Annotated in this window: 49 protein-coding genes (2 of these 49 only partly in view); 22 read left to right on the forward strand and 27 right to left on the reverse strand. The window is 68.2% G+C overall.

Translation table 11 applies throughout. From position 1 onward, the window contains the following. Together ACTWQD_RS12630 and ACTWQD_RS12635 are read left to right on the forward strand one after the other, a co-directional pair. On the forward strand, positions 1-454 hold the 3' portion of the coding sequence (locus ACTWQD_RS12630; RefSeq protein WP_443196476.1) for a LysM peptidoglycan-binding domain-containing protein. It extends 236 nt beyond the left edge of the window; only the last 454 of its 690 coding nucleotides appear in the window; the start codon falls outside the window, past its left edge; it ends in the stop codon at positions 452-454. Between the two features lie 411 nt (positions 455-865). After that, positions 866-1,756: a metallophosphoesterase gene (locus tag ACTWQD_RS12635; protein ID WP_443196606.1), complete on the forward strand. Its 891-nt coding sequence runs from the start codon at positions 866-868 to the stop codon at positions 1,754-1,756. A 35-nt stretch (positions 1,757-1,791) separates the two neighbouring features. On the opposite strand, the gene ACTWQD_RS12640 is transcribed toward ACTWQD_RS12635, so the two are convergent. After that, positions 1,792-2,319 (reverse strand): hypothetical protein, encoded by a 528-nt coding sequence (locus ACTWQD_RS12640; protein WP_443196477.1) that lies wholly within the window; start codon positions 2,317-2,319, stop codon positions 1,792-1,794. A 213-nt stretch (positions 2,320-2,532) separates the two neighbouring features. Here ACTWQD_RS12640 and ACTWQD_RS12645 point away from each other — a divergent pair, with 213 nt between their 5' ends. The 7 genes from ACTWQD_RS12645 to ACTWQD_RS12675 all read left to right on the forward strand — a co-directional run bounded on the left by ACTWQD_RS12645 (position 2,533) and on the right by ACTWQD_RS12675 (position 9,746). Then, positions 2,533-3,435 carry an MSMEG_6728 family protein gene (locus ACTWQD_RS12645; protein WP_443196478.1) on the forward strand — a complete coding sequence of 301 codons (903 nt, stop codon included), beginning with the start codon at positions 2,533-2,535 and terminating at the stop codon, positions 3,433-3,435. A gap of 177 nt (positions 3,436-3,612) precedes the next feature. Continuing rightward, positions 3,613-4,494, forward strand: coding sequence for a nuclease-related domain-containing protein (locus ACTWQD_RS12650; protein WP_443196479.1), 882 nt, complete (start codon positions 3,613-3,615; stop codon positions 4,492-4,494). A gap of 52 nt (positions 4,495-4,546) precedes the next feature. Next, positions 4,547-5,473 carry an SDR family oxidoreductase gene (locus ACTWQD_RS12655; RefSeq protein ID WP_443196480.1) on the forward strand — a complete coding sequence of 309 codons (927 nt, stop codon included), beginning with the start codon at positions 4,547-4,549 and terminating at the stop codon, positions 5,471-5,473. 44 nt (positions 5,474-5,517) lie between these two features. Then, entirely contained in the window at positions 5,518-5,931 is a 414-nt protein-coding gene (locus ACTWQD_RS12660; protein ID WP_443196481.1) for a DUF1622 domain-containing protein, read from the forward strand. Between the two features lie 14 nt (positions 5,932-5,945). Then, positions 5,946-6,707, forward strand: coding sequence for a YqjF family protein (locus ACTWQD_RS12665; RefSeq protein WP_443196482.1), 762 nt, complete (start codon positions 5,946-5,948; stop codon positions 6,705-6,707). Between the two features lie 111 nt (positions 6,708-6,818). Beyond that, positions 6,819-8,627, forward strand: a complete 1,809-nt coding sequence (locus ACTWQD_RS12670; protein WP_443196483.1) for a DUF222 domain-containing protein — start codon at positions 6,819-6,821, stop codon at positions 8,625-8,627. A 432-nt stretch (positions 8,628-9,059) separates the two neighbouring features. Next, positions 9,060-9,746, forward strand: a complete 687-nt coding sequence (locus ACTWQD_RS12675) for an alpha/beta hydrolase (RefSeq protein ID WP_443196484.1) — start codon at positions 9,060-9,062, stop codon at positions 9,744-9,746. 24 nt (positions 9,747-9,770) lie between these two features. On the opposite strand, the gene ACTWQD_RS12680 is transcribed toward ACTWQD_RS12675, so the two are convergent. The 5 genes from ACTWQD_RS12680 to ACTWQD_RS12700 all read right to left on the reverse strand — a co-directional run bounded on the left by ACTWQD_RS12680 (position 9,771) and on the right by ACTWQD_RS12700 (position 16,569). Continuing rightward, entirely contained in the window at positions 9,771-11,525 is a 1,755-nt protein-coding gene (locus tag ACTWQD_RS12680; protein ID WP_443196607.1) for a gamma-glutamyltransferase family protein, read from the reverse strand. Positions 11,526-11,715: 190 nt separating this feature from the next. Next, on the reverse strand, positions 11,716-11,859 hold the full coding sequence (locus ACTWQD_RS12685) for an MFS transporter small subunit (RefSeq protein WP_443196485.1): 144 nt from the start codon (positions 11,857-11,859) through the stop codon (positions 11,716-11,718). Between the two features lies 1 nt (position 11,860). Further along, positions 11,861-13,270 (reverse strand): OFA family MFS transporter, encoded by a 1,410-nt coding sequence (locus tag ACTWQD_RS12690; protein WP_443196486.1) that lies wholly within the window; start codon positions 13,268-13,270, stop codon positions 11,861-11,863. 165 nt (positions 13,271-13,435) lie between these two features. Next, on the reverse strand, positions 13,436-15,940 hold the full coding sequence (locus ACTWQD_RS12695; protein WP_443196487.1) for a Tex family protein: 2,505 nt from the start codon (positions 15,938-15,940) through the stop codon (positions 13,436-13,438). A 23-nt stretch (positions 15,941-15,963) separates the two neighbouring features. Continuing rightward, positions 15,964-16,569 (reverse strand): SOUL family heme-binding protein, encoded by a 606-nt coding sequence (locus ACTWQD_RS12700; protein WP_443196488.1) that lies wholly within the window; start codon positions 16,567-16,569, stop codon positions 15,964-15,966. A 266-nt stretch (positions 16,570-16,835) separates the two neighbouring features. Here ACTWQD_RS12700 and ACTWQD_RS12705 point away from each other — a divergent pair, with 266 nt between their 5' ends. Beyond that, positions 16,836-20,531, forward strand: a complete 3,696-nt coding sequence (locus ACTWQD_RS12705; protein WP_443196489.1) for a TM0106 family RecB-like putative nuclease — start codon at positions 16,836-16,838, stop codon at positions 20,529-20,531. A gap of 301 nt (positions 20,532-20,832) precedes the next feature. Here the strand turns inward: ACTWQD_RS12705 and ACTWQD_RS12710 are convergent, their stop codons facing one another. From ACTWQD_RS12710 to ACTWQD_RS12720, 3 genes are all read right to left on the reverse strand, one after another. After that, complete coding sequence (locus tag ACTWQD_RS12710; RefSeq protein ID WP_443196490.1) at positions 20,833-21,903, reverse strand: alkene reductase; 1,071 nt, start codon at positions 21,901-21,903, stop codon at positions 20,833-20,835. A gap of 82 nt (positions 21,904-21,985) precedes the next feature. Beyond that, complete coding sequence (locus ACTWQD_RS12715) at positions 21,986-23,041, reverse strand: 2,3-butanediol dehydrogenase (protein WP_443196491.1); 1,056 nt, start codon at positions 23,039-23,041, stop codon at positions 21,986-21,988. 131 nt (positions 23,042-23,172) lie between these two features. After that, positions 23,173-24,963, reverse strand: a complete 1,791-nt coding sequence (locus tag ACTWQD_RS12720; RefSeq protein ID WP_443196492.1) for a flavin-containing monooxygenase — start codon at positions 24,961-24,963, stop codon at positions 23,173-23,175. Positions 24,964-25,167: 204 nt separating this feature from the next. On the opposite strand from ACTWQD_RS12720, the gene ACTWQD_RS12725 reads away from it, so the two are divergent. After that, positions 25,168-26,490 carry a GAF domain-containing protein gene (locus ACTWQD_RS12725; RefSeq protein WP_443196608.1) on the forward strand — a complete coding sequence of 441 codons (1,323 nt, stop codon included), beginning with the start codon at positions 25,168-25,170 and terminating at the stop codon, positions 26,488-26,490. Positions 26,491-26,504: 14 nt separating this feature from the next. Here ACTWQD_RS12725 and ACTWQD_RS12730 read toward each other — a convergent pair whose 3' ends face one another. After that, positions 26,505-27,269, reverse strand: a complete 765-nt coding sequence (locus tag ACTWQD_RS12730) for a hypothetical protein (protein ID WP_443196493.1) — start codon at positions 27,267-27,269, stop codon at positions 26,505-26,507. Positions 27,270-27,449: 180 nt separating this feature from the next. Beyond that, a complete protein-coding gene (locus tag ACTWQD_RS12735; RefSeq protein WP_443196494.1) occupies positions 27,450-28,106 on the reverse strand; it encodes a DUF6318 family protein in 657 nt (218 codons plus the stop codon). Between the two features lie 180 nt (positions 28,107-28,286). Between ACTWQD_RS12735 and ACTWQD_RS12740 the strand changes: the two genes are divergently transcribed. The 3 genes from ACTWQD_RS12740 (at position 28,287) to ACTWQD_RS12750 (ending at position 29,768) form a co-directional block, all read left to right on the forward strand. Beyond that, positions 28,287-28,721 carry a pyridoxamine 5'-phosphate oxidase family protein gene (locus tag ACTWQD_RS12740; RefSeq protein WP_443196609.1) on the forward strand — a complete coding sequence of 145 codons (435 nt, stop codon included), beginning with the start codon at positions 28,287-28,289 and terminating at the stop codon, positions 28,719-28,721. Positions 28,722-28,826: 105 nt separating this feature from the next. Beyond that, positions 28,827-29,327 (forward strand): very short patch repair endonuclease, encoded by a 501-nt coding sequence (locus ACTWQD_RS12745; protein ID WP_443196495.1) that lies wholly within the window; start codon positions 28,827-28,829, stop codon positions 29,325-29,327. A 147-nt stretch (positions 29,328-29,474) separates the two neighbouring features. After that, on the forward strand, positions 29,475-29,768 hold the full coding sequence (locus ACTWQD_RS12750; RefSeq protein ID WP_443196496.1) for a hypothetical protein: 294 nt from the start codon (positions 29,475-29,477) through the stop codon (positions 29,766-29,768). A gap of 23 nt (positions 29,769-29,791) precedes the next feature. Here ACTWQD_RS12750 and ACTWQD_RS12755 read toward each other — a convergent pair whose 3' ends face one another. The 10 genes from ACTWQD_RS12755 to speB all read right to left on the reverse strand — a co-directional run bounded on the left by ACTWQD_RS12755 (position 29,792) and on the right by speB (position 43,475). Then, positions 29,792-30,967, reverse strand: a complete 1,176-nt coding sequence (locus ACTWQD_RS12755; RefSeq protein WP_443196497.1) for a 5-methylcytosine restriction system specificity protein McrC — start codon at positions 30,965-30,967, stop codon at positions 29,792-29,794. Positions 30,968-31,088: 121 nt separating this feature from the next. After that, on the reverse strand, positions 31,089-33,320 hold the full coding sequence (locus ACTWQD_RS12760) for an McrB family protein (protein ID WP_443196498.1): 2,232 nt from the start codon (positions 33,318-33,320) through the stop codon (positions 31,089-31,091). A 104-nt stretch (positions 33,321-33,424) separates the two neighbouring features. Beyond that, complete coding sequence (locus tag ACTWQD_RS12765; RefSeq protein ID WP_443196499.1) at positions 33,425-33,703, reverse strand: hypothetical protein; 279 nt, start codon at positions 33,701-33,703, stop codon at positions 33,425-33,427. A 97-nt stretch (positions 33,704-33,800) separates the two neighbouring features. Beyond that, the gene (locus ACTWQD_RS12770) at positions 33,801-34,229 is read right to left on the reverse strand and encodes an acyl-CoA thioesterase (protein ID WP_443196610.1); all 429 of its coding nucleotides are present in this window, start codon (positions 34,227-34,229) and stop codon (positions 33,801-33,803) included. A 98-nt stretch (positions 34,230-34,327) separates the two neighbouring features. Beyond that, a complete protein-coding gene (locus tag ACTWQD_RS12775; RefSeq protein ID WP_443196500.1) occupies positions 34,328-36,421 on the reverse strand; it encodes an ABC transporter ATP-binding protein in 2,094 nt (697 codons plus the stop codon). Beyond that, positions 36,418-38,151, reverse strand: coding sequence for an ABC transporter ATP-binding protein (locus ACTWQD_RS12780; RefSeq protein ID WP_443196501.1), 1,734 nt, complete (start codon positions 38,149-38,151; stop codon positions 36,418-36,420). Before ACTWQD_RS12780 ends, ACTWQD_RS12775 begins: the two co-directional genes overlap by 4 nt. Positions 38,152-38,357: 206 nt before the next feature. After that, a complete protein-coding gene (locus ACTWQD_RS12785) occupies positions 38,358-40,031 on the reverse strand; it encodes an MDR family MFS transporter (protein WP_443196502.1) in 1,674 nt (557 codons plus the stop codon). Between the two features lie 10 nt (positions 40,032-40,041). Further along, on the reverse strand, positions 40,042-40,518 hold the full coding sequence (locus ACTWQD_RS12790; protein WP_443196503.1) for a MarR family winged helix-turn-helix transcriptional regulator: 477 nt from the start codon (positions 40,516-40,518) through the stop codon (positions 40,042-40,044). Positions 40,519-40,692: 174 nt separating this feature from the next. Then, on the reverse strand, positions 40,693-42,372 hold the full coding sequence (locus ACTWQD_RS12795) for a thiamine pyrophosphate-binding protein (protein ID WP_443196504.1): 1,680 nt from the start codon (positions 42,370-42,372) through the stop codon (positions 40,693-40,695). Further along, positions 42,369-43,475 (reverse strand): agmatinase, encoded by a 1,107-nt coding sequence (gene speB, locus ACTWQD_RS12800; RefSeq protein WP_443196505.1) that lies wholly within the window; start codon positions 43,473-43,475, stop codon positions 42,369-42,371. Before speB ends, ACTWQD_RS12795 begins: the two co-directional genes overlap by 4 nt. 351 nt (positions 43,476-43,826) lie before the next feature. On the opposite strand from speB, the gene ACTWQD_RS12805 reads away from it, so the two are divergent. After that, positions 43,827-44,459: a type IV toxin-antitoxin system AbiEi family antitoxin domain-containing protein gene (locus ACTWQD_RS12805; RefSeq protein WP_443196506.1), complete on the forward strand. Its 633-nt coding sequence runs from the start codon at positions 43,827-43,829 to the stop codon at positions 44,457-44,459. 2 nt (positions 44,460-44,461) lie between these two features. Continuing rightward, on the forward strand, positions 44,462-44,665 hold the full coding sequence (locus ACTWQD_RS12810) for a hypothetical protein (RefSeq protein ID WP_443196507.1): 204 nt from the start codon (positions 44,462-44,464) through the stop codon (positions 44,663-44,665). Positions 44,666-44,797: 132 nt separating this feature from the next. Here ACTWQD_RS12810 and ACTWQD_RS12815 read toward each other — a convergent pair whose 3' ends face one another. Further along, complete coding sequence (locus tag ACTWQD_RS12815; RefSeq protein WP_443196508.1) at positions 44,798-45,373, reverse strand: helix-turn-helix domain-containing protein; 576 nt, start codon at positions 45,371-45,373, stop codon at positions 44,798-44,800. A gap of 307 nt (positions 45,374-45,680) precedes the next feature. Here ACTWQD_RS12815 and ACTWQD_RS12820 point away from each other — a divergent pair, with 307 nt between their 5' ends. Then, positions 45,681-47,207: a sodium:solute symporter gene (locus tag ACTWQD_RS12820; RefSeq protein WP_443196509.1), complete on the forward strand. Its 1,527-nt coding sequence runs from the start codon at positions 45,681-45,683 to the stop codon at positions 47,205-47,207. A 127-nt stretch (positions 47,208-47,334) separates the two neighbouring features. On the opposite strand, the gene ACTWQD_RS12825 is transcribed toward ACTWQD_RS12820, so the two are convergent. After that, positions 47,335-47,571: a hypothetical protein gene (locus tag ACTWQD_RS12825; RefSeq protein WP_443196510.1), complete on the reverse strand. Its 237-nt coding sequence runs from the start codon at positions 47,569-47,571 to the stop codon at positions 47,335-47,337. Positions 47,572-47,834: 263 nt separating this feature from the next. Here ACTWQD_RS12825 and ACTWQD_RS12830 point away from each other — a divergent pair, with 263 nt between their 5' ends. After that, positions 47,835-49,034 carry a VIT1/CCC1 transporter family protein gene (locus tag ACTWQD_RS12830; RefSeq protein WP_443196511.1) on the forward strand — a complete coding sequence of 400 codons (1,200 nt, stop codon included), beginning with the start codon at positions 47,835-47,837 and terminating at the stop codon, positions 49,032-49,034. Beyond that, positions 49,034-49,942 carry a matrixin family metalloprotease gene (locus ACTWQD_RS12835; RefSeq protein WP_443196512.1) on the forward strand — a complete coding sequence of 303 codons (909 nt, stop codon included), beginning with the start codon at positions 49,034-49,036 and terminating at the stop codon, positions 49,940-49,942. The genes ACTWQD_RS12830 and ACTWQD_RS12835 overlap by 1 nt, the downstream gene beginning before the upstream one ends. Positions 49,943-49,946: 4 nt before the next feature. Here the strand turns inward: ACTWQD_RS12835 and ACTWQD_RS12840 are convergent, their stop codons facing one another. Together ACTWQD_RS12840 and ACTWQD_RS12845 are read right to left on the reverse strand one after the other, a co-directional pair. Continuing rightward, the gene (locus ACTWQD_RS12840) at positions 49,947-51,080 is read right to left on the reverse strand and encodes an LOG family protein (RefSeq protein WP_443196513.1); all 1,134 of its coding nucleotides are present in this window, start codon (positions 51,078-51,080) and stop codon (positions 49,947-49,949) included. A gap of 9 nt (positions 51,081-51,089) precedes the next feature. Continuing rightward, a complete protein-coding gene (locus ACTWQD_RS12845; protein ID WP_443196514.1) occupies positions 51,090-51,584 on the reverse strand; it encodes an SRPBCC family protein in 495 nt (164 codons plus the stop codon). A 40-nt stretch (positions 51,585-51,624) separates the two neighbouring features. Between ACTWQD_RS12845 and ACTWQD_RS12850 the strand changes: the two genes are divergently transcribed. Continuing rightward, positions 51,625-52,446 carry a gamma-glutamyl-gamma-aminobutyrate hydrolase family protein gene (locus ACTWQD_RS12850; RefSeq protein ID WP_443196515.1) on the forward strand — a complete coding sequence of 274 codons (822 nt, stop codon included), beginning with the start codon at positions 51,625-51,627 and terminating at the stop codon, positions 52,444-52,446. 15 nt (positions 52,447-52,461) lie between these two features. On the opposite strand, the gene ACTWQD_RS12855 is transcribed toward ACTWQD_RS12850, so the two are convergent. Next, positions 52,462-54,411 carry a glycerophosphodiester phosphodiesterase family protein gene (locus ACTWQD_RS12855; protein ID WP_443196516.1) on the reverse strand — a complete coding sequence of 650 codons (1,950 nt, stop codon included), beginning with the start codon at positions 54,409-54,411 and terminating at the stop codon, positions 52,462-52,464. Positions 54,412-54,666: 255 nt separating this feature from the next. Between ACTWQD_RS12855 and ACTWQD_RS12860 the strand changes: the two genes are divergently transcribed. Continuing rightward, on the forward strand, positions 54,667-55,419 hold the full coding sequence (locus ACTWQD_RS12860) for a GntR family transcriptional regulator (protein ID WP_443196517.1): 753 nt from the start codon (positions 54,667-54,669) through the stop codon (positions 55,417-55,419). 109 nt (positions 55,420-55,528) lie between these two features. Next, on the forward strand, positions 55,529-56,425 hold the full coding sequence (gene iolB, locus ACTWQD_RS12865; protein WP_443196518.1) for a 5-deoxy-glucuronate isomerase: 897 nt from the start codon (positions 55,529-55,531) through the stop codon (positions 56,423-56,425). Between the two features lie 130 nt (positions 56,426-56,555). Here iolB and ACTWQD_RS12870 read toward each other — a convergent pair whose 3' ends face one another. Beyond that, positions 56,556-57,433, reverse strand: partial view of a Gfo/Idh/MocA family oxidoreductase gene (locus ACTWQD_RS12870; RefSeq protein WP_443196519.1) — the 3' portion only. It continues 157 nt past the right edge of the window; only the last 878 of its 1,035 coding nucleotides appear in the window; its start codon lies off the right edge, out of view; its stop codon occupies positions 56,556-56,558.

The following is a 57,433-nucleotide window of genomic DNA, read 5'->3' on the forward strand; positions in this document are numbered from 1 at the left end:
CGGAACGGGTTCAGCCGCGAACGCCAGCCGTGAGCAGCAAATCGCTGTTGCAGAGAGGGTGCAGGCAGGCCAGGGCTGGGGAGCGTGGCCCGCCTGCGCTGCGAAGCTGGGCCTGAGCGGCGGCGCGGTTGCTCCGCAGAGCGCGCCGCAAGCGCAGGCTCCCGCACCGGCCAAGGCGACCGCCAAGGCTCCGGTGCGCAGCGTCGCCCCCAAGGCTGCCGCCCCGGCGCCCGCCGCCAAGGCCGTTGCCCCCGCGAAGGCGGCGCCGCGCCACGCCGCGCCCGTTGCCCTGAGCGGCGAGAGCTACACCGTCCAGAGCGGCGACACGCTCAGCAAGGTCGCGGAGAAGCTCAACATCGCGGGCGGCTGGCAGCTGCTGGCCGATGCCAACGCCTCGACCGTCAGCGACCCTGACCTGGTGTTCCCGGGGCAGGTATTGCAGCTGCCTGCCTGAGCTGGCCGTAACTAGCCGTTAAACCACGACGCCGGAGCGTCCTCCTTTGCGGGGAGCTCCGGCGTCGTGCTGCTTTGAGTGGTGGCTCGTGGTCGCATATCGGGCCGGTGCGGCCTGGCTCCGGCGGGCCAGGGCCGGCCGTTCAGTGGCCACCGCACGGTGGTTGGCGGCATCATTACCCGTACGGGACGAATCTTTCCCGCGCCACTCTGCTGCCGAGGGATGATCATGGCCGCGAAACCAGATAAACCGGGAAGACGAAGAACGGCCGCAGCCCTTTATGCATGCCTGTGCCTGCTGATGGCCGGCTGCCAGCCGGGCTCCCCTGACCCCGCCCCGCCAACTGCGCCAGTTCCTGGTCCAGCTCCGGAGATTTCCGGGGATTCCCTGCATTTCACCGCGCAGGGTGACATCGGGGTCAAGAAAACCTCCAAACAGGTGCTGGACACGATCGCCGGCCTCAATCCGCAGTTAAACCTTGCCCTCGGCGACTTCAGCTACAAGGACGGTATCGAGCAACAGTTCTGCGACATGGTCAAGGGCAAGCTGGGCCCGGATTTCCCTTACCAAGTCATCGCGGGCAACCATGACAGCGACGGCACGGACGGCGACATCGCCAAGATCGCCAAGTGCCTGCCCAACAGGCTTCCGGGCCTGCAAGGGGACTACGGGACGCAGTGGTACGTCGATGTCCCAGAAAAGAACCCCCTGGTACGGCTCATCATGGTCTCCCCCGGCATCCCCTTCGAGGACGGGCAGCAGCTGGACTATTCCAGTGGCAGCGACCGCCTGGGCTGGACCACCAAGGCCATCGACGGGGCCGCGCAGGCCAACATCCCCTGGACCATCCTCGGGATGCACGCCGCGTGCCTAAGCGTGGGCCGATACGACGGCTGCTCGGTCGGCCGCGAATTCGCCAACATGCTGCTGGCCAAGAAAGTCGACCTGGTCCTCACCGGCCATGACCACATTTACCAGCGCACCCACCAGCTGGCGCTGGGCCCCGACTGCCCAGCATTGGTGCCCGATACGTTTTCCCCGGGCTGCATCACCGATTCTGACGACACCCTGGCCAAAAGCACCGGGACCGTGTTCACCACCATCGGGGTGGGCGGTGAAAGCATCTACGATGTGCACAAAGACGACTCCGAGGCCGGCTATTTCGCCGCCTTCTCCGGCAAAAACCGCGCCCCCGCCTTCGGCACCCTTGACGTCATCCTGACCGCAGACAAGCTCTCCGCCAGGTTTGTCCCGGCTGACGGCTACACCTTCACCGACGCGTTCAGCATCAGCCGGCAGTAAGGCCCACACCCGGGACGGATGGGAACCTCTCCGGGCTAGGCAGCGACCGGAAGTTCGCGGATGATGCGCACTTTCCAGGCCGTGTCGTCGCTGGTGTCGAGCAGGGCCACGGTGCCCATGGCGAGGTGCAGGGCCACCCGCTTGGCGGCGAGGAGCTCGAGGTACAGGCTCTCGTTCATGCGGGCCGGTGCGTCAATGACGTACTTCACGGCATCGCGGACCTTGCGGTAGTTGTCGCTCTTTTCGCGCTTGAGGTGCAGTTCCAGCATTCGCCGCTGCTTGATCTTCGGCTCGTGCCGGTTCAGCCAGGAGACCGCGGCGTGGACCGCCACCACCACGCTGAGCGAAATGACATAGATTTCCCAGCCGCTGGAGAGCAGGAACAGGGGAAGGTTGGCGATGGCCACCGCCGCAATGAACAGCCTGAGCGCCACCAGACGGCGCATGGTCAGCGCCACGGAGGCCATGGCCGCGCGGAAACCGTTCTGCTCCGTGCGGGCGGCCGCGGGATCGATGGTGAACTCTTCCAGGACCACGATGCCCTTGGCTTCAGGACTCAGCATTTGTCCGTATTTGGGCCGGAAGACAGGCGCTGCGGGCGCCTCAGATGCAGCTGACGTATTGATCGACATAGGAGAGTCCTCATGCGCGCAGGGGGTCTTTGTGATAGCTTACGCGCGATCCGCGGGCGCGTCTTGCCCCTTCCGAAATGTGAACACCCTCACCCGCGGCCGTCCGCAATTGGCGCATCGGCTCCGTGGCCTCAAACTGGACTGATGCAGACTTTTCTCCCCTTCCCCGATTTCCAGCAGAGCGCCGCGGTTTTGGACCGCGCCCGGCTCGGCAAGCAGCGCGTCGAGGCGCTGCAGACCCTGCGTGCGCTGGTGATCCCGGAGTACGGCTGGCAGTCGCACCCGGCCATCCGGATGTGGATGGGGTATGTTCCCGCGCTGACCATGTACGGCCTGGCGATGGTGGACGAGTGGACCGCCCGCGGCGGCGCGGACACCACTCGCGAGAAGATCATGGAATTCGCGCCGCAGGCCGCCCACCCCGGCTATGCGGACAAGATCCCGATGCCGCCGTGGCTCGGCAACCCCGAAGTGCACCTCAGCCACCGGTCCCGGCTGATCGCCAAGGACCCGCGGTTCTACACCGAGCTGTTCCCGGACACGGAACCCGATCTGGAGTACGTCTGGCCCGAGCCCAAGCACGAGCTGCTGCCGGAGGATCCCACCGGCGACCGCATGTGGGTCCTCCGCCTGCCACTCGGCGACACCGCCCCGGACAAGCTGGACACGGTGAGCCTGCCGCTCGTGGGCCGGGCGAAGGCTGTTGCCGACGCCGCCGACGATGACTACCAGTTCGTGTACGCGGACTCCGGCTCCCGCCGGCCCAAGGTGCGCAAGCTTCCGCCGAAGCAGCTCGTCAAGAAGCCCACCCGCAAACGCCAGCAGCAGGAAGAAGCGTTCAACACGCTTCCCGGCAAGTCGACCATCGCGATCCCGTTCGACGGCGGCGCGTCCTTCGCCGTCGGCAAGGTTCTGGGCCGTCCGATCACCGTGAACGGCCGCTTCGCGCGCCACTTCGAGGTTGACGAGATCCTGAAGCGCTCGGACTTCGATTACCCGGCGCTTCTGCAGGATCCGCGGGTGTTCTTCCCCATCCCGGCGCGGTAACCGGACGACGGCGGGCCGGGTCCGGCGGCGGCAGGCCGCGGGCCGCGCGGAAGGCGGGTGCCCGACGGCGGCAAACCGCGCCGCGCGGGTGATCCGCCGTCGGCTGGCTTATGCTGACTCCCGCACGTCTGCACCAATCGCTGCAGCACGGCAGACCATCGCTAGTTGGGGGACAACATGGCTGCAGGAGACAGGGCTGCCGAACAATCGCGGCTGGCCGCGGAACGCGTTCAGCGTTTGCGACGGGAGCTTGAACAGGCGGAGCGAAATGCACACGCATGGTCTGCGGGCGCTGCCGGCGAAGCCGCCGTCGCCGACCGAATGACCCGGCTGGAGGCCCTTGGCTGGCTCGCGCTTCATGACGTTCACTGGCCGGGAAGACCGAAAGCCAACCTCGACCACATCCTGGTGGGTCCCGGCGGCATCTTGATCGTTGATGCCAAGAACTGGAGCGGCGACGTCCAGTTGAGTCACGGAGTCCTCCGCCAAAACGGGTATAACAAGGAATCAACGGTCTCGGGGATTCTCCAGCAATGCTCAGCCTTGGCAGCGCTCCTGGAGCCGGAACACCGGCGCCTGGTCCAAGGGTGGATCTGCTTGGTAGGACAGCCGCACCTTCAAGGCACAACGTCCAACGGAATACGCATCGAAGGCCTGGACACTCTCCGCGGGGCGGTGGCGGACCTGCCGGCCGTACTCGATCCGGTCCTTGTGCCCACCATCCACGCGCATTTGCAGGGGCTGCTGGGCGGCGCAACCAGTCCCCGGCTGATGACGACGGCCCAATTTAAACCTCACAACGTCAACCACCACGACGGCGCAGCCGCCTCACTGGGGCGTGTACGGGCCCGGACGCAGGTGGCAGCGCGGCAGCCCGGCCCCCGGGGGCAGAACAGGCGTCAATCAAAGAGCCCCAGCTGCGCTGTGTTCCTGTTCCAGGTGATGTTGCTGTTCGTCGGCGTCATGCTGCTGATGAACTTCGCCGCCAATTACCGCCCGGCTGCGCCCCCGGCCCCGTATCCCGCCCCCGGCGTCAGCCAGACGGTCCCCGCACGCTAGGGACGGAACCTGGAGGGCGGAGCAGCTCCTCGATCACTGGCAGACTGGTCCTATGACTGTACTTATGGCCGGTTGCGGCGATCTGGGCACCGAGGCCGGGCTGCGGTTTGCCGCGGCCGGACATCGCGTGGTGGGCTGGCGGCGTTCGCCGGAGAAACTTCCGGCCGCCATCGAAGGTGCCGCGGCTGACCTGACCGCCGGCGAACTGCCGCCCCTCCCGGCGGACACCACCGCCGTCGTCGTCGCGGTCGCAGCGGACTCCCCCACGGAAGCCGCCTACCGCGCCGCATACGTGGACGGACTGTCGAACGTGCTGGACGCCGTCCTCGCCTCGGGGGCCCCGGTGCGGCGGGTACTCTTTGTCTCCTCCACAGCTGTCTACGGCGACGCCGGCGGGGGCTGGATTGACGAAAGCACGACGCCGGAACCCGGCGGGTTCTCCGGCCGCATCATCTGCGAGGCGGAGGAGCTCCTCTTCAGCCGGCTGGACGGAACCGGGATCACGCCGGTGGTGCTGCGGCTGGGCGGCATCTACGGCCCGGGCCGGACCCGGCTGATCGACCAGGTGCGCGGGGGGACCGCGGTGATTCCGGCGGAGCCGCGCTTCACCAACCGCATCCACCGGGACGACGCCGCCGCCGCGATCGTCCACCTGTGCACCATGGAATCCGTACCCGCGCCCCTGTATCTGGGCGTCGACAACGAACCTGCCGAAATGGGCGATGTCCTGCGCTTCCTGGCCGCCGAGCTGGGACTCCCCCAGCCGCCGTCGGCCGCTGTTGAGCAGGCCCCCGACGGCGGCTCAGGGAGCGGCGGCTCGCGGAAGGGCGGCTCACGGCAGGGCGGCGAACCGTCCCGGGGCGGCAACAAACGGTGCAGCAACGCACTGTTGCGGAGCACCGGGTTGGAGTTCGTGTACCCCAGCTTCCGCGAAGGCTACCGGGACATCCTGGCCGGCGTAGGCGTACGGTACCCCTAGGGCTTACCGGTTCAAGCCGCCAGCACGCCTTCAGGACGGGGACTATGGAACTTCAGGAGATCATCGAAGCCGCCGGCCGCTACATGGACGTGGCCGGTGTGGCCGTCATGGTGATCGGCGCGGTCGTGTCCATCCCGCTGGCACTGCGCGGATTCCAGCCGCGGAAGCTGCCGGATGGGGCCGAACCGTTGTCCGTGTACCGGTCGTACCGGCAACTCCTGGGCCGGTCCATCCTGCTGGGGCTGGAGCTGCTCGTGGCGGCCGACATCATCCGCACCGTCGCCGTCGCACCCACCTATGAGAGTGTGGGGGTGCTGGCCATCATTGTGCTGATCCGGACGTTCCTGAGCTTCTCCCTCGAGCTGGAAATCACCGGCCGCTGGCCCTGGCAGAAAGAGCCCGAACCATCCCCCGCCGCGTCGGCGGCGGGCAGAAGCCCTTCCGGACATACGGGCTGACGGACCCTGTATTCATGGATCACGATCCCTGGCCCAGCGCCCCCGAACTTCCCTCCCCGGTCATCATGGACCAGCGGTGGACGGATGCCGTCTTCCTGCACTGGCGCATCCCCGACGCCGTCGCTGCCGCGTTTATGCCGCCCGGGGTGGCGCCGGACAACTTTGACGGGTCGGCCTGGGTGGGGCTGATCGGCTTCCGGATGGAGGGCGCCGGACTGGGCCGCGGTCCCGCGATTCCGTATTTCGGAAATTTCACTGAAATCAACGTCCGCCTCTACTCCCGGGAGCCGGACGGCACCCGCGGTGTGGTCTTCCTCAGCCTCGACGCGACGCGGCTGGCTGTAGTGCTGGCGGCGCGGGCGGCCGGGATTCCGTACGTTTGGTCCCGATCGGGTTTTCGTGGTGCGCGGGCTGGCTCTGGGGCGGTCGGCCCGGGTCCGGCGGGCCGGGCGGGCCGGTCTGCCGGGTATTGGGTGCAGCGGTTCCGGAGCGGGCCGCGGACCGACTTCGCCGTCGCCCCGGAGCCCGACGTCGAGGCCTCAGATCCGTTGTCGCTCCACCTCACTGCCCGGTTTGGTCTGCACACCCGCTTCCAGGGCCGGACCCTATACGTTCCTAACACCCATCAGCCGTGGCCGTTGTACCGGGCGCAGCTGACTCACTGTGAGGATCAGCTGGTCGCTGCGGCCGGCATCCACGTTGAGGGTCCGCCGGAATCAGTGATCTTCTCCCCCGGCGTCCGGACCCAGTTCGGCCGGCCGCGGTTCCTGGAATAGCGGGCCCGGCTGGGCGGCGCGCCTGAGCGCTGCCGGCAAAGTCGTGGCCAAAATACGGGCCGGAGGCCGGCTGGAGCTATTTTGTCGTAGGTCGTTACTAGTGTGGGTTTTATGGAAGCCGTCAGGGATTTCATCGCCGTTGAGGATCCGGACCGGGATACGGCCCCGGCCGGTAGTTCCGGCGCGGACGGCTTGACCGTCGCGGAGGCTGTGGATGCAGCCCTGGCGCTCCTGCGGGATGCGGGGTCGCGGGCGGCCGGGGACTCGGCAGCATGGGACTTTCAGGAGGCGTCGGATGTCGCCGGCCGGGTGGAGGAGGCGTCGCGGCACATCGAGCACCTACAGATCGCCGCGGCCGGTGCCGTGGACCGGACCAGGAAGCAGGCCGCGGCCGCCGCTGCGAAAGCCAATACATCGTGGACCACCGGCTGGCGGGATGATGCAGTGACCCAGACAGCGGTAGAGGATTCCGGTGTCGTGGCCGCGCAGGCCGGCTCTGATGCGGGGACCGTTGCCGGGGCTGCCATGTCAGCGAATGCTGCGGGTGTGGCAGTGGTGGTGGATGACGGGTACCGGAACACAACGGAGTTCTTGCGGGACCGGTTGCGGATCAACAGAGCGGAGGCCCACCGCCGGCTGACGCTGGCCGGGGAGCTGCTGCCACGGCAAGGCTTCGCCGGCGAACCGCTGGCTCCCTTGCGAGCGGAACTCGGTGCCGCTGTCGCGTCCGGGGAGGTCGGGTCCCGGTCCGCGACCATCATCACTTTGGCGCTGGACCGGGTCCGGCACGTCTGCGCTCCGGAGGCCGTGGACGGGATGGAGTACGCCCTGACCCGTGTCGCGGCGGAGAACGATCCGGACTTCTTGGCCCGGGTGGCCCGGAAGTGGGTTGACGCGCTCGATCAGGACGGGGCCGAGCCCTCCGAGGAACTCCTGCGCCAGCGCCAGGGCGCCTTTATCCGCAAGCCCCGCCACGGCCTGCACCATCTGGAGATCTTCGCGACCGCCGAACAGGCCGAACAGCTCCTCACCGTCATGAACACCGGCACCAACCCCCGCATCAGCACCAGCACCAGCACCAGCACCCCAGCAACCTCGGCTAACCCTGCGGCGGGAACCGCGGCAACGGGCACCATCGGGGCTGCTGCAGGCGAGACCGCTGCCGCGGACACCACCGCAGGGGATGGCAGTAGCGCAGATGGCGGTGCCGGGCCGGGCGTTCCGCTGGATCTCCGCACCCGTCCGCAACGACTACTCGATGGCCTCGTCGGCGCCTGCAAGATCGCGCTGGCCTCCGATGCTCTGCCCGCCACCGGAGGGCTCCGCCCCCAGGTCATGGTCACCATCGACTACCAAGACCTCCTCGCCCGCCTCAACCACGCCACAGACCCAGAGACCTCCAATCGCCGACGCAGTGCCGACGCTCCGGGCCCGCGCAGCGGCCCGTTCGCCCCAGGCCACGCCGCCTGGAACACGGGGAACACGGGGACCATGCTGTTCACCGGGCCCGTGACCGCTTCCACTGCCCGGAAAATTGCCTGCGACGCGGACATCATCCCGGTCCTGCTCGGCGGAAACGGCCGGATCCTCGACATCGGCCGCACCTCACGGATCTTCCCGCCCCACATCCGCAAAGCCCTCACCGCCCGCGACCAAGGCTGCGCCTTTCCCGCCTGCACCATCCCCGCCACCTGGTGCGAGGCCCACCACATCACCTACTGGTCCCGCGGCGGCACCACCGGCACCGACAACGGCGTCATGCTCTGCTCACACCACCACCACCTGATCCACAAAGAGCAATGGACCATCCAACTCCACACCGGCATCCCCTGGTTCATCCCGCCACCCCACATCGACCCCCACCAACAACCCCGCCGCAACCACTACTTCCACCCGGAAGACCTCCCCACCGCAGCCTGATTTCGAATGTCAGGTGAGATGAACCGATTATCTCGATGATGGAGATACCATCGGATGGTGAAGGATGCGATGCAGCCGGGCCAACCAAAAACCCAGTCCACACATCCAGACCAACCGAGAACCCAGTCCACGGGCCCGGGCTGGGTCTGGACCTTCCTCAACTGGACCGGCGCAGTCGCTGCGGGCGCGCTGATAGTGGTTCCGCTCTGGATGCTGCTCAGCAACAGCGCCATCCTCGGCGGCCACCCCGCGTTGCCTGTCCTACTGATGGCTACTGCTGCAGCGGGCCTCCTCTGGGCGTTCTTCCTCCTCCGACGCGCGGCCGGAATCGGAGTCCGGACTGGAAACCAACGGACGGACCCGGCACACCACGAGCCACGCCAGCGCACCGTTTCACCGTGGCAGCTAGTCCGCGGACTCGCAGGCCGTCTCATGGCCCTGGGTCTGGTTGCCGCTCTGTTGTGGCTCAACCCGTTCCCCCACCAGCCCAGCGGAGCTGACGGCCAAACGTCAGGAACCAGCACCGAGGACGCCATTTCCATCACCCTTGCCCCGGAAGGGAAGGCCAGCGCGGGCATCGTCTTCTACCCGGGGGCACGCGTCGCCTCGCAGGCCTATCAGGACATCCTCGGCCCGCTGGTCAACGCCGGCAATCTGGTGGTCATCCTGAAAGCACCCCTGGGCATCCCCCTGCTGGACACCAATCAGGCCCGCGCTGCCATGGATCGGCATCCGGAGATCACTTCCTGGGCCGCCGGCGGCCATTCACTCGGCGGAGTGAGCGCGTCCACCTTCGCGAAGTCGAACCAGGACGTGGACGGGCTCCTCCTGTTCGCATCATTCCCCGCCGACAGCATGGCGGGTTCCAGCCATCTCAAGGTGCTGTCCATCTCTGGGTCAAACGACGGGCTCACCACCCCGGACAAGGTCGCGGCGTCAAAGCCGTTGCTCCCGCCGTCGGCCGAGTTCGCCACCGTGGTTGGCGGAGTGCACGCATTTTTCGGGGACTACGGCGTCCAGCCCGGGGACGGCGAGCCTGGCATCTCCCGGGAACAGGCCCAGCAGCAGATCGCCGCCGAATCCGTCCGCTTTATGGACCGTCTCCAGTCACCCGGGTGACAGCCGCGCCGGAGCCCACCGGCGCTACCGCCCGGCCGCGTAACCCTGCGCGCCGCGGGGATTCGCCGCAGCCTGCAGCACCCCCGTGGACGGATCACGGACGACGGCGGACAGCCGCCCCAGCGTCCAGCCAGCCACGCTTGTGACCACATGGCCCCGGCGCTCGAGCCCCGCGATGACCTCGTCACCGAGCCGGTCCTCGACGACGGCGCCGCCGGGCTCCCAGGTGCGCGGCCAGAACGAACCAGGCATCGACGTCGTGTGGAAGGTAGGCGCGTCGATGGCCTGTTGCGGCGAATAGCCGCCGACGATCGTGCGCAGCAGGTACGGCAGCTGCCACTGGTCCTGCTGGTCACCGCCCGGGGACCCCAGCGCGGTGACTGCCTCGCCGTCGCGCAGCACCAGTGTGGGCGTCAGAGTGGTCCGCGGGCGCTTGCCCGGCGTCAACGTGGAAGGTGTGCCCGGCTCCAGCCAGGTCATCTGCAGCCTGGTGCCGAGGCAGAAACCCAGCTCCGGGATGGCGGGTGACGACTGCAACCAGCCGCCCGACGGCGTGGCCGAAACCATGTTGCCCCAGCGGTCCACGACGTCGATATGGCACGTGTCGCCGCGGGTCTCCCCGCTCGGCGCCACGGTCGGCTCCCCGACACCGAGCGCGGCGGAGCCCTCCCCGGCGAGCGCCGGCGGCGTGTACTCCGTCCGCAACGGCGGCAGATACGGCTCGCGGCCTGGCACGCGTCCGGGCCGGAAGTCGTGCGAGGCCCGCTCACCGATCAGCGCCCGGCGCTCGGCGCAGTACTCGGGAGACAGCAGATAGTCCAGCGGGACGTCGGTATCGCCGTAGTACGCTTCCCGGTCCGCGAGCGCCAGCTTCTGGGCTTCCAGAATGGTGTGCGCCCCGAGTTCGGTGGACGGGTCCAGGTACGCGTCATCGAACCCGTCAAGGATGGCAAGCGTCTGCAGCAGCGCCGGCCCCTGCCCCCAGGGCCCGGTCTTCGCGATGGTGTGCCCGCGGAACTCGACGGTGGCGGCGGCCTCGTAGCCTGCCTCGAACCCGGACAGGTCCTCCAGCGCGAGGACGCCGCGATGGTCCGTACCGGAGGAGTGCCGGTGCGGCGTCTGCACGGATGCCACCAGGGCCTCGGCCACGAACCCCTCGCGCCATTCGCGGCGGGCCGCGTCGATCCTGGCGGCGCGCGAGTCACCCGCGGCTGCCCCGGCGTCCGCCAGCCGCTGCAGAGTCCGGGCATAGGCCGGGTTCCGGACCAGCTCCCCCTCGGCCGGGATCCGGCCGCCGGGCATCCACAGCTCTGCCGACGTCGGCCAGTGGGCCTGGAACAGCTCAGCCACGGCCGCGATGGTGGTCCCCACCCTGCCCAGCAACGGGTGCCCCTCGCGTGCGTACCCGATGGCGAAGTCCAGCACGTCGCCCAGCTCCCAGGTCCCGTGGTCGCGCAACAGCAGGAGCCAGGCGTCGACGGCGGCAGGAACCGCCGCGGCCAGCGCGCCGGAGCCGGGCACCAGCTCCAGGCCCTCGGCGAGATAATGCTCCACCGTGGCGCCGGCGGGCGCCGGGCCCTGGCCCATTAGGACCACGGGGGTGCCGGGCTCCGCCGCGGTGACGAAGACGCCCGTCATGTCCCCGCCGGGCCCGTTCAGGTGCGGCTCGACCACATGCAGCACGAAGGCTCCCGCAGTTGCGGCGTCGAACGCGTTGCCGCCGCGCTCCAACACGGCCTGCGCGGCCGCCGTCGCCAGCCAGTGGGTGGAAGCGCTCATCCCAAAGGTGCCCTGGAGCGTAGGGCGCGTGGTGAACGCCTCCGGGCGGGTGAACCCGGCCCGGGACTCCGGCGGAAAGCCCGGCGCGGACTCCGCTGGTGCGGCCGTGCGGCCGCGGTCCGTGCCGCCGGCGGCGGTACGGCCGGGGTCCGTGCGGTCGTGCGAGGGGGCCAGGGAACCTGCAGCGATGTCAGCCAAAGAGGGCCGCCACACGGGTCAGGGTCTCGTAGACGCCGTAGCCCAGCGGCACGCCGACCAGTGCCCAGGCAACCACCAGTTTTCCGGTGGCCGGGTTTACCGGTGTCTGGTTCGCAGATGTCTGCGCAGTGCTCATCTCAGGCCTCCATGGCGGGTTCTTCGGAACGGGCAGGTTCGGTACGGGCAGGCTCGGGGCGCGGTTCGTGGAACCGGCTATCCACGGGCTTGACCAGCAGGTTGGCCACGAAACCGATCACCAGCAGCCCCACCATGGTCAGCAGTGCGGGCTGGTAGGACGCGGCGGTGAGCTGGCCGGGTTTGCCTTGGGCGTCCAAGAACGCGTTGACGATCAGCGGCCCGGCGATGCCGGCCGCGGACCAAGCCGTCAGGAGCCGGCCGTGGATCGCCCCGACCTGGAACGTGCCGAACAGGTCGCGCAGGTAGGCCGGCACGGTGGCGAAGCCGCCGCCGTAGAAGGAGATGATGACAAACGCGAGCGCCACGTAGAGGAACGTGGTGGCGGAGCCGGCCAGCGCCAGCACCGTGTAGAGCACGGCGCCGACCCCCAGGTACATCATGTAGATGCGCTTGCGGCCGGTGATGTCCGACGTCGCGGACCAGGCGAACCGGCCGGACATGTTGCCGATCGAGAGGAGTCCCACGAAGCCGGAGGCGACGGCGGCGCTCACCAAGGAAACGCCGTCGGACTGGCGGAAGAAGTCCTGGATCATCGGGGCGGCCTGCTCCAGGATGCCGATGCCGGCGGTGACGTTGCAGAAGAGCGCGATCCAGACCAGCCAGAACTGCCGGGTCTTGACGGCGTTCTTTGCGGAGACGTTATCCGTGGTGACCAGTGTGGCGGCCTTGACCTTGGACGGGTCGAAGCCTGCGGGCTTCCACCCGTCGGCCGGGACTTTGATGGTGAAGGCGCCGAACAGCATGTACGCGAGGTACACGGCGCCGAGCGTCAGGAAGAGCTTGCCGACGGCGTCGCCGCTGGCCACCCAGCCCTGGGCGCCCGAGTTGGGGTCGTACATTTTCAGCAGGGCGGTCGAGACGGGGCTGGCGATCAGGGCGCCGCCGCCGAAGCCCATGATGGCCATGCCGGTGGCGAGTCCCGGGCGGTCGGGGAACCACTTGATGAGGGTGGAGACCGGCGAGATGTAGCCGATGCCCAGGCCGATGCCGCCGATGAACCCGTACCCGAGGTACACCAGCCAGAGCTGGCCGCTGAAGATGCCCAGCGAACCGATCAGGAAGCCGCTGGCCCAGAACACGGCCGAGGTGAACATGGCCTTGCGCGGGCCGTTCTTGTCCACCCAGGTGCCCATGACGGCGGCGGAGAGGCCCAGCATCACAATCGCGATCGAGAAGATCACGCCGATTTCAGTCAGGCTGGCGCCGAAGTGCTTGACCAGCGCCGTCTTGTAGACGCTGGTGGCGTACGCCTGGCCGATGCACAAGTGCACGGCGAGCGCCGCGGGCGGCACCAGCCACCGGTTGAATCCCGGTGGGGCGATGGTTCGTTCACGGTCCAGCCAGCCCATAAGTGCTCCCTTTGCTTCAGACGTCGGTGTCCCTGCGGCATAGAGGCGAAAGCCCCGATCAGGGCCGTTGCCTTCGGCAATCATGGTGCAGATCGTCAGCAAACGTACTATTTGTGCGCCAAGCGGTAGGAATCCAGCGATGAGCGGCAGGCGGCCGCGGCGGACCTACTTCCCCAGACCGGCCCTCCGCAGCGCCTCCGCCATCGCCGTGTTGGCCGGGGCGGATGGCGGCCCCTGCCGCTTCGGCTGGCCCGGCACCTGCCGCTGCGGCTGGCCCTGGCCTTGCGGTTTAGGCCGCCCCTGGCCCTGCGGCTGGCTCTGGCCCTGCGGCTGGCTTTCTCCCTGCTGCCCAGGCCCGCCCTGCCGGCCCCGCGGCGACGGTGCGCGGCCCGCGGAGGCCGCCGGTTCGTCGTCGAGCCTTAGCGTCAGGGAAATGCGCTTCCGTTCCGGGTCTGCCTCCAGCACCTTCACCCGGACCACTTGGCCGGACTTGACCACCTCGCGGGGATCGGACACGAAGCGGTTGGCCAGCGCGGAGACGTGCACCAGCCCGTCCTGGTGCACCCCGACGTCGACGAACGCTCCGAACGCCGCCACGTTGGTGACGGTGCCCTCCAGCACCATCCCGGGCCTGAGGTCGGAGATCTTCTCGATACCCTCCGAGAACGCCGCCGCTGCGAACGCCGGGCGCGGGTCCCGGCCGGGCTTCTCCAGCTCGGCGATAATGTCCTGCACCGTGGGCAGGCCGAACGTGCCGTCCACGAAGTCCTGCGGGTCCAGGGCGGCGTAGCTGCCCGCGGCCGGCGCCGTCCCGGCGGCCGCCCTGATCTTCCGCGCCACCGGGTAGGCCTCGGGGTGCACGCTGGAGGCGTCCAGCGGCTCGGCTCCCCCGGTGATCCGCAGGAAGCCGGCGCACTGCTCAAACGCCTTCGCGCCCAGCCGCGGCACCTTCTTCAGCTCGGCGCGCTTCGTGAACGGGCCGTGCTCATTCCGGTACGCCACGATGTTCTCGCTCAGCAGCGGCCCGACGCCGGCCACGCGGCTGAGCAGCGCCGGGGAGGCCGTGTTCACGTCCACGCCCACCGCATTCACACAGTCCTCCACCACGGCATCGAGGCTGCGGTCCAGCTTCGCGGCGGTGACGTCGTGCTGGTACTGCCCGACGCCGATCGACTTCGGCTCGATCTTCACCAGCTCCGCGAGGGGGTCCTGCAGGCGCCGGGCAATGGACACGGCGCCGCGCAGGGAGACGTCCATTCCGGGCAGCTCCGCCGCGGCCAGCGCCGACGCGGAGTAAACGGATGCGCCGGCCTCGGACACTACGATCTTCTGCGGCTTGGCGCCGGGGGTCGCCGACTCCGTGCCGGCGGCGAGCTGCTTGAGCAGTTCCGCCGCAAGCTTGTCCGTCTCCCGCGACGCGGTGCCGTTGCCGATCGCCACAAGTTCGACGCCGTGCTTCCGGGCCAGGCCCACCAGCGTCCGCAGCGCCTCGTCCCACTTGCGGGCCGGGGCGTGCGGGTAGATGGTGTCCGTCGCCACCACTTTGCCGGTGCCGTCCACCACCGCGACTTTGACACCGGTGCGCAGTCCCGGGTCCAGGCCCAGGGTGGCGCGGTTTCCGGCCGGCGCGGCGAGCAGCACGTCACGGAGGTTGGCGGCGAAGACCCGGACGGCCTCGTCCTCGGCGGCGGCGAACATCTGGCTCCGCAGGTCGGCCGTCAGCCGGGCCAGCACCCGCGAGCGCCACGCGGTCTGGGCGGTCTGCAGCAGCCAGGCGTCGGCGGGCCGGCCGCGGTCGGCAACACCGAGGAACCGGGCCACCGCGGCTTCGTAGCGCCCGCGTGCGGCGGTGAGGGCGGCGTCGTCGTCCGGTTCCGCCTCGGCGAGGTCCAGCTCCAGCACGCCATCCTTCTCGCCGCGCAGCAGCGCCAGCACGCGGTGCGAGGGCATGCCGGCCGGCTGCTGGGAGAAGTCGAAGTAGTCCTTGAACTTCTGTCCTTCGGCGTCTTTGCCTTTTTTGACGCGGGACACCATCCGCCCCTGGGTCCACAGCCGCTCCCTGAGTGTGGCGGCCAGGTCGGCGTCCTGCGCCACGCGTTCCACCAGGATGGCGCGGGCTCCGGCGAGCGCGGCTGCGGCGTCCCCGACGGAGTGCTCGGCGTTGAGGTATTTGGCCGCTTCTCGTTCCGGATCCAGCTCCGGCCGCTTCAGGAGGGCGTCGGCCAGCGGCTCCAGCCCGGCTTCGCGGGCGATCTGCGCTTTAGTGCGGCGCTTGGACTTGAACGGCAGGTAGATGTCCTCCAGCCGCGACTTCGTATCGGCGCCGACGACGGCGGCCTGCAGTTCCGGTGTCAGCGCCCCCTGGGCGGCAATCGCCTCCAGCACGGTCCGACGGCGGTCCTCGAGCTCGCGGAGGTACCGCAGGCGTTCCTCCAGGTCGCGGAGCTGGGTGTCATCGAGCGTCCCAGTGGCTTCCTTGCGATACCGGGCGATGAAGGGCACGGTGGAGCCGCCGTCGAGCAGGTCCACGGCCGCCTTGACCTGCCAGGCCTGCACACCGAGTTCGGCGGCGATCTGGGCGGCGATGCCCGACTCCTGGGTCTGGGGAGCCTGGGTTTTGGGCGCCGGTGTGGAAGCTGACGGGGAAGGGCGGTGCGGGAGTTGAGTCACCCTGCCATTTTGCCTTACCGCCGTCAGGGGCCGTGCTGGTCCGCAGGCGGCGCCGGCTCCTGCACGTCCTGGACTACCTCGTTCCGCCGCAGGAACCACGGCTTGAACGGAGGATCGAACTGGGCAAACCGCGGCGGCCCCACGGCGGTCAAGCCGACCAGTACCAGGGCTGCCTGGAGGCCCTCGTTGCGCCGTTCAAAGGCAGCTGCCGAGCCGCTGCCCGAGAACCGAAGGGCAGCCGCCAGGGACGCAGGGACGGCCCGAATCCTGACCCGGGGGTCCGCGGGGACCGGCGCCGTCTCCGCCGTCGTGCCTGCGGGGAGGACAAAGGCGACGACAAAATCAGCAGGTCCACCGCGTCCCGGCAGCGGACCGCTCTGGAGCACCGGGGCGGTCATCGCCAGCTTCTGCGAAGGACCGGGCTCCTGGACCACCGGGGCCGTCATGGCCAGCTTCTGCCGGGCATTGTTGTTGCCGCTGATGTAGTTGAACAGGTGCCGGAAGGCAGCATTGCCGGCCCGGTCGAACGTTGCGTTGACCTCTATTTCGGCCACAACGTGCGCGGGATAGCGGCGCAGCTCGAAGTGTGCGTAGCGCTGGACCAGCTCGAAGGGTTGCTGTTCGGTCATGTCACCAGACCCTACGCCGGGCCTGCGACAGGAACCAGCCCCTCCCGTCCGGGGTCCGCGCCGGATTGTCGGAGGGCTTTGATAGCTTGAAGAACAGATGGGCGGGCAGCACCGGCTGGACGTCCGGGCCGCAGGGCCATCTGTAGTGACTTATCTGAATTCGGATCCGAACTCGCAGCTGTATTTTGCATCAGTATTTTGCATCTGTATTTTGCATCTGCGATGCGGGGCCAGCGGCACCGCATCACATCAACATCGGGGGCACAGTGTTTTTCCTTGAACCGGAAGTGCCGGGTTCCGCACGGGACCTGATTTTCTCCGCGAGCGATCTGGTGATCGCCGCCAGCTGTGAGTACCAGCTGCTCCGGAAGCTCGACGAGAAGCTGGGCCGCTCCCCCAAGGCCGACTTCGCGGACGATGAGATGCTCAAACACGCCGCCGTCCTGGGCGACCTGCACGAGCGGAAGGTGCTCGAGACGTTCGTGGCGGACTTTGGCCACTGGGATCCGGCCGCGGCGCGCGGCGTGTACGACGTGGTCCCGGCGGACACCATGGACCGCGCCACACTGGAGGCCAAGCACGCCGAGTCCATCGAGGCGCTCCGCGCGGGGGCCGACGTCGTCTTCCAGGCCGCGTTCTTTGACGGCCAGTTCCACGGCCGCTCGGACTTCCTGGTCCGGCAGGCCGGCGGCAGTTACGCCGTCTTCGACACCAAGCTGGCCCGCCACGCGAAGGTGTCCGCCCTGCTCCAGCTGGCTGCCTACGGAGACCAGCTCCTGAAAGCCGGGATCACGCCGGACCCGGCCGTGACGCTGGTCCTCGGTGCCACGGTGCAGCTCCCGGATGGCGGCTTCGACTACGTCCGCAGCCACCACAAGCTCGCCGAGGTGCTGCCGGTTTTCCGGGAGCGGCGGGACAGGTTCGTGGCGCTGACCTCGGCTCACCGGGCGCAACCCGGCACCGTGGCATGGGACGCCCCCGGTATCACCGCGTGCGGCCGCTGCGATTACTGCCAGGAACAGGTCAAGGCCACCGACGACCTGCTGCTCGTGGCCCGGATGAATTCCGCCCAGCGCAAGAAGTTCCGTGCCGAGGGGATCCGCACCGTCCGCCAGCTCGCCGAAGCGGCCCTGGCCAACACCAGCGCGGCACAGCTGCGGCTGCGGGAGCAGGCCCGGATGCAGAGCGGCATCGGCCCCGCGGACGGTGAGGTGGGGTTCGTCAAGGACGGCGAAGTGCACAGCATCCGCTTTGGGGTGATCCCGGAGAACTCGCTCGCCGAACTGCCCACCCCTAGTGAGGGGGACATCTTTTTCGACTTCGAGGGCGATCCCCTGTGGCAGGAAAGCGCCACGGGCGTCTGGGGGCTGGAGTACCTGTTCGGCGTCATGGAGGCACCGGCGGCGCGCGGCGTGGCCGGGGTGTTCCGGCCGTTCTGGGCGCACACCCGGGAGGCGGAGAAGCAGGCGTTCCTCGACTTCCTCGACTACGTGGAGAAGCGCCGGCGGGACTACCCCGACATGCACGTCTACCACTACGCCCCGTACGAGAAGACTGCGCTGCGGAAGCTCTCCGTGATGCACGTTGCCGGCGAGGACACCGTGGATGGTTGGCTCCGCGAGGGGTTGCTGGTGGACCTGTACCAGACGGTCCGCAACAGCATCCGGATTTCCGAGAATTCCTACAGCATCAAGAAACTTGAGCCGCTGTACATGGGGACCAACCTGCGCACCGGGGAGGTGAAGGACGCCGGCGCCTCGGTGGTGGCGTACGCCCGCTACTGCGATGCGCGCGACGACGGCCGGGCCGAGGAAGCCGCCAGCATCCTTGCCGGGATCGCCGACTACAACGAATACGACTGCCTCTCCACCCTGGAGCTCCGGAACTGGCTCCTGGGACTGGCCCGGGAGCGCGGGATCCAGCCCGGCAGCGGGCCGGGTAGCGCCGGCGGTGGGGGGCCTAGCGGCGGGAGCGGGCGGGGCGGCATCGAGCCTGGCGCGGAGGCGGACCAAGCCTCGTCCGACGGGGCAGGCCACGGCGAGGCGACGACCGCCGTCGGAGAAGACGGACCACCCGGGGCCGATGCCGCCCTTGGCCCTGTCGAGCGGGCGCTGCTGCAAGCCGCTTCGTCGGACAGCCGTTTGTCCGCCGACGACCGCAAGGCCGTCGCCATGCTGGCCGCGGCTGTCAGCTACCACCGCCGTGAGCGCAAAGCGTTCTGGTGGGCACACTTCGACCGGTGCGAGAACGGCCCGGACACACACGAGCGGGACCGGAATGTTTTCCTGGTTGAATCCGCGGAGATCCTCGACGACTGGCAGCAGTCGGGCAAAAAGCTGCCGGAGCGGCGGGTCAAACTGACCGGAACGGTGAGCCCCGGCTCAGATCTGCGTGAGGGCAGCAAGTGGTTCCGGATGTACGCGCGGCCTCTTCCGGCCGGTTTGGAGGGGACGGGCAAGGATGGATTCGGCCGGAACGGATGGTTCGGCACGGAAGTACTGGGACTTGGACATGATGACGGCAAGGACACCGTCATCATTCGGGACCGGCTGCACCGGAAGATCCCGCCCCACAACCAACTCCCGATTGCGCTGACGGAGGACCAACCCCTCGCCACCAAGAGCCTTGAGCAGGCGCTGGAATCACTGGCCGGGTCGGCGGTGACCGGCCTGGCGGCGGGCTCACTCCCCCGCCACCCGGCTCTGGACCTGATGCGGCGCCTACCGCCGAGGCTGGCTTCCGGCGCCGCCCTCCCGCAGCCCGGGGAGGGTCCGGACCGGTTTGTCGATGCCATAACGGACGCTGTCCTGGCCCTCGACCACTCCTACCTGGCGGTGCAGGGCCCTCCGGGAACAGGCAAGACGCACGTGGGATCGCACGTCATTGCCCGGCTGGTGGCCCGCGGGTGGAAGGTCGGCGTCGTCGGGCAGTCCCACGCGGTGGTGGAGAACCTGCTGAAGACGGCGGTGGCCAAGGCCGGCGTCAGCCCGGCGCTGGTGGCCAAGGATGTGAAGCACAATGAAGCTTTGCCCTGGGAGCAGCGCTCCCCGAACGAAGTGGCGGCGCTGCTGGGCCGGCCCGGCGGCGCGTTGATCGGCGGCACGGCGTGGACCATGACGGGTGCCACTGTCCCGGCCGGTGCGCTGGATCTTCTGGTGATCGATGAGGCCGGGCAGTTTTCCCTGGCTAACACCCTGGCCGTGGCGCAGGCCAGCAGCCGGCTGCTGCTGCTCGGCGATCCGCAGCAACTCCCGCAGGTGAGCCAAGGCGCCCACCCCGAACCGGTGGACGAGTCGGCGCTGGGCTGGGTCTCCGCCGGGCATGCCACACTCCCGCCGGAACTGGGCTATTTCCTGGCCGACTCGTGGCGGATGAACTCGGAGTTGTGCCGGGCGGTCTCGGAACTCTCGTACGAGGGCAGGCTGCACTCAGCCCCGGCGGCTGACCTCCGGCGGCTGGAGGGGGTCCCCGCCGGGATCGAAACCGTCATGGTGGAGCACAGCGGCAACATCACGTCGTCCGTCGAGGAAGCTGCCGAGGTGGTCCGCCAGGTGGACCGGCATCTGGGCCTGACCTGGCATGCGGAAGAGGGCGCGCGGCCGCTGGGCGAGACGGACATCCTGGTGGTGGCCGCCTACAACGCCCAGGTCAACGTGATCCGCGAGGTCCTCGATGCAGCGGGGCTGGCCGGTGTCAGGGTGGGCACGGTGGACAAGTTCCAGGGCCAGGAGGCCGCCGTCGTGATTGTGTCCATGGCCTGCTCGGCGGTGGCCGAGGCGCCGCGGGGCATGGAATTCCTGCTCTCGCGCAACCGCATCAATGTGGCGGTTTCCCGCGGCCAGTGGCGCGCCGTCGTGATCCGGGCGCCCGAGCTTACCAACTACCTGCCCGTCCACCCCGAGGGCCTGGAGCAGCTGGGCGGGTTCATCGGCCTGTGCCAGCGCTCGGTCGCCGCCAACTGAAAGGGGACATGCCCATTCTTAACGCCGAAGAGTGGGCAGAATGGGGTTCTGCCCACTGCCTGAGGCTTCCGAGGGACATGTCCAGTGGTGAACGTGGGTGGCGGCGGGACATGCCCATTCTTCGCGGCGGGGCCCAACGGACATGCTCATTCTTCGTGGCCAAGCCCGACGGACATGCCCGTTCTTAAATCCGAAGAGTGGGCAGAATGGCATTCTGCCCACTCTTCGTGGATAGCGAGGGACATGTCCGGTGGTGAACGGGGCCACCAGTGGACATGTCCCGTGGGACTAGCTGCTGGGACTAGTTCTGGTACGCCGGGTAGTCCGTGTAGCCCTCGGCGCCGTCGGAGTAGAACGTGGTCGGATCCGGTTCGTTGGTCGGAAGCCCGTCACGCCAGCGGCGGACCAGATCCGGGTTGGCGATCGCGGGCCGGCCCACCACTACCGCGTCGGCGTGGCCGTCCGCAACAATGGACATGGCTTCCTCGCGTGTGGTGATGACACCAAACCCGCTGTTCAGCAGGAAGGTTCCGCCGAACCGGGTGCGCAGGTCGCGCACCAGCTCGCTGGCGGGGTCCCTGTGCAGCACACTCAGGTAGGCGAGCTTCAGCGGCGCCAGGGCGTCCACCAGATGGGCGTAGGTTTCCTGCACGTCGGCCGCGTCGGACTCGAGCGCCCCCTGGACGTTGTGCTCGGGCGAGATCCGGATGCCCACGCGGTCCGCACCGATGGCATCAGCCACGGCCTGGGCGACCTCAATGACGAAGCGCGCCCGGTTTGCGGGCGAGCCGCCGTAGACATCGTCGCGCTGGTTGGCGGCGGGGGTCAGGAACTCGTGCAGCAGGTAGCCGTTGGCGGAATGCAGCTCCACGCCGTCGAACCCGGCGTTGATCGCCTTGCGGGACGCCGTGACGAACTCCTCGATGATGCCCGGCAGTTCCGAGGTGTCCAAAGCCCGCGGAACGGGGAACGGCTTCTTCCCTTCGTAGGTGCGGGTCTCGCCGTCGATCGCGATGGCGCTGGGGGCGACCACTTCGTAGCCGCCGGTGGTGTCCTCATGGGTGACCCGGCCGGCGTGCATCACCTGGGCGAAGATCCGCCCGCCCTCGGCGTGCACCGCCGCCGTCACCTCGGACCAGCCCTGGAGCTGCTGGTCCGTGACGAGCCCGGGCTGGCCCGGGAAACCCTGGCCAGCGTGGCTCGGGTAAGTCCCCTCGCTAACAATGAGGCCAAGCGACGCCCGCTGGCGGTAGTGCTCCACCACCAGCGGCCCGGGAACGCCTTCCCGGCCGGAGCGGACGCGGGTGAGCGGCGCCATCACCAGTCGGTTGGGCAGTTCCAGCTCGCCGAGAGTCATCGGGGAAAACAGCATGCGCGGTTCCTTTCACCAGGGATTGGGTTCCCTGATGCCAACTGCCCGGCGTCTGCAAGTATTCCGGATGCGACCCGGATCACTACGGGTGGACGATGATTTTGACCGCTGTGTCGTTGTGGTTGATGAGTGTGTCGAAGCCCTTGTCCACCAGATCTTCCAGGGCGATCCTGCCGGTGATGAAGGGTTTCAGGTCGACTTTGCCCTCCTGGACGAGCTTGATGGCGGCCGCGTGATCACCGCAATAGGCGATGGTGCCGCGCAGGTCGATCTCCTTCAGGACCACCTTCTGCATGTCGACGGTGGCTGGATGCCCCCAGATCGACACGTTGACCACGACGCCGGCCGGTTTGACGACGTCGAGCATGGTGTCCAGCACCGCGTTCACGCCGGCGCATTCGAAGGCCGCATCGGACCCCGCATCATCGGTCAGTTCCAGCACCCGGGCCTTGACGTCGTCGGAGCTGGGGTCCAGGACGTGGTCCGCGACGCCCGAGGACACGGCCTTCTCCTTCCGCGCGGCCGACAGTTCGGTGACGATCGTAGTGACGCCGAGTCCCTTGAGGACCGCTGCGGTCAGCAGCCCGATGGGGCCGGCCCCGCCGACGACGGCGACGTCCCCGGCTTTGACGTCGCTGCGGCCGACGGCGTGATAGGCCACCGCGAGCGGCTCGATGAGCGCGGCTTCGTCCAGCGGGATGTCGCCGACCGGGTGAACCCACCGGGTGTCAATGACGATTGATTCGCTCAGGCCGCCGCCGCCGCCGGCCAGGCCGATGAAGCCGAGCTTGGTGCACAGGTTGTAGTGGCCGCTGCGGCACGGTCCGCATTCGTTGCAGACGATGTACGGCTCCACGACCACGCTGTCCCCGACGGCGAGCCCGGTGACGCCCTCGCCCAGCTCCTCGATGGTGCCGGAAAATTCGTGCCCCAGGGTGACCGGCGCTTCTTCGTGGGAGATCGGGTGGGGGCTCCCCGGCGGCGGCGTAAAGATGGGCCCTTCCAGGAATTCGTGGAGGTCGGTTCCGCAGATCCCGCACCAGGCGACGGCGATCTTCACCGCTCCCGGACGCAGCTCCGGCACCGGCACATCGTCGATCCGGAGGTCTTCACGGGCGTGGAATCGTGCTGCTTTCATAGTGTTTCCTTTGCTTGAGGGCCGTGGACGCGCCGGGTCCGGCGCGTCCACGGCATGTCGCTGGATAATCACAACGGGTGCCGCCCTCCCCAGTGTGGTTCCCGGGGCGGGGATTGTCACTGCCTTGCCGGTCAGCGCGTGTGGTGGGTGGGCTGAAGCTCGAACACCGGTGTGGGCAGTCCCTCCATCCGCGCCTTGAGCTGCAGCGCAAGGTAGTTGGAATAGTGCCGGCTCTGGTGCAGGTTCCCGCCGTGGATCCAGAGGTTTTCCACGTTGGTGGGTTTCCACATGTTCCGCAGCTCACCTTCCCAGGGGCCGGGGTCCTTGGGAGTATCGGAGCCAAAGCCCCAGCACTTCCCGACGGCGTCGGCCACCTCGGGCGAGACCAGATCGGCCAGCCAGCCGTTCATGGATCCGTAACCCGTGGCGTAGATGATGGCGTCCGCTTCCAGTTCCGTGCCGTCGGCCATGACGACGGCGTTCCCGGTGATCTTGCCGACCTCACCGCTGGCGAGCTTGACCCGGCCGTCGATGATCAGCTGCGAGGCGCCGACGTCGATGTAGTAGCCGGAGCCGCGGCGCAGGTACTTGAGAAACAGGCCGGAACCGTCCACGCCGAAGTCCAGGTCGAAGCCGGCGGCTTCCAGCTGGGAGTAGAACTCGGCGTCGCGTTGTGCCATCTCGGTATAGATGGGGATCTGGGCTTCGGGCAGGATCCGGTAGGGCAGGGAGGCAAAAAGCAGGTCGGCTTTTTCGGTGGTGACGCCATTGGCCAGGGCCTCCTCCGAGTACAGCCCGCCCAGGGCGAGGTCCATGAGGGATTCGCTGCGGGCAATGTGCGTGGAGGAGCGCTGCACCATGGTGACGTCGGCGCCGTGCTCCCACAGGTCGGCGCAGATGTCGTGCGCCGAGTTGTTGGAGCCGATCACCACGGCCTTCTTCCCGGTCCAGTCCCCGCCGCCCGGGTGCTTGGACGAGTGGTACTGCTCCCCCATAAAGGAATCAGCGCCGTCGAACACGGGAACGCTGGGGTAGCCCGAGACGCCCAGTGCGAAGACCAGCTGCTTGGGGCGCAAGGTGACCGGTGCGCCGTCGCGCACCACCTCCACCACCCACTCCCCGGCGGCGTCGTCGAAACGGGCGCCGGTGCACTCGGTCTTGGACCAGTAGTTCAGTTCCATGATCCGGGTGTAGTGCTCCAGCCAGTCGCCGATCTTGTCCTTGGCGGCGAACACCGGCCAGTCGTCGGGGAACTTCATGTACGGCAGGTGGTCGTACCAGACCGGGTCGTGGAGGTGGAGCGACTTGTAGCGGTTCCGCCAGGAGTCGCCGGGGCGGTCGTTTTTCTCGATGACGATGGTGGGCACGCCGAGCCGGCGCAGCCGTGCCGCCAGGCCGATGCCACCCTGGCCGCCGCCGATGATGACCGTGTAGGGCTGCTCCTCGTAGCCGAGCCGGGCTTCCTGTTCCTCTTTCAGCTCCAGCCAGGATTTACGGCCCCGGGTGATCTCGTGGGCGACGCCTTTCTCGCGGCGGGGTCCCTTCTTTTCCTCGAAGCCCTTGAGCTCCTGCATGGTGGTGAGGAGGGTCCAACATTTGCCGTTGCGAAGGCGCAGATGGGCGTGGCCGCGGGCCTGGGCAGTCTCGAAATTGATCCAGGCCTCGGTGTTGGCGGCGTCGCCGGTGGCGTCTTCGGCCAGTGTCCAGTTGTGCGGCTGGACGTCGTCCAGGGTCGCGTTGAGCATACGGCCAATGTCTTCCTTGCCTTCCAGGGTCTTGAGGTTCCAGGTGAACGAGACGAAATCGCGCCAGTACGAATCGTCGTCGAAGAGATCAAGCACGTCGTCGATGGTGCGGCTGCGCAGCGCTTCCTCGAACTGCGCCAGCCACGCCTCGACCACGCCGTTTGGTGTCCCGGGCATGTTTCCTCTTTCCATTGCTGACTGTGGGTCGCTCCGATGCGCGGCGTCCAGACCGCGGCGTGACCCGCATCACAAGTAAAAGTCGCAGGGGGTTACAATCGGGTTACACAGAGCTCCCAGGCCCCCGGCCGGCGCAGAAGCCGGCCGGGGTTTGCCGGAGCTCAGCCACGTGCGACGATTCGACGGCGAGTTGGGAGAATGAGCATGCGCCAGGGCGGCCACTCCATCACGCAGCTCGCCGACCTGCGGTTTTCCGCGCCGGCCGAGTATGCACGGGCCCTCCGGACGGCTCATGAGGCGTCCGTGGCCGGCACCTCGAATCCGCACTTGTCGCCATCCCTCGCCAAATCCTGGCAGCGGTCCCTAGCGCTGGGCATCAACCCGGACCAGCACCGCCCGGTGCACCGGCACGACGTGTCTGAGGCCCGCTCGCTGAGTGCCGGCCACCGCCTGGCCGCCGTGATGCCCGCGCTGTCACAACTTCTGGCGGACGAGACCGCCACCGGGCGCCACCTGCTGATCGTGACCGACCACGAGGGTGAGGTGCTGTGGCGCGTCGGCAGCAAACAGGCGTTGAAGCTGGCGGACTCCCTGGAGTTCGTGGAAGGCGCCGATTGGTCCGAGTCCGGCGTCGGAACCAACGCCATCAGCGAGGCTCTGGTGACCGGCGCCCCTGCACAGCTCTTCTCGGCCGAACACCTCGTCCGGACCCACCACGACTGGGCCTGCACCGCGTCGCCGATCCGCGACCCCTTGACGGGCGACGTGGTCGGCGTTCTGGATGTGTCCGGACCGTTCGAGTCCGTCACGCCGGACAGCCTGCGGCTAGTGCGGTGCGGCGTGCGGCTGGCCGAGGAGCTCCTGAAGTCCACTGCTACCGCTGGCGCCGATGGTTGGCCGGGCAGCACTCCTGCGGGCCGCCCCGGAAGCGGAATCCAGTCCCTGCTGACGCTGCGGCTGCTGGGGGACGCGCCGTCGGCAGCGCTCGACGGCGGTCAGGGCCGGCCGCTGACGCTGCGCCGGGCCGAGATCCTGGCCCTGCTGGCGTCGAGGACCCAGGGTTGGAGCGCCGACGAACTGGCCTACGAGATCCACGGCGACGCGGGCACTCCCGCGGCGATCCGGACCGAGATGCACCGAATCCGCAGCGCGCTGGGCAATGTGGTCGACGCGAACCCGTACCGATTTGCGCCGACGGTCAAGGTGGTGACGGACGCCGCCACCGTGGCCAGGCATTTGCGCGAAGGCCGGGTGGCGGAGGCCCTTGCCGCCTACCGGGCCAGGCTGCTGAACCGTTCGAGCAACCTCGCCGTCGGGTTCATGCGCGACGAACTCAATGACGCCGTCGGGGCCTCCGTACGGTCCAGCGGCGATGCCCGGCTGATGCTGCAGTGGTGCACCAGTGACATGGGTTCCGCCGACACCGCGGCCGCGGCATCCCTGGCTGCGCTGCTGGGGCCGAAGGATCCACGCGGGCAGCTGGTCAGCGCCCGAATGGAGCGGCTTGACCGGGAGCTGCGGGCTTAGACCCTGAACTGCCGTCAAGGCGCGGGCGGCACGACGCCGGGGCAACCCTGTCCCTGCGGGTTGCGGAGGCAATCGTCGGCATAATTCCGGGTGATGGAGCGCCAGACGCTGACGGTCTGGGGCGGGGAACTGAATTGCCCTTGGCCCGGGATGGGCAACGGCGGGCCGCCGTTGACCGAGTACGTGCCCTGAAAATGAGTGGTCAGGACCACCGGGAAATCGCCGGTCTGGGTGTAGACGTGGCTGGTGGCGGTCTTTTCGCCCCAGCGGTCCTGGGGCAGGGGTCCCCCGGCCGCAGTCTGCGGCCCCAGCGACGTTCCGTCGCCGTAGCTCCAGGTGTACTGGACGGGCTTGGCGACGACGTGGACTTTCTGGGCCAGGATGGTGATGTCGAATTGCTGCTCGGTTGCTTCTGCGAAGAAGTTGGTCTCGGCGCCCCGCAGGGTATGCGGACTCGGCTGCGCGGTGACAGATCCTGCGGCGACCGGCAAACGCTGGAACTCCGTCTGGATCATGGCGGCAATCCGGGGCAGCAGGTCCTCCGGCCTCGGATCGAAGAGGCACGTGGGGCCGGAGTGGTACGTCCACGTCGGGTTTGGCACACCAGCCGGGGCCTTCAACCAGACGACCGGGATACCGTCATTTCCGTCGGGGCCGTTCTTGCAGTCGACAACAACAGCGAGGCAGTCCGTGTCGAAGTCGCCGCCGCCCAGGTGGCACTGCAATTCGTACTTGTACTGGTTGGGGTCGGCGCTAGGAGCCCCCGGTTGAAGCGCCACAAATTTCCCCGTCGCAGGGTCGAGCCTGTAGCCGCCGACGCTGACACTGTCGGGAGTCCAATCACTGAATATATCGGGCGGCTCAGCGTGAGCTGATGCAGGAGCCAAGGACACGACAATCGCCGCTGCGATAATCCGGGCGGTCATGTAGCGCCGGACGCTCTCAGTTGGTCGCACGACCTAACCGACGATTCTGCCGACATCGGCGACAGCCCACGCTCCGTCGCTATAAGTGACAAACAGCAGATTGCCCGTGTCGTCAGGCTGAGGGTCGCTACGGGCTACGCTGGCGTCCTGCCTCATATAGGTAAGCGGCGTTTGCTGTGCCTGCACGGCTACCTGGTACGTGGAGTCCTCGTCACGAATGAACTCACTGCTCACAGACGGAGTCGTGATCTTTCCACCAATGAGCCAGCGACCCTCCGCATGCCATGCCCGGATGACGCTTTTCGCCTTCTCACACGGCCCACAGGCAGGCGACGTAACTGCTTCCAGCGGGGCCAAATCACCTGTTTCGTATCCATAACTCAGCAGGCTGAACCAATAGGCGGCGAAGGCGATCGCACCTTCCTTCGTCTCCGCCTTCGCAGCCTCCGGGAGCACCGGAACGGGGACATTCTCTGCCCTGCCGGAGGCGTCCGCCGGCTTGTAACTGGCCGTTGGCGTGGGGGTGGCGGATGGGGTGGGCGACGCCGTCGGGCCTGGGGATTCTGGCGCGGCTGTCGCTCCGGGCGTTGTACCTCCGCCGGTGCAGGCGGCGACCGGCAGAATGAGTAGCGCTGCCAGCACCGCGCAAATGCGCCTGTGACGGCCGAAATGTGCGGTGCGAGATGTCATGGTCAGCTACTCCCCCGATAGAAAATCAAGACGCCTGAAGCCAAACAATGCCTTAAGGGTAACCGACGTTACATTTTGGGGTTGGAAGTTATCCACAGGGTCCCGACCGGGCACCGTTTCACCGATTTTCCCTGCTCAAGCCTCTGGCGCTTTTCTACACTGCCCAGAACAATGAACCCCATGATGTTCGAACATGCAGATGAGAACCCCGTCCTCGTACTCGATGACGATCAGTGCTGGAAATTGATCGAGGGCACTAAGCACGGCCGGCTGGTGGTCACGGTCAGCGGCGAACCCGACATTTTCCCGGTGAATTACGCCGTGAGCGGGCGGAAGCTCTACCTCCGCACGGCGCCGGGGAACAAGCTCGCGGAGCTGACCATCAACGCCAAAGTGCTGTTCGAAACGGACGGCATCCTGGCCGACGAGGCGTGGTCGGTTGTCCTGCGCGGCACGGCCCGCGTGCTGGACAACTCCGCGGATATCGCAGCCGCAGAAGCCCTAGGTCTCAAGCCGTGGGTGCCCACACTCAAGGACTTCTACGTCGAGATTGCACCGACCAGCGTCACCGGCCGGCACTTCCAGTTCGGCGAGCATCCGGAACGGGAAATCTAGAAACCGTACGACGACGGCGGCGACCTTCCGCCGTCGTCGGCAACGCCGCCTGCCCTGCCCGAGCCCGCCCGATCCCGGCAGGACACCGCCGCCTAGACTTGACGTATGGCGGACAAGCTGACACCTGAGCGGCGCAGCTGGAACATGTCCCGCATCCGCGGGAAGAACACCAAGCCGGAACTGCTGGTCCGCCGGCTGCTCCACGCCAAGGGTTACCGCTACAGGCTGCACGGCACTACCCGCGGGGGCCGGCTCCCCGGCAACCCGGACCTGGTGTTCGCAGGCCGCCACAAAGTCATCTTCGTCAACGGCTGTTTCTGGCACTTCCACGACTGCCGGGTGGGGCAGCACGCTCCCAAAGCCAACGCCGAGTTTTGGGAAACCAAGCGCACCCGCACCCGCACCCGCGATGCCCTGCAGCGCCAGCAACTGGAGAGCCTGGGCTGGGACGTCCTCACCGTCTGGGAGTGCGGCCTTGCGGACCTTACGGCGCTGGAGGCCCAGCTGGACCAGTTCCTCGCCGACCCAATCCCGCCAGGCAGCGCGCGCTCCGACTCCGCAGGAGATTCATCGGCAGAACCGCGCGTCGAGCCGCGGGAATCCTAGCCGGATTTGGTTGAAGACGACACCTAAAAAATAGGCCAGCGGCCATGCGCGACAGATTGTGTTGCCTCAGGTAATATCCGAATCTGGGGACAAGGACTCTACTGATTCCGCACTTACTCATCTTTTAACTCCACGGGAGAGCGCCAGATGCCGCACTTGCTGAGGTCCACCACGTCGCCGAGGATCCACAGCGGTCCGTCGAGAACGTCCCCCGGCTACCGGCCGCAGGGATACGGGCAGTCCACCGAGGTGGACCACGACCTCGAGCCCCTCCGCCGGCAGGTATCCGCGATCATTGATGCGATCCTTTCCGACAGCAAGCCTGAAGAGGCGCACGTTCGCGAGAAGCTCCGCCAGCACATCAATAACAACCCGGGCCAGCCGGAAAAGGCTCTCCTGTGCCACCTCCTGGCTGTTTCCCTGGAGCAGGAAGCCAGCTAGCGGCGCCTGCCAGAAGAAATGCGTCAGCGGCTGATGGTCGCCTGGCGCACCAGTTCGCCCCATGACTGCTGCGCGAGGTCCGCCACGGAGGCCAGAATTTCCGAGGGCGGCTTCGACAGGTCCAGCGGGAACTCCACCACGTCAATGTCCGTGTTCAGGATCCGGCGCAGCTTGATCTCGCCGGCGCCCGGATACACCAGCCACGCGGTCGGCACCCGCAGTGACGTGCAGTACGCCAGCATCCGGTAATGGTCCCCCGACAGTGAGGCACCGGCGTCGGCCGCGGCCTGGTACTTGGCGTCGTAAACCATCACCGGCCGCCCGCCCAGCAAATGGACTGCACCGGGCCGCACCACGATCCGGTCCGAGTCGCGGACCGCCTCGTTGAGCAGGGCGTTGTAGCGCAGCCGCATCTCCCCCGGGTACACCGCCATGGCCTCACGCAGCGCCGTGCCGACGAAGTCCTCGAACACAACGGACATGTCCACCACAAACGACGCCGACTGCTGGGCGCCGTCGCCGGCCTCGGCCGAGGCATGGCGCAGGACCACTTCGGCGAGCCGCAGGGCAGCCTGGTAGCGCGTGTTCATCCGGCTGGCCCGCCACACCGGCAACGGCGCGCCGGACTGCAGGCGGGTCACGGCGGCGAGCTTGCCCTTGAGCTGGCGCAGCCGGCTCAGCACCTCCGGCCGCACCCCCGGGACTTGGGACATCCGTTCGAGCGCCGCCCGCAGGATACGGTTCTCCGCGATGTCCTCAGTGAACTCGTCATAGGAGACCTCCAGCGGCACCAGCATGCCGGGGCGCCGGGAGATCTGGTCCGAAATGCGGATCCGGCCCTTAACCGTGCGCAGGGAGTCGTCCACATTCAGGTAGCCCTGCAGCACGCCGCGGCTGAGCGCCCGTTCGGCGAGCTGCGCCAGCGATTCGGCCAGCGCGCTCCACAGGTCCGCTTCCTCGACCGCGGCCACGGGCTCCTCCCGGAAGCCCTGGTCCCCCGCGTAGCCGAGCAGAAAAAGGAGCCGGTCCAGGCCCAGCCGGTCCTTGGGCCGCACCTCCAGCTGCACCGCCGGCGTCCGCACGGAACCGACTTTCCCCACCGGCTCGATCCGGTACAGCCCCAGGCCCATCGGCGATGCCTTGGCCAGGCCGCTGCCGTTGATGTACGCCGCACTGTCCGGGGTCAGCCGCTCGACCACGCCGCCGGAGAGTTCATCGAGGACAATCCGGCGGACCTGCCCGGAACCCGGCCCAACCGAACCCGACGCACCCGAACCCGGCCCGCCGGGGCCGGCGGTACGGCTGGCCGGCCCTGGCTGGCTAGACGCGCGCAAGGCGGTCAAGCAGCTGGTCCAGCCCAAAGCGCTCATCCAGCTGGGCCCGGTTCAGCTGGCCGTGGTAGTGCTCCTCCAGCAGCGGCATCAGCTCGTACTTCCAGATCCGACGCAGGCCCTTGGGTGTCTGCGCGGAGGATTTCATGAAGTAGGACGGGCCGATCATCAGGTCCCGGTCCCACTCGTCGATGGCGTCGTTGAGCGCGTCCATCAGCAGGGCCGGCGTCGTATCCAGGCCGCGGGCCTCGAGGAACCGCAGCAGCGAGCCCTTCACCGGTTCCGTTTTGGGGTGCAGTTCGATGAAGGAGAAGCGGCGGCGGATCGCGGCGTCCATCATGGCGATGGACCGGTCCGCGGTGTTCATGGTGCCGATGATGTAGAGGTTGTCCGGCAGCGTGAACGGCTCGTTGGGGCTGTACTGCAGGTAGATCCGGTCGTCGCGGTATTCGAGCAGGAAGTACAGCTCGCCGAACACCTTCGCGAGGTTCGCCCGGTTCATCTCGTCGATAATCAGGAAGTACGGCTTGCTCTCGTTGCCCGGTTTGGCAGCCTCCTCGGCGATCCGGCGCAGTGGCCCTGCGACGAGCTTAAAGGACACCTGGCCTTCCTCATTTTTGTCCGGCCGGAAGCCCTCGAAGAAATCCTCGTAGGCGTACGACGGGTGGAACTGCACCAGCTTGACGCGTTCGTCGGTGGTGTCGCCGGCGAGCTGGGCGGCCAGATGCTTGGCGAGGTACGTCTTGCCGGTGCCGGGCGGGCCGTAGAGCACCAGCTGGCGGTTCTCCTCCAGCAGCTCGGCGATTTCCTGCAGCGGTTCCAGGTCCATGTGCAGGGACGCGGCGAACTCCGGCGTCAGCGGGCGGAACCCTTCGCAAGCGGGTTCGACGACGGCGGACGGCTCGGTGCCGTCGCCGGGCTGGGCTTCCGCTTCGGCGGGCAGCAGGGCTTCGAGGGCCTGGATCACGCGGGTGATGTCCGCGACGATCCCGGAGGTGGCCAGCTGCCGCTGCACGTGGCGGGGCAGCTCGGTCATGTTGTGCGTTTCGTCGAACCAGCGGACCTTGCGGCGCAGCCGGCGGTTGTCCTCACGGTGCTCGGGCTCGCCCAGGACCACGCCCACCCGGACCGTACCGGAGCTCTGGTACAGGGCCAGATCGCCGGGCTTCATCACGGTCAGGAACGCGAAGACCGCGGTCTTGGTGTCCTCGCGTTCGACGTAGCCCAGGTGCTTGTAGTCCTCGTCCACGGCGTGTTGGACCACCCCGGCGGTGACGCCGGGGTCCAGCAGCCGGAGGTGCTCGACGTCGAGCGTCACCGATTCCTCGGACTGCCAGGTGCTGAGCAGTTCGGCGTTGTCGTGGTGGGTGCGCAGCAGCCAGGCGCGCCGGCCGGGATCGCCCACCTTCCGCCACTGGCTCACCAGCTGCCGGGCGTACCAGTCGATCCGCTGGCCGGCCTGCTCGTCAAGGTGCAGGCGGATGCGGTGGATGTCCGCCGAGATTTCCTCGTCGCTGTCGCCCTTCGCCCCGCCCACCAGGGAGGCAAACGCGTCGCGGATTTCCTGGCGTTCGACGTCGGCCACCACGGGTTCGAAATAACTGGGCCACACCAGGAATTCGATGCTGCGGCGGATGGCCGGCTGGTCGTCCGGCGTGCCGGCCACCAGCCGGTGGAACGACAGCGGATCCTTGACGGCGGCCGCGACGGCGCCCGCCGGGCGCTGGGCCACGTGCTGGACGAAGCGGCAGAGCCATTTCAGGTGGTCCCAGATGGTCCAGTTGAACTCCGCGGTGCGGTCGCGGATGACCCCGTGGTCGGTCATGCCGGCGTAAAGTTCGTCCGGCAGTTCCAGCGGCGGCTCCAGCCAGCTGGCGGCCTCCGCCACCCGCGCCCGCTTGACCTTGAGGGATTTCACCTCGTGAGCCAGCGGCAGGGACTGGAGGAACAACAGCTCAACGGCCAGCTGCTTCGCTCCCCGGGAGGCTCCCTGCAGGTTCTCCCGCAGGTTGGTCATCATGGGGGCCTTGGGGTCCGGGACCCCGCGCTCCAGACGGTCGAGGAGCTCCGCGGCGGCCTGGACGGACCAGGTCTTGGTGCGCCCGTCCAGGGCCGACGGTTTGCCGTGCAGCCCCGGCCCCAACACGAACCACGCTGCGTCTTCGATCTCCTTGGAGATGCCGAGGGCACGGTGCATGGCAGGCTTTTTGGCTGGGGTCATGCTTTCAATTTACAGGCTTAAGCTGAACGCCCGCATTACGGGACACCCGGATGTTACTTCGGAGTAGGTTCCGAAGATCGGCCGGATTCGCTGGCCAGCCGTCCCTATTTTGCGGCGGAGTGCCGCTTGACGCCGAAGGTGAAGTAGCTGCCCGGGCCCACGAAGTTGATCAGCGTGGCGACCCGCCACATCGCCTTGCTGCCGCGGATCTGATTCGCCGGGCGGCGGGTGATGTCCGTCTGGGCCGCGACCAGCAGCGAGAGTTGGACGGCGGCGGCGGTGATGGTGCCGAACTTGGCCATCGGCGAGAGCTCTTTCCACGCCTTCTTCCGCGCGTACTTCTTGCGCTTGTTCGCCACCATCTGTGCTCGTTTGTTCACCATGGTCTGCGCTCCTTCGCTACCGGGCTGACATGCCCGCGGGTTGTTCATTCTAGGGACGATCGATAGGGCGAGATAGAGGCAATGGGACCGGTTTAGGTCAGCCCGCAGGAGCCGGTGTAAAGCGGGCCAGCTTCTCCTTCTGCTCCGGCGTCAGCCTGAGCACCCGGCCCGTTGCCTCGTCCACGAACGCCAGGTGGCTGCTGGCGCGGACGCAGTCCTCGCGGGTGACGGGGTCCTGCACCAGGTAGTGGATGTCGAAGCTGGCACCCTTCACCGCGCCGATCCACAGCTGGACCACGGCCGGCACGTTGCGGTACTCGAGGGTCCGGACGTAGCGGATCTTGTGGTCCACGATCAGCGCCAGGGTCCCCTCCGGGACTTCGTTGAAGAGCGGTACCGGCGGTTCGATGCCCGGCAGTCCGGTCCCGCGGGGCGGGCCGAAAGCGGCGATGCGGGCCTCCTCCAGGATCCGGACGACCTGGACGTTGTTGATGTGGCCGTAGGCATCCATGTCGCCCCACCGCATCGGGATCTGCACCTCGATGCGCCGGGACTCCGGGCCCGGGGACTCCGCTGACGACGGGCTTCCGGCCTCGGCCGCTGCCGATGCCGGGCGTGCGGCGCTCAACTGTGCACCGCCGTCGCATCGTGTTCCGGGTTGTCCGAGAAGGCTGTCTCGGCGTCCTCGCCGGCGAACTGGGACATGTACAGCCGGAAGTAGGCGCCTTTGAGGTCCAGGAGCTGGGCGTGGGCGCCCTGCTCCACGATCCGCCCGGCCTCCATCACCAGGATGGTGTCGGCGTCGCGGATGGTGGAGAGGCGGTGGGCGATCACAAAGCTGGTGCGGTCGGTGCGCAGGGCGGCCATGGCCTTCTGGACCAGCACCTCCGTACGGGTGTCCACGGAGCTGGTGGCCTCGTCCAGGATCAGGAGGGAGGGGTTGGCCACAAACGCCCGGGCAATGGTGATCAGTTGCTTCTCGCCGGCGCTGACGTTGTTGCCTTCCTCGTCGATGACGGTGTTGTAGCCGTCGGGGAGGGCCCGGACGAACCGGTCCACGAAGGTGGCCTTGGCCGCCTCCATGACCTGTTCCTCGGTGGCGTCCAGCTTGCCGTAGCGGATGTTGTCGTAGATGGACCCGCCGAAGAGCCAGGCATCCTGGAGCACCATGCCCACCTTGGCGCGCAGCTCGGACCGGCTCAGCTGCGTGATGTCCACCCCGTCCAGCGTGATGCTGCCGCCCTGGAGCTCGTAGAAACGCATCACGAGGTTCACCAGGGTGGTCTTACCAGCACCGGTGGGGCCGACAATCGCGACCGTGTGGCCGGGCTCCGCGGTGAAGGAGAGGTCCTCGATCAGCGGCTTGTCCGGGGTGTAGCTGAACGTGACGTTGCGGAACTCGACGTGGCCGTCGGTCTTGGCCGGCAGGTGCTCCGTGGCGGTTTCGGCGTCCTGTTCCTCGGCGTCGAGGAACTCGAAGACCCGCTCCGCGGACGCGACGCCGGACTGCAGCATGTTGGCCATGCCCGCCATCTGGCCCAGCGGCTGGGTGAACTCGCGCGAGTACTGGATGAACGCGGTGGCGTCGCCCAGGCTCATCCCGCCGGAGGCGACGCGCAGGCCGCCGACGACGGCGATCCCGACGTAGCTCAGGTAGGAGACGAACTGCATGACCGGCATGATCATGCCGGACACGAACTGCGCCCCGAAGCTGGCCTGGTAGAGGGCCTCGTTCCGCTCGTCGAAGCGGTCCAGCATGTCGGCGTCGCGGCCGAAGACCCGGACCAGGTCGTGGCCGGAGAACGACTCCTCGATTTGGCCGTTGAGCTCGCCCGTGTTCTTCCACTGGGCGGCGAAGAGCTTCTGGCTGCGGGCGCCGATAACGCCGGCCGCCACGGCCGAGAGCGGCAGCGCGACCAGGGCGATCAGGGCCAGCTGCCAGGACACGATGAACATCATGATCACGATGCCGATCACCGTCAGGGCCGAGTTCACCAGCTGCGCGAAGGCCTGCTGCAGGGCCTGCTGGATGTTGTCCACATCGTTGGTGACCCGGGAGAGGATGTCGCCGCGCTGGCGGGTGTCGAAGTAGTTCAGCGGGAGCTTGTTGAGCTTCCTTTCGGTGTCGTCGCGCAGCTGGCGGACTACCCGCATCACCAGGATGTTCAGGACGTAGCCCTGCAGCCACAGGAAGATGTTGGCGACGAAGTACATCAGCAGGACAACGCTGATGAGGAAGGCGAGTTCCTGGAAGTCGATGCCGGCGCCGGGGACCACGTCCATGGTGGACAGCATGTCCGCGAAGTTGTCCTGGCCCTGGGCGCGCAGGTCTTCTACGTACTCCTCCTTGGTTCCGCCCGCGGGCAACTGCTTGCCGACGACCCCGCCGAAGATGACGTCCATGGCCTGGCCAAGGATCCGCGGCGCCACCACGTTCAGGACGACGGCGACCGTCACCATGGCCAAGACGGCGATGATGCCGGCGCGTTCGGGTTTCAGCAACCCCATCAGGCGCTTCGCGGAAGGCCAGAAGTGCTGGGCCTTTTTGGCCGGAAGGTCACCGAACATGCCGCCGTCGGCTTCGCCCGGGCGGTATTCCTCTTCGAAGAAGTCCTCGTCCGGCTCCGGTGCAGCGGACTCCGCAGCGGTCCGCTGGGAGCCGGGTTCCGTGCCTGCCGGATCCCCGGACTTCCGTGAGACGTTCTGTTCGGTGCTCATGCCACGGCCTCCGCGGTCAGCTGGGATTCGACAATTTCCTGGTAGGTCGCGGAGCTCTGCAGCAGCTGTTCGTGCGTGCCGCGGTCCACGATCCGCCCTTTGTCGAGCACCAGGATCTGGTCCGCGTCGGCAATGGTGGAGACGCGCTGGCCCACAATGATCACGGTGGCGTTGGCGGTTTTCGCCTTGAGGGCCTTGCGGAGCCGGGCGTCGGTGGCGACGTCGAGGGCGGAGAAGGAGTCGTCAAAGAGGAACACCTTGGGCTCGGTGACCAGCGCCCGGGCGATGCACAGCCGCTGGCGCTGGCCGCCCGAGACGTTGGTGCCGCCCTGGGCGATGCGTGAGTGGAGGCCGTTCTTCTTTTCGCGCACGAAATCCGCGGCCTGTGACACGGTGAGGGCGTCCCACAGCTGGACGTCCGTGGCGTCGGGCTTGCCGAAGCGCAGGTTGTGCTCGATGGTTCCGGAAAACAGGTACGGCCGCTGCGGCACCATGGCAACGCGCTGGGTGATCTCCGCCCGGTCCAGGTTGGTGACCGGGACACCGTCGAGCAGCACTTCCCCCGAGGCGGCGTCGTACAGGCGGGGCAGCAGGGCCAGCAGGGTGGACTTGCCGGCGCCGGTGGAGCCGATGATGGCCACGGTCTGCCCGGGTTCGGCGGTGAAGCTGATGTTGCTGAGCACCGGCGCTTCGGCGCCGGGGTAGGCGAAGGTCACGTTCCGGAATTCGACCCGGCCGGCCTTTTCGGCCGGTGCCACGGGGGTGACGGTTTCGTGGATGGAGGGTTCGACGTCGAGCACCTCACCGATGCGATCCGCGCAGACCGAGGCGCGCGGAATCATCATCGCCATGAAGGTGCCCATCATGACGGCCATCAGGATCTGCAGCAGGTACTGCAGGAAGGCGGTCAGCGCGCCCACCTGCATTTCACCGGCGTCCACCCGCTGGCCGCCGAACCACAGCACGGCGGCTGTGGAAACGTGGAGGATCATGCCGATGGCCGGGAACATCAGGACAAAGAGGGCGCCGATTTTCAGCGACACGTCGGTCAGGTCCTTGTTGGCCGCGCCGAACCGCTGGGCCTCGTGCGGTTCGCGGACGAAGGCGCGGACCACGCGGATGCCGATGATCTGTTCGCGGAGGATGCCATTGAGCCGGTCAATCTTCTCCTGCATGGACCGGAAGAGCGGCATCAGGCGGACCACGAGGTACCCGACCACCACCACCAGGACCGGAACGGATACCCAGACCAGCCAGGACAGGTTGAGGTCCTCGCGGACGGCCATCACGATGCCGCCGATGCACATGATGGGCGTGGCCACCATGAAGTTCAACCCCATCAGCATCAGCATCTGTACCTGCTGCACATCGTTGGTGCCGCGCGTGATCAGGGTGGGGGCGCCGAAGACGTTGACGTCCTTCGCGGAGAAGCTGGTGACTTTGCGGAACACCCCGCGGCGCAGGTCGCGGCCGAACGCCATGGCGGCCTTGGAGCCAAAGTAGACCCCGGCGATCGCGGTGGCGACCTGGACCAGGGCGACACCCAGCATGACCCCGCCGGTGCGCCAGATGTAGTCCGTGTCGCCGCGGGACACGCCCTCGTCGATGATCTGGGCGTTCAGGCTGGGGAGGTACAGCGCCGCGATGGTGGAGGCGAGCTGGAAAAGTACCACTGCCCAGATGTACGGCAGATACGGCTTCGAATAGCGCCGTATAAGAGTGACAAGCATGCCCACGTGTCCTTTGAGGAAATACCGAATAGTTGAGGCTGGTGAAGTATCTGGCAAGGGAACCTCAACCGGATGCTCCCATGACTAGCAAAGGGGGCCGACAGCCATAGCCATCCAACTCTACGAAACCACCGGCCGGCGGGGAACATCGGGGACGGAAAATCATCCAAACGGCGTACTTTTCCGGGGACCCGGCACCCCGGCCGTTAATTCGCCCGGTGTTGGCTCTCGCGCTCCCGGCTGAGGACGTCCACGAATTCCCGGTCGAGGTCCGCGGGGGCTGCGGACTCCACCGCAGTCGCGGCGGACGGGGCCGGGCCGCCGTCGGATTTGGCAGCCGGGCTGACAATGTCCACGGTGCGCCGCAGCGGCTCTTCCTTGATGAAGAGGATCGCCACCAGGGCAACGAGCCCGACAACCGCCGAGACCATGAAGATCTGGGCCGTGGCGTCGCCGTAGGCGGCCCGCATGATCTCCCGGACAGGCTCGGGCATGTGCGCCAGGTCCATGCTGGCGCCCGCTCCGCCGCTGGCGGGAATGCCGGCGGCGGCGAGGCCCTCGGTGGCGAGTTCCTTGACCCGGTTGCCCATGATGGCGCCCAGGACGGAGACGCCGATGGCGCCGCCGACCGACCGGAAGAACGCCACCGAGGCGCTGGCGGTTCCAATGTCGCTGGCACGCACGGTGTTCTGCACGGCCAGGACGAGGTTCTGCATCAGCAGGCCCAGGCCGATGCCCAGGATTGCGGTGTAGACGCCGGTCAGCCAGAGTTCGGTGGTGTGATCGATGGTCCCGGTCAGACCGAGGCCGCCGACCATCAGGACGGAGCCCGCGATCAGGTACCGCTTCCATTTTCCGGTGCGGCTGATCAGCTGGCCGGAGGCCACGGATCCGAGCAGGTTTCCGGCGATCATGGGCAGGGTGAGGAGCCCGGCCTCGGTGGGGGACGCGCCGCGTGCCACCTGGAAGTACTGGCCCAGGAACGCGGAGGAGCCGAACATCCCGACGCCGACGGCGACCGAGGCGAGGATGGCGAGGGCCGTGGTGCGCTGCGAGATGATCTTCAGCGGAATGATGGGCTGCGGCACCTTGGATTCCACCAGGACCAGCAGGGCCAGCAGTGCGATGCCGCCGCCCACCATGGCCACGGTCTGCCATGACCACCAGTCGTAGTAGTCCGGGTTGCCGGCGAAGGACACCCAGATCAGCAGGAGGCTTACGCCGGAGGTCAGCAGCACGGATCCCAGCCAGTCGATCTTGGCGGGGCGCTTGACGTGCGGCAGCTTCAGGGTGATCTGCAGCAGGATCAGGGCGATGACGGCGAGCGGAACGCAGACAAAGAAGGTCCAGCGCCACCCCAGCGGGCTGTCCACGATAAAGCCGCCCAAGAGCGGGCCGCCGGCGGTGCCCACGGCCATCACGGCGCCCATGTAGCCGGAGTATTTGCCGCGGTCGCGGGGCGGGATGATGGAGCCGATGATGGCCATCGCCAGTGCGGTCAGCCCGCCCATGGCCACACCCTGGATGACGCGGGCGGTCAGCAGCAGCGGGATGGTCTCCGAGAGTCCTGCCATGACGGACCCGGCCACAAAGACCACGATGCTGAGCTGGACCAGAAGCTTTTTGTTGAACAGGTCCGCCAGCTTGCCCCAGATCGGCGTGGTGGCGGCGTTCGCGAGGAGGGCCGCGGTGATGACCCAGGCGAAGTCGGTCTGGGTGCCGTTGAGCTCGGACATGATGGTCGGCAGCGCGTTCGCCACGATGGTGCTGCTGATGATCGCGGTGAAGAACGCGGCCAGCAGGCCCGTCAGGGCCTCCATGATCTGGCGGTGGGTCATGGCCGCCTGCGGTGCGGGTGGTTTTTCCAGGGTTGCTGTCATGGGGCGCTCCTCAAACAAGGTCGGTGGTGGTGGATCCGGCCGTCGTTGCCCGGGCTGCTGTCCTCAGGGACTCAGCAAGTTTTTGCAGGGTGGTGGTGGTTTGCTCGACGTCCTGCTCGCTCCAGTCCTGCAGGAACTCAAGGAGGGTGGCGGCGCGCTGCTCCTCGATGGACCGGAGCTTTTCGACTCCGGACGCGGAGAGGGCCACCAGCTGCGCGCGCCCGTCCAGGGGGTCCGGCCTGCGGACCACGTAGCCCTGCTCTTCCAGTTCGGCGATATGCCGGCTCAGGACGGGGGCGCTGACGCCGAGCCGCTCCGCCAGTGCGGTGGCCCGGGACTCCCCCTCCCCCACAAAGCGCAGGACGCCCTGGAGGGCGACGCCGGTGTCCTCACCGCGCAGCTTCACGGCCGCGACGCAGCGGACTGCGCGCTGGAGGTCGAAAATCTGGTGGACGAGTTCTGCGGCGGTGTCCGGCGCGACGGCCATGGCGGCTTCCTCCTGCTGGCTTTGCTTGCCTGAGGCAACCAATATAGCAGAGGACTAGTTACTTTGGGAAACTAACCCTCCTTCGGGCCAGCTCCCGCCCGCCACCCATCTGACGCAAATGGCCGCTATCCCGGGCGGGATAGCGGCCACTTGTGGTCAATCGATGGAGGGTAGTTATTCCTCGAGATGGGTGGGGGCGAACATCTTGAGCAGGGTTTCGACGACGACGACGTTCGGTCCGTCCGCGGCGAATCCGGCGCGGAGCGCGTCCCCCACCTCCTCGGGGGCCACCCGGACGGCCGGAACCCCGAAGGCCTCGGCCAGTTTGACGAAGTCCGGGCGCGCGAGTTCGGTGGCGGTGGCCTTGCCGAAGGCGCCCACCATGTATTCGCGGAGGATGCCGTAGCCGCCGTCGTCCACGATCAGCCAGGTCACCGGAACATTGTGCTGTTTGGCGGTGGCCAGTTCAGAGATGGAGTACATCGCCGAGCCGTCGCCGGAAACCGCGAGCACCCGTGACGAGCCGCCGGGCTTGCCGGCTGCATCCCGGCCGGTTGTTTCCAGGCCGACCGCGCCGCCGATCGCGGCCGGGAAGCCGAAGCCGAGCCCGCCGGCGCCCTGGGCGGAGTGGAACTGTCCCTCGCGGGCGTCCCAGCAGCTCCACCCCCAGTAGGCGGAGATGGTCATGTCCCAGAATGTCTGCATGGTGGCGGGCACGGCGTCCCTGATGTCCGCCATGAACTTCAGCTCCTTGCCGAGGTCCTGGGATTCCAGCCGGGCCTTGACCTTGGCCAGTGTTTCCTTGACCAGGGCCTCGGGTGAGGTGCCGTGCCAGTCCGCACGCTCGGCGTGCGGTTCCGTCAGGGCGGCGTCGAGCGCGGCGAGGGCCTGGCCGGCGTCGGCCCTGATGCCCAGGCCGGGGCGGTTGGACTCCAGCACCCGGGGTTCGGCGTCGATCTGGATGATCCTGCCGCGCGGCTCGAAGGTGAAGTAGTTGGAGGTGACTTCACCAAGGGAGGAGCCGATCACGATCAGCACGTCGGCGTCCTCGAGCAGCTCAGTCATGTACTGGTCCTCGATCCAGGACTGCAGCGAGAGCTCGTGGTTCCACGGGAACGCGCCGTTGCCGCCGGGGGTGCAGATGACCGGAGCCCGCAGCTTCTCCGCGATGGAGAGCAGCGACTGCTCGGCCCGGCCGCGGCGCGTTCCGCCGCCGGCGATGATGGCGGGGCGTTCCGCCGTCGACAGCCATTTCACGGCTTCGCGGACCAGTTCGACGCGCGGCGGGTTGTCGGCGGCCTCGGCGAGGGCGTCTTCCACCGGGGGAACCATGATGGGGTCCAAGAGGACGTTCTGCGGGATTTCCAGCCAGACGGGTCCCTGCGGCGAGGAAATCGCCTCGGTCCAGGCGTCCTGGATGGCCGAGGGGATGCCGGAGGCGTGCTGGATCAGCCGCTGGCTCTTGGTGACGTTCGCGGCCGAGGCCTTCTGGTCATCGAGCTGGTGCAGCATGCCCTTGCGGCGCGCGCCGAGTCCCTCGAGCGGGATCTGGCTGGCGACAACCACCATCGGTACGCCGGTGGCGTAGGCCTCCTGCAGCCCGGCCAGCGATGTCAACGCGCCGGGGCCGGTGGAGAGGAACAGGACGCCCACCTCGCCGGTGGCGCGGGAGTAGCCGTCCGCGGCGAAGGCGGAGTTGTTCTCCACCCGGGAGGACACAAAGTGCAGGTTTCCGCGGCCCATGGCGTCAAAGAGCCCCAGGGCGTGCTGGCCCGGGATGCCGAAGACGGTCTTGGCGCCGAGCGCTTCGAGGGTCTCGACGACCAGGTCGCCGCCGTTGCGTACGCCGGTCATCGGGAGACCCCGCTTTCCACGCGCTGGGCCGCACTTTCCACCCGGGCCGCGGGAGCCTCGAAGCCGGCCGGGCGCCGGGTTTCCTGGCCGAGGGCCTGCGCGGCGTACCCGTTGGCGGCGCCGAAGCGGTCGCCGTCGAGGGCGCGGTCCGCCATGAGGGTCACCAGCTCGTACGCCACGTGGCTGGCGGCGACACCGGTGATGTCCGCGTGGTCATAAGCGGGGGCGACCTCGACGACGTCGGCCCCCACCAGGTTCATGCCGCGGAAGCCGCGGATGATTTCGAGCAGTTCGCGGCTGGTGATGCCGCCGGCTTCCGGGGTTCCGGTGCCGGGGGCGTGCGCGGGATCCAGCACGTCGATGTCCACGGAGATGTAGAGCGGACGGTTCCCGATCCGGTCGCGGACCTTGGCGACGGTTTCCAGCACGCCCTGGTAGTAGACGTCGGCGGAGGTGACAATGCCGAAGCCGAAGCGGTGGTCGTCGTCGAGGTCCTTTTTGCCGTAGAGCGGGCCGCGGGTGCCGATGTGGCTGATGGCTTCGGTGTCGAGGATGCCTTCTTCGACTGCGCGGCGGAACGGGGTGCCATGGGTGTACTCCGCGCCGAAGTAGGTGTCCCAGGTGTCCAGGTGCGCATCGAAGTGCAGCATGGCGACGGGCTCGCCGGCGCGTTCCGCGGCGGCGCGGAGAAGGGGCAGGGCGATGGTGTGGTCGCCGCCGAGGGTCAGCAGCTTGCTGCCGGAGGCGGTCAGGTCCAGCGCGTTCTGCTGGATGGTCTCGATCGCTTCGTTGATGTTGAAGGGGTTGACGGCCATGTCGCCGGCGTCGGCGACCTGGATGTTTTCGAAGGGGCTGACGTCCCAGGCCGGGTTGTACGGGCGGAGCAGGCGGCTGGCCTCGCGGATGTGGTTGGACCCGAAGCGGGCTCCGGGACGGTAGGAGACGCCGGAGTCGAAGGGTACGCCCACCACCGTGACGTCGGCCTTGGCGACCTGGTCCAGCCGCGGCAGGCGGGCGTAGGTGGCGGCTCCGGCGTAGCGCGGGATGCGGGATGAATCGATGGGGCCAAGGTTGCCATTGGCCTCGATGCGCAGCTCTTCCAAAAGAAGCCTCTCCTTCAAGGACTGACCGACGGGTGTGACAGCCATCATACACTTGAAGTTGCCTGATGCGCATCAAATGTTTACAAATCAGTCCCTGAGTGGTGGCTGGCGCGGTGGCAGAACCCGGCTGGTCCGCGCGCGACGGCGGGACCCGGCGCTCCTGCCCAGTTACTTCGCCGGCTGCCCCGCCCAGACCGGCGCAGAACCGCGGAAATCCGGGGTTCTGCGTCCCGCAGCGCCCGCCGCGGCAGGCAGTAACCGGGCGGGAACGCAGCCGCACCCTCCTCCGCGTTGTCCAGATAGCACGATTGCCGGGTTCCACAGGCTTCCGGCGCACTCTGTACTGGCCTGATGGACCCCGTTGAATACCTCAGGCAGCTGGGCGGCGTCGCCCGGACCGGGCAATTGTTGGCCGCGGGCTATTCCCGGACCGATATTGCTCATCTCGCGGCCTCCGGCGTCCGCCAGCCCCGACGCGGCGTGTTCGTCGTTCCGGGGTGCCGCCCCGAGTTCGAGGCGGCTATTCTCTGCAACGCCCGGGTCAGCTGTGCCAGCGCGGCGGAGCCTTACGGCCTGTGGCTCCGCAGGCCGCCGGCGCAGCACCACCTGGCGTGCAACCACGGCCACGGCAGCGGGTTCATCCGCCACCGGACGGTCCGGTTCGCGCCCCATCCGGCGTTGCCCGTGGCCGCAGTCGAGGACGTGGTGCTCCACGCCATGACCTGCCTCGCTCCCCCGGCGTCGACGGCCATCGCGACCTCGGCCATGCGCCTGCACGGGGTCCCGCTGGCACTGCTGACGGATCAGCTTTCCGCCGACCGGTCCGGCCGGGTCCGCAAGGCACTGCTCGAACTGGACCTCCGTGCCGAATCCATCGTGGAGGTCGATGCCCAGCACCTCTTCCGCGCCAACGGGATCAACTACGACGCCCAGGTTTACCTGCCGGGGATCGGCCGGGTGGACTTTCTGCTGGAAGGTTCCTGATCGTGGAGGTGGACGGCTTCGCGTTCCACTCCCGCCGAGCGGACATGCGCAGGGACCTGAACCGGAACAACGCCTCGACGGTGGCCGGTTTTGCCGCGCTCCATTACATGCCGGAGCACATCTGGTTTGAGCCCGAGCGCGTCGTGGCCGAGATCCGCGCGGTCCTCGGGCAGCGGCGCAGCCCAGGCCCTGAGGCGCCGTCGTGACGCTCCTGCCCAGTTACTCAGGAACCCATGCCAAGGAACCCGCAGACTTCCGGGGCCCACCAACCCGGGAGGGCTCCCGGATGGAAGTAACTGGGCGGCAGCGCGTCGGCCCGGGCGAAAATCAGCCGGAAGCTACCGGCTCGCGGCGGGCACCAGCACCCAGAGGACCTCGACGGCGTCATCGGTCGGGTTCACCCAGGTGTGCGGCTCGCGGCCGGGGAAGGTCACGGTGTCCCCCGTGTGCAGTTCGAACTCCTCGTTGGTGAGGATCAGCCGGATGCTGCCCCGGACCACGTGCAGCACATCGACGTCGCAGTCCACCGCGTACAGTTCCGATTCGCCGCGGCCACGGGGCTCGATCACGGCCTGGATGATCTGCACCCGGCGTTCAGAGCGTGCGGTCAGCAGCCGCTCCACAATCCCCTCGCCGCCGAGCGAGATCCGCGGGCCTTCGTCTTTCTTGGTCAGATGGGTCTCCGGGGCCGCAAAGAGATCGCCGATCGAAATGGAGAGCACCTGGCACAGCGTCACCAGGGACGCCACCGACGGGGAGGTAAGGTCACGTTCCACCCGGCTGAGGAACCCCTTGGTCAGCCCGGTGGCGTCGGCAACCTGCTCGATAGTGAGCCGCTGGGACTGCCGCGCGGCGCGGATCCGGGAACCGATGGCAACGGGAACGTTGCTCGGTTCAACTGGTAGAGCCTTCATGTAGGAACCTTTCCCGGCCGGCTGCTTGGCCCCATTGTTGGAGCAATACTAGACGCGGCCGCACCCCCGGCACGCCTGATCCGCCCGCGACGCGTAATGCGTCTTGACTGTTACTCGGATCACAACATACTGTGTGGCAACAACTGTTGCCTAATGGGCAATCACCGCCGAAACACGGACCTGTCCCGACTCCGGGCCGATCCGCCGGCAGTCCGTCACCGTACCCGTCAAGAAGCATCTGATCCCCGGCGCCTTCCTGGGCACCGGCCGGGTCAGCCCTGCTCTGAACCGCTCTGAGGAGCCCCTAATGGACGCAAGTTTCGTCAACATCGCCATAGTGGTGGTGTACCTGATCGCCATGCTGGCCTTCGGCTGGTGGGGCAAGTCCCGCACCAAGAACAACAGTGACTTCCTGGTGGCCGGCCGCCGCCTCGGCCCGTTCCTCTACACCGGAACCATGGCCGCCGTCGTGCTCGGCGGCGCCTCCACCGTCGGTGGCGTCGGACTGGGCTACAAGTTCGGCATCTCCGGCATGTGGCTGGTGGTCGCGATCGGCGCCGGCGTGCTGCTGCTCAGCCTGCTCTTCGCCGGCACCATCCAGAAGCTCAAGATCTACACCGTCTCCCAGATGCTGAGCCTGCGGTACGGCAGCCGCGCCACCCAGACGTCCGGCATCGTCATGCTGGCCTACACGCTGATGCTCTGCGCCACCTCCACCGGCGCCTACGCCACCATCTTCGTGGTGCTCTTCGGCTGGGACCGCGCGGTCGCCATCGCCGTCGGCGGCGCGATCGTCCTGGTCTACTCGACCATCGGCGGCATGTGGTCCATCACCTTGGCCGACCAGGTCCAGTTCGTGATCAAGACCGTCGGCATCTTCCTCCTGATGCTGCCGTTCACGCTCAACGCCGCCGGCGGCTTCGAGGGCATCCGCGAACGGGTGGACGCCAGCTTCTTCCAGATCGACGGCATCGGCATCCAGACGATCATCACCTACTTCGTCGTCTACACCCTGGGCCTGCTGATCGGCCAGGACATCTGGCAGCGCGTCTTCACCGCCAAGACCCCCGGGGTGGCCCGCTGGGGCGGCGCCACCGCCGGCATCTACTGCATCCTCTACGGTGCCGCCGGCGCCCTCATCGGCCTCGGCGCCCGCGTCGCGCTGCCGGACATCGACGTCAAGGCTCTCGGCAAGGACGTGGTCTACGCCGAGGTTGCCACCAACCTGCTGCCCATCGGCATCGGCGGCCTGGTGCTCGCCGCCGCCGTCGCCGCCATGATGTCGACGGCGTCCGGCGCCCTGATCGCCGCAGCCACCGTGGCCCGCGCCGACGTCCTGCCGTTCGTCGCAAGCTGGTTCGGCAAGAACATCAACACCGACGACACGGACAACCCGGAGCACGACGTCCGCGCCAACCGCATGTGGGTCCTGGGACTCGGCATCGTCGCGATTGTCATCGCCATCGTCACGCAGGACGTTGTGGCGGCCCTCACCATCGCCTACGACATCCTGGTGGGCGGGCTCCTCGTCGCCATCCTCGGCGGGCTGGTGTGGAAGCGGGGCACCGGCGCCGCCGCGGCCGCCTCCATGGCAGTGGGCTCGGTGGTCACCCTCGGCACCATGATCATCCTGGAGATCAATGCCGAGGTGCCGCTGGACGGCATCTACGCCAACGAACCGATCTACTTCGGTCTGCTGGCGTCCGCGGCGGTCTACATCGCCGTGTCCCTGCTGACCAAGCCGACAGACCCCGCGGTCATGTCCAACTGGCGCCGCAGGGTGGCCGGCGGCGCTGCCGCCGAGGAGGAACAGGCCCCGGTCCTGACCCACTAAGGCGAAAGCCACCTCTTAACGTTCGACGGCGGCGCTCCCTTCGCGGGGGCGCCGCCGTCGAACGTTGTGGACCGGAGGTAATAGGCCGGACGTTATGGGCCGGAAGTTCAGGACAGCGGGAGGCTGCTCACTCTTCCTCCTCCGCCGCCAGGAACTCCTCTCCGTCCAGGGGCACCACGGGTTTCTCATCGCCCAGGAAGTCCTCAGCGTCCAGGGGCACCAGCCGGTCGGCCTCCTCCAGGAGTTCCTCCTCCTCGGTCTCGCCGGTGTCACTGACGGGCGCGTCCTCCGCGTAGTCATACGCGGGATCTGACTCAAGGGAATCCCGGGCCGGCTGGACCGGACGTGAGCCGATGTTGTCCATGTTGCAACCTCCGTAGAACGGCTGTGGCGGCTGTGGTTCCGGAGAACCCGCCCTGGGGTTTCATTCGAACACCGCGGACCCGGACGGTCAAGGCCTCCCGCGCGCGGCGGCGCCGGGCGGTGCGGACCGTGCCGCGGCACCGTGCTTTTTACGGTTTGCCTAAACTCCTTGCTCAGGATCACCGACCGAAAATCCGCGGAAAGACGGGGTACGCTGGTTACGCAACGGGGCCGAACCATGCCCTTTCCAGCCCAGGAGCTTCCGTGTCCCAGCACGCCACATCTGACCCGTTCCAGCACGGCCCGCGCCGCCCGGAGTCCCCGCAGGACGCAGCCCGCCCCGGCACCCCCGCCGCAAGCCCGGAGCCGCCGGCACCTGCCGCGGCGCCCAGCTCTGCGGACATCCGGCGCTGGCGGCAGTACCTCGCCGACGAACGGGCCGAGGCCGCGGTCTACCGGGACCTCGCCCAGAACCGCACCGGCGAAGAACGCGACATCCTCCTTGCCCTCGCCGACGCCGAAGGCCGGCACGAGGCGCACTGGCTCCAGCTGCTGGGCGAACACGCCGGCCGACCCCGCCCCGCGTCGCTGCGCAGCCAGTTCCTGGGTTTCCTGGCCCGCCACTTCGGTTCGGTCTTCGTCCTGGCCCTCGCGCAGCGGGCCGAAAGCCGGTCCCCGTACGCCACCGACCCTTCCGCCACCCCGGCCATGGTGGCCGACGAGCAGATCCACGAGGAAGTGGTCCGCGGCCTGGCCACCCGGGGCCGGAACCGGCTGGCCGGCACCTTCCGGGCGGCCGTCTTTGGCGCCAACGACGGCCTGGTCAGCAACCTGTCCCTGGTCATGGGCATGGCGGCCTCCGGGGTGGGCAGCTCCGTGGTGCTGCTCAGCGGCGTCGCCGGCCTGCTGGCCGGGGCCCTGTCCATGGGCGCGGGTGAATTCATCTCGGTGCGCTCCCAGCGCGAACTCCTGGCCGCCACCCGGCCCACGCAAGTCACCCTCGCCGCCGCCCCCTCCCTCGACATCGAGCACAACGAACTGCTGCTGGTGTACTTGGCCCGCGGCATGTCCCGCGAGGCCGCCGAGCACCGCGTCGCGGAGCGGATGGGCCTGCGCGACTGCGACTGCGACCCCAGCCTGTCCCTGCAGCCGGACGTCCCGGAGTCCCGCGACGAGCACGAGGCCGTCGGCACTGCCTGGAGCGCGGCGGCGTCGAGCTTCTGCTTCTTCGCTTCCGGCGCCATCGTGCCGATCCTGCCGTTCGTCCTCGGGATGACCGGCATCGCGGCGCTGGTGGTGTCCGCCGCGCTGGTGGGCATCGCACTCCTCTTCACCGGCGGTGTGGTGGGCCTCCTCTCCGGCACCTCCCCCACCACCCGGGGCCTGCGCCAGCTGGCGATCGGCATGGGCGCCGCTGCCGTGACGTACCTGCTGGGACTGGCCTTCGGCGCTGTGGTGGCCTAGTGGACGGTCCGGAGTTCCGGGACCGCACCCCGCGGCACAGCCGCTCCCGCACCACATGGCGCATTGTCCGCGGCCTGGCCGCCGCTGCCCTGATTGCCGGCGCGGCTTTTGTGGCCGCCGGTTTCATCTACGGGGATCCGCGTTTCTCCGGGCTCTTCGAAGTGAGCCGCGGCACCGGGCCTGGCACTGCGATGGCGGGCCAGCCCGGCCAGCCGGCCGCGCCCGAGGAGTTGCGCACGGACACTCCGCCGCCCGGCGTCGAGGAGGAGGACCAGCCGCTGGGACACCCGCAGAAGCCGGCCGTCGCCAGCAGCTCCTACAGATTCCTGGCCGTTAACGACGACGGCACCCCGGTGGGCTATTCGCCGTGCCGGCCACTCCACTACGTGGTGAACGCGGCACTGGCCCCGGAGGGTGCTGAGAACCTGGTCGGGAACGCGATCCGGACGATCTCCCGGGCCACCGGTATCCGTTTCGTCGACGACGGCGCCACCACCGAGGAGCCTTCGCCTACCCGGGTCCCGTACCAGCCGGAGGCCTACGGGGAACGCTGGGCGCCGCTGCTGATCACCTGGACCACCCCGGACCAGGCCCCGCAGCTGAAGGGCCCGGTGATCGGCACCGGGGGCAGCACGCACTTCAGCTTCGGTGACGGCCCCAAGAGCTTTGTCACCGGCAGCCTGGAACTCGATGCCGCGCAGATCGCCGAGGACCTGGGCCGGCAGGACGGCGTGGCGTATGCGACCGCGGTGATCCTGCACGAGCTGGGCCATGTGATGGGGCTGGAGCACGTGGACGATCCGGTCCAGCTGATGTACCCCGAGATCGGGGCGCCGGACGGCCTGGCCGCCGGGGACCTCAACGGCCTGTACGAACTGGGTAAAGCGCAGTGCCGCAAGGACCTCTAGGCCACTACCGGTCCAGGACCGCGAGCGCTTCCTCCACCGTGTCCACCAGGAAGATCCGGCCCTCCATCTGCCGGCCCGCCGCGAGGCTCTGCAGGAGGGGCCACGCCGGGTAGCGCCGCAGCCAGTGCTCCTGGCCCACCAGCACCATCGGCGTGATGGTCTCACGGGTGCCGTAGTAGTTTTCGCAGGCGTCCTGGAAGATCTCCTGCACGGTGCCCCCGGAGCCCGGCAGGAAGACGATGCCGCCGTTGCACAGTTCCAGCAGGATGGCCTCGCGGATGGCGTTCGCGAAGTACTTGGCGATGTGCGTGGCGAAGAAGTTCGGCGGTTCGTGCCCGTAGAACCAGGTGGGGATCCCCAGCGAGGGCGTGCCCTCCGGATGGCGTTCGACGACGGCGGCGGCGGACCGTGCCCACGCCGAGACGGACGGCCGGAACCCGGGAACGGCGGCAAGGTCACCCAGCGCCCGCCTGAAGTCCGGCTCCGTGGCATCGCTCAGGTAGGCGCCGAGGTTGGCGGCCTCCATGGCGCCGGGGCCACCGCCGGTGGCCACCACCCGGCCGTCCCGGGCCAGGAGGCGCCCCAGCTGGGCGGCCTCCTCGAAAACGGCCGACCCGCGGTGCGCCGCATGCCCGCCCATGACGCCCACCATGGTCCGGCCGGCGCAGAGGTCCGAGCGGGCCAGGTCGTCGAGGGCATCGCCGATCGAGTGGTCGTGCAGCGCAGCGGCCAGTGTCGCGTCCAGGCGGTGCCGCTGGCCGGGGCGGATGCTCCACTGGTACACCCTGGCGTCCGGGGTGTCCTCGTAGCGGGTCTCGGAGATGCCCGCGTAGAGCTCCTGCGGGGTGTACAGCCGCCCGCGGTAGGGGTTGAACGGCACCGCCTCAAGCCGCGGGAAGATGAGGGCGCCGCGGCTGCGCAGCAAATCCTCCACGCCGTCGTCGAAAGTGCAGCCGAGGAAGATCCCGCCCTGCGCCTGCATCGCGGCGAGCTGCGCCGAGCGCCCGCGCAGGTCCAGCGACTGGGCATGCCAGCCCTGCATGGACCTCGCCCCGGCCGCGACCAGCGAATCGAAGCTGTCCAGGCTTTCGACCTCCAGCGTCCGGGGGCTGGGGTGCAGGCTGCGGGCAGCACACATCCGGTGCCCCTAGCGGAGCTGGTCCGGGGCGGACCCGGTGCCGGAGGCTGCTTCGGAGCTCATGTAGGCGTCCAGCTTGGCCAGCGTCTGCTCGATGTTGGCCGGGTGCCGGCGGACATAGCCGAGCAGGCGCAGGAGGATCCTTGCGGGCACGTGCCGGGCGTCCCACTGTTCGGTGACGGTGGTGCCGGGCCTGCCGGCGGCGTCGGCCGCGGGCTCCAGCACGTAGCGCCAGATATGCCCGCCGAAGTGCCGCCATGCGATCCGCCGGCCCTCCTCGAACTCGCACACCGTATTGAGGATCTTGTAGTCGAGCAGGATGTTCATCTCCATGCCGAACTTCGCCCCCAGCGACAGCCGCTCCGGGCCGCGCGGCTGGGCGCCCTTCACGGTATCCGAGCCATCAATCACGCTGTGCAGCGCGGGGGTGGCGAGCACGTCGAAGATGGCTTCCGGGGCGGCCGCGATGAAGCGGCTGCGGGACACGAGGTATCGGTTCGTCATCCGGCAATCCTAGTCCCGGCGCCTGTGTGCAAAATGAATTATGCAGACTCCGCCCCTCCCCCGCAGCAGCCGGCCGCGCATCGGCCTTCCCGTCCGCCTCAGCAGCTCGACGGGCCAGGATCCGCGGGTGGCGGAGGCCAACGAACTCTTCGACCACATCGTGGAGCTGGTGCGCGACGGCGGCGGCGAACCGGTGCTCCTTGCCTCACCGGAGGAGCCGCTGGAGGCGCTCGACGGCGTCGTCCTTCCGGGCGGCGGCGACCTGGACCCCCGGCTCTACGGCGAGGAGCCGGGGGATGCCTGCTACGACGTCAGCCCGGCGCAGGACGACCTGGACCTTGCCATCGCACGGCGGTCGATCGACGCCGGCTTGCCGGTGCTGGGCATCTGCCGGGGCCACCAGCTGCTCAACGTCCTTTACGGCGGAACCCTGATCCAGGACATGGACCCTGGCGCGGTGCCGCACCGGGAAGCGGTCCCCGTGCCCGGCGCGGGCCCGTGGGCCTGGCATGAAGTGGAGGTCCGGCGCGGCACCAAGGTGGCCGGCCTGTACGGCGGACCCGGGACCGGACAGCCGGGCCCCGGCGGCCAAGAGCACGGCGACCAAGATCACGGCGGCGGCGGCCACGGCCCCGGCGGCGTCACGGTCAAGATCGCTTCCGGCCACCACCAGGCCGTGGCGCGGGTGGCGGACGGGCTGGTGGTCACAGCGCTGGCCGAGGACGGCACCGTCGAGGCGCTGGAGGACCCGGACCGGTGGGTGGCGTCCGTGCAGTGGCACCCGGAGGCCCTGGAGCTGCCGGCCGAGGAGCGGCTGGCGCCCTTCCGGGCCTTTGTGGCCGTGTGCAGCGGCTCTCGCTGACGCACTCGGAACCGGCTATCCGGCGAGGGCCCGCGCATCGGAGGCAATGAGCGCTGCCCGCTCGGCAGGGAGACCCTTGCCGGCTGCCGCCTCTGCCGCGGCGGCAGCGTCCTCCCAGCGTTCGGCGTCGATGTACTTCAACACCTTGTCCCGGACCTTGGCATCCACGTCGGGTGCCACCACCAGGGCGAGGAGCCCGGCTGCGCTTGCCCGGACCGTGAAGGTGGCGCTGACGGTGGTCTCACCGCCGGGGCCGGTGGCCTTGGCGGTGAATGTGTGTTCGCCGAGAGTAAGGGAGTTGACGTCCACCGCTTCGCCTTCTTCCGCGGGGGCACCGTCCAGGGTGATCACAATGGTCTCGGCGTTGGTGGCTGCGGTGGCCGGGACGGCAGTGTCGCCCCGGGTGAGCGTGGCGCCGTCGAGCTTTCCGAGGAACGTCAGGGCAGGTGCCGGCGACGGCGGGGCGGACGGCAAGGCACTCTGGAAGCCGACCAGGGCCCCGGCCCGGTTGGTGATGATGCCGTCCACTCCTGCGTCGGTCATGGCCTGCCACTGCCGGGGGCTGTCCACGGTGTACGGCATGACGGCGATGCCGGCGTCGTGCAGTTCCTTGATGGCCCCGGGGCGGGCCGCGAGCGCGTTCCAGCTCGGGTTGTACGTGACGGCGCCGACCTGCTTGGCCGCCGCCACAACGTCCGCATCGAGGGCGCCGCGGAGCAAGCCCAGCCGCAGGGTGGGGGCGTAGTCGCGGGCGTACTGCAGGACGTTCGTATCGAAGCTTTGCAGGATGGTCTGGCTGAACATCCCCCGGTCGCGGATCAGGTCAATGGTGCGCTGCACCTCCTCGCGGGTCTCGGGTCCCTTGACCTCGAGGAGGAGCCCGGTTCCCTCCGTCTCCGTCTGGTCCAGGAACTCAGCGAGGGTGGGCACTTTGGCGCCGCTGTACGCCGGGGCGAACCAGGAACCGGTTTCCAGCCCGGCGATGTAATCGGCGGTGAGGACGGACACGTCGCCCGTTCCCGCCGTCACCCGGTCCACCGTGTTGTCGTGGATGACGACCGGGATGCCGTCCTTGGTGGTGTTGACGTCCATTTCAATCCAGTCCGCGCCGCTGCGGCCGCCTGACAGCAGCGCCTGCAAGGTGTTTTCCGGAATCACGGAGGACAAACCGCGGTGGGCGATCACCGCGGGCTGTTCCCCCGGCCGGACCAGCAGGGACTCCGTGTCCGGGAGTTCGGTGACCTCGATGTCGTCGTAGGACACCGTGGCACCGTTGGCCACCAATCCCAGGATGCCTGTGTCGGAGCGGACCAGGCGGTTGGTCTCCATCATTTTCTGGCCGTTGAAGTACCAGGCGGCCTTCCTGCCGTGCACCTCCACGGCAACGCGCACGTCTTGTCCGGTGCCGGCGTTTGTGGGAGCCGACGCCGTGTCGGTGACGTTCCAGCCGTTGGCAGCCGTCCGTTCGGCAAACTCCAGGCCGTTGGTGGCGGTGCTGCCTGAGCGCATGGTGGCGAGCCAGTAGGGAACCCCGCCGCCGGGCTGGATATCGAGAGCGAGCGCGGACCACCGGGCGGCATTGAGGACGTTTTCAAACCGCACGGTCGCTTCGAGACGGAAGTTGGAAAGGTGGGGTCCGAAGGTGGCACGGGAGATCTGGCCGGAACCGGTGCTGGTGCCGTACAGCCGGCCGTCCTGCACCTTCCACTCGCCCTCGACGGCGGTAAACCCCGCGGGCAGGCCGGCGCCGGAGAAGTCCTGGCTGTAGGCGGGTCGCGGCTCGGTCAGCGGCACCTCTCCGGAGGGCTGCTCCACAGGCGCTTGGGCCGAGAGTGCGCCGGGGACGGCGCCGGACGGGGCAGCATGGGACGGTGCGGCGTGGGACGGAACGGCGACGGCGGCCAGCAGGGACACGGCCAGTGGCAAGGTTAAGGGCAAGGACAGGCGGCGGCTAAGTGAGATCACGCTACCGAGGCTAGGGCCGGCGCATGGTGCCCCGGCGTCGGCAGGATGAACTGCCGGTGAATCGGAATCGACCACTACGGCGGGATTCACCGGGGCAGCCCGGCCGGGTCTCTTCCACCCGCTCGATCCGCCCTGCTACTATCAACTTAGGCAGTATGTCCTATCAAGCGAACATATGCGGACAATATTGCCGGCAAAGTACTGGCGGCCGCACCGGTTTCCGGTCCGGGGCACAAAGGGAGCGCAACAGTCGTGGTGGCACAGAAACTTACGAATCAGCTTAACCTCAACATCGACCGGTCCTCCCCCGTGCCGCTGTACCACCAGGTGGTGCAGGGCATCGAAGCCGCGATCCACGGCGGCGTGCTGCCGCCGGGCAGCCGGCTCGACAACGAGATTGACCTCGCCGCCCAGCTGAACCTGTCCCGGCCCACCATGCGCAAGGCCATGGACGAACTGGTCCGCTCGGGCCTGCTGGTGCGCAAGCGCGGGGTGGGCACGCAGGTGGTCTCCAGCCAGGTCCGGCGCCCCCTTGAACTCTCCAGCCTCTTTGACGACCTCAGCAACAACGGCAGCCGGCCCACCACCGAGGTGCTGAGCTTTTCCCATGATGAGGCCGATGCCGCCACCCGCGCGGCCCTCCAGCTTCCGGCCGGCGCCAAGGTTTACCACTTCACCCGGCTCCGGAAGGTCGGCGGGAAGCCCCTGGCCCTGATGGAGAACTGGGTCCGCGACGACATCACCGCCATCGATGAAGCGCTGCTTGCCGAGCAGGGCCTCTACGGGATCCTCCGCAACGGCGGCGTGAACTTCCGGCTCGCGTCGCAGCGGATCGGCGCCGTGATCGCCAACGACTACCAGGCCTCCATGCTGGAAACCACCCCCGGCTCCGCTCTGGTCACCATGGAGCGCACCGCCGTGGATGACACCGGACGCCAGGTGGAGACCGGCCACCACGTGTACCGGGCGGATTCCTACAGCTTCGAAATGACGCTCGTCCAAAGGTAAGCCTCCAGCGGCAGGCGCGGCGGCGGGACACTGCGCACCGCCCTGCCGCGGACCCCACACCGTCAATCCCCGCGCCGGCTTCCGGCGCGACTAAGAAAGGGCAGAACTTATGGCCAACTGGGTCTATCCGCTGGGCACCGCCGCCCACGGCCCCTGGGACGTGCCCCTGGGGACCTCCGATTCCGCGCTGGATGTCCCGGGATGGGCGCATACCGGCTTGAAGGTCGCCACGCTGGCCCCGGGGGCCGCCGTCGAGCTTCCCGCCGCGGACGAGGAGCGCATTGTGGTGCCGCTGGGCGGGTCCTTCACGGCGACGGTCGACGGCGAGAAGTACCGGCTGGCCGGCCGGGAAAGCGTCTTCAGCGGCCCCAGCGACGTGCTCTACACCGGAACCGGCAAGGCGGTGACCATCAGTTCGGCCGACGGCGGGCGCGTCGCCGTGGCCACCGCCCCGGCCCACGCCTCCTACCCGACCCGCCTGATCACGGCCGCCGAGACGCCGGTGGAACTGCGCGGCGCCGGCAACTGCTCCCGCCAGGTGCACAACTTCGGCACCCCCGCGGCACTGGAGGCGGACCGCTTTATTGTCTGCGAGGTCCTCACGCCGGCCGGCAACTGGTCCTCTTATCCTCCGCACAAGCACGACGAGGAGAAGGACGGCGAGACCAGCCTCGAGGAGATCTACTACTTCGAGACCCGGGTCTCCCCCGGCGCCCCCGCCCGGCCGGGAGCAGACGACGCGATCGGCTACCAGCGGGTTTACGCCTCGGACCAGCGCCCCATCGATGTCTCCGCGGAGGTGCGGACCGGCGACGTCGTGCTGGTGCCCTACGGCTGGCACGGGCCGGCCATGGCCGCGCCGGGCTACGACCTGTACTACCTCAACGTGATGGCAGGACCCGGCCCGGTCCGCGACTGGCTCATCAGCGACGACCCGCACCACGGCTGGATCCGCCAGACCTGGGAAGGCCAGGACATCGATCCGCGGCTGCCGTTCGGGGTCTGACGCCCGAAGCTGCACCTGCACTGAAGAACCCCGGAGCCTGTGGGCTCCGGGGTTCTGTTTATTCTTGGCTTCCCGTGCAGACGGGCGTTGCGTTGCGGGTCCTGTCAGCGGGATACGGCCTGCGGCGCTGTCAGCGGGGTACGGCCTGGACCACCCGGACCGGCACCCCGGACGCGAGGGATTCCTGCGCGGCGTCCGCCACCCGGGAGGCGGCCACGGCGTCCTCCGGGGTGCAGGGATTCTCCCGGCGGCCAAGGATCAGCTCGACGAAGGCGGCCATCTCGGAACGGTAGGCCGCCTCGAAGCGCTCGGCGAAGGTGCGGTGCGGGTCCCCGGACGGAAAGCTGACCCCTGGTTCGGCGGAAGCCAAGGCCGTCTGATCGTCCAGGCCCACCATGATCGAACGGCGCGAACCCTGGATTTCCAGCCGCACGTCGTGTCCCGCGCCGTTGTACCGGGTGGCCGAGACCGTCCCGACGGTGCCGTCGTCGAACGTCACCAGCGCGAGGGCCGTGTCCACATCACCGGCAGCGCCGATGGCGGGGTCCCCGTTGTTGGACCCCTTGGCGTAGACCTCGACGATTTCGCGGCCGGTGAGCCAGCGCAGGATGTCGAAGTCGTGGACCGAGCAGTCCCGGAACAGCCCGCCGGAGCTTGCCAGGAACTCGACCGGCGGCGGCGCCATGTCGCAGGTGACGGCGCGCAGGGAGTGGATCCAGCCCAGCTCCCCGGCCTGATAGGCGCGCCGGGCCTCCGCATACCCGGCGTCGAAACGGCGCTGGTGGCCGATCTGGACCATGCCGTTCCGGTCCCGGATGTAGTCCAGCACCGGCAGGGCGTCCGCCACGTTCAGGGCAACGGGTTTTTCGCAGAAGACCGGGACACCGGCGTCCACCCCGGCCTTGATCAGGTCCGGGTGGGTTGCGGTTCCGGTAGCGATGACCAGGCCGTCCAGCCCGGAGGCAAGGAGCGCCTCGACTGAGGGCAGGAACTCGGCGCCGAGCCCGG

It is taken from the genome of Pseudarthrobacter sp. 1C304, from assembly GCF_052245515.1.
Lineage (GTDB): Bacteria > Actinomycetota > Actinomycetes > Actinomycetales > Micrococcaceae > Arthrobacter.

Coding starts and splice junctions, on each gene's coding strand:
- ACTWQD_RS12640 (WP_443196477.1), bottom strand. CDS start 2,319: ATGCTGAGTCCTGAAGCCAAGGGCATCGTGGTCCTGGAAGAGTTCACC.
- ACTWQD_RS12645 (WP_443196478.1), top strand. CDS start 2,533: ATGCAGACTTTTCTCCCCTTCCCCGATTTCCAGCAGAGCGCCGCGGTT.
- ACTWQD_RS12650 (WP_443196479.1), top strand. CDS start 3,613: ATGGCTGCAGGAGACAGGGCTGCCGAACAATCGCGGCTGGCCGCGGAA.
- ACTWQD_RS12655 (WP_443196480.1), top strand. CDS start 4,547: ATGACTGTACTTATGGCCGGTTGCGGCGATCTGGGCACCGAGGCCGGG.
- ACTWQD_RS12660 (WP_443196481.1), top strand. CDS start 5,518: ATGGAACTTCAGGAGATCATCGAAGCCGCCGGCCGCTACATGGACGTG.
- ACTWQD_RS12665 (WP_443196482.1), top strand. CDS start 5,946: ATGGATCACGATCCCTGGCCCAGCGCCCCCGAACTTCCCTCCCCGGTC.
- ACTWQD_RS12670 (WP_443196483.1), top strand. CDS start 6,819: ATGGAAGCCGTCAGGGATTTCATCGCCGTTGAGGATCCGGACCGGGAT.
- ACTWQD_RS12675 (WP_443196484.1), top strand. CDS start 9,060: ATGGCCCTGGGTCTGGTTGCCGCTCTGTTGTGGCTCAACCCGTTCCCC.
- ACTWQD_RS12680 (WP_443196607.1), bottom strand. CDS start 11,525: ATGAGCGCTTCCACCCACTGGCTGGCGACGGCGGCCGCGCAGGCCGTG.
- ACTWQD_RS12685 (WP_443196485.1), bottom strand. CDS start 11,859: ATGAGCACTGCGCAGACATCTGCGAACCAGACACCGGTAAACCCGGCC.
- ACTWQD_RS12690 (WP_443196486.1), bottom strand. CDS start 13,270: ATGGGCTGGCTGGACCGTGAACGAACCATCGCCCCACCGGGATTCAAC.
- ACTWQD_RS12700 (WP_443196488.1), bottom strand. CDS start 16,569: ATGACCGAACAGCAACCCTTCGAGCTGGTCCAGCGCTACGCACACTTC.
- ACTWQD_RS12710 (WP_443196490.1), bottom strand. CDS start 21,903: ATGCTGTTTTCCCCGATGACTCTCGGCGAGCTGGAACTGCCCAACCGA.
- ACTWQD_RS12715 (WP_443196491.1), bottom strand. CDS start 23,041: ATGAAAGCAGCACGATTCCACGCCCGTGAAGACCTCCGGATCGACGAT.
- ACTWQD_RS12720 (WP_443196492.1), bottom strand. CDS start 24,963: ATGCCCGGGACACCAAACGGCGTGGTCGAGGCGTGGCTGGCGCAGTTC.
- ACTWQD_RS12725 (WP_443196608.1), top strand. CDS start 25,168: ATGCGCCAGGGCGGCCACTCCATCACGCAGCTCGCCGACCTGCGGTTT.
- ACTWQD_RS12735 (WP_443196494.1), bottom strand. CDS start 28,106: ATGACATCTCGCACCGCACATTTCGGCCGTCACAGGCGCATTTGCGCG.
- ACTWQD_RS12740 (WP_443196609.1), top strand. CDS start 28,287: ATGATGTTCGAACATGCAGATGAGAACCCCGTCCTCGTACTCGATGAC.
- ACTWQD_RS12745 (WP_443196495.1), top strand. CDS start 28,827: ATGGCGGACAAGCTGACACCTGAGCGGCGCAGCTGGAACATGTCCCGC.
- ACTWQD_RS12750 (WP_443196496.1), top strand. CDS start 29,475: ATGCCGCACTTGCTGAGGTCCACCACGTCGCCGAGGATCCACAGCGGT.
- ACTWQD_RS12760 (WP_443196498.1), bottom strand. CDS start 33,320: ATGACCCCAGCCAAAAAGCCTGCCATGCACCGTGCCCTCGGCATCTCC.
- ACTWQD_RS12765 (WP_443196499.1), bottom strand. CDS start 33,703: ATGGTGAACAAACGAGCACAGATGGTGGCGAACAAGCGCAAGAAGTAC.
- ACTWQD_RS12770 (WP_443196610.1), bottom strand. CDS start 34,229: ATGCGGTGGGGCGACATGGATGCCTACGGCCACATCAACAACGTCCAG.
- ACTWQD_RS12775 (WP_443196500.1), bottom strand. CDS start 36,421: ATGAGCACCGAACAGAACGTCTCACGGAAGTCCGGGGATCCGGCAGGC.
- ACTWQD_RS12780 (WP_443196501.1), bottom strand. CDS start 38,151: ATGCTTGTCACTCTTATACGGCGCTATTCGAAGCCGTATCTGCCGTAC.
- ACTWQD_RS12785 (WP_443196502.1), bottom strand. CDS start 40,031: ATGACAGCAACCCTGGAAAAACCACCCGCACCGCAGGCGGCCATGACC.
- ACTWQD_RS12790 (WP_443196503.1), bottom strand. CDS start 40,518: ATGGCCGTCGCGCCGGACACCGCCGCAGAACTCGTCCACCAGATTTTC.
- ACTWQD_RS12795 (WP_443196504.1), bottom strand. CDS start 42,372: ATGACCGGCGTACGCAACGGCGGCGACCTGGTCGTCGAGACCCTCGAA.
- ACTWQD_RS12805 (WP_443196506.1), top strand. CDS start 43,827: ATGGACCCCGTTGAATACCTCAGGCAGCTGGGCGGCGTCGCCCGGACC.
- ACTWQD_RS12815 (WP_443196508.1), bottom strand. CDS start 45,373: ATGAAGGCTCTACCAGTTGAACCGAGCAACGTTCCCGTTGCCATCGGT.
- ACTWQD_RS12820 (WP_443196509.1), top strand. CDS start 45,681: ATGGACGCAAGTTTCGTCAACATCGCCATAGTGGTGGTGTACCTGATC.
- ACTWQD_RS12825 (WP_443196510.1), bottom strand. CDS start 47,571: ATGGACAACATCGGCTCACGTCCGGTCCAGCCGGCCCGGGATTCCCTT.
- ACTWQD_RS12840 (WP_443196513.1), bottom strand. CDS start 51,080: ATGTGTGCTGCCCGCAGCCTGCACCCCAGCCCCCGGACGCTGGAGGTC.
- ACTWQD_RS12845 (WP_443196514.1), bottom strand. CDS start 51,584: ATGACGAACCGATACCTCGTGTCCCGCAGCCGCTTCATCGCGGCCGCC.
- ACTWQD_RS12850 (WP_443196515.1), top strand. CDS start 51,625: ATGCAGACTCCGCCCCTCCCCCGCAGCAGCCGGCCGCGCATCGGCCTT.
- iolB (WP_443196518.1), top strand. CDS start 55,529: ATGGCCAACTGGGTCTATCCGCTGGGCACCGCCGCCCACGGCCCCTGG.